The following is a 57671-nucleotide window of genomic DNA, read 5'->3' on the forward strand; positions in this document are numbered from 1 at the left end:
GAGACCCGCGGTGCGGTGGTCGGCGCGATCGCCACCATGGGTGTGATCGCCGGGTCCGACTGGATCGTCGCGCAGTTCAACGCCGGCCTCGCCGAGGGCGCCGACGAGCTTGGTCAGGTGCACATGTTCATCGGTGCGATGATCATGGGCCCGCTGGGCGCCTACGCGATCAAGGCGCTGGACGGTCTGTGGGAGGGCAAGATCAAGTCCGGCTTCGAGATGCTGGTCAACATGTTCTCCGCCGGCATCGGCGGATTCCTGCTCGCCCTCGCCGGCTTCTACTGGCTCGCCCCGGTGATCAACGCGCTCATGGACGTCATGGGCACCGCCGTGCGCTGGCTCATCGAGACCAACCTGCTGCCGCTGACCTCGGTCATCATCGAGCCCGCGAAGGTCTTCTTCCTCAACAACGCCATCAACCACGGCGTGCTGACCCCGCTGGGCATCGCCGACGCCGCCGAGAACGGCAAGTCGATCCTCTTCCTGCTCGAAGCCAACCCCGGTCCGGGCCTGGGCGTGCTGCTGGCGTTCACCGTCTTCGGCACCGGCGTCGCACGGGCCACGGCTCCGGGCGCGATCCTCATCCAGTTCCTCGGCGGCATCCACGAGGTCTACTTCCCCTACGTGCTGATGAAGCCGGCTCTGCTGCTGGCGGTCGTCGCTGGCGGCGCCACCGGCGTGGGCACCAACATGGTCTTCGACGCCGGCCTGCGCGCCCCGGCTGCGCCGGGTTCCATCTTCGCGATCATGCTGCAGACGGCCTCGGACTCCTATGTCGGCGTCATCCTCTCGGTGATCCTCTCCGCAGGCGTGACCTTCGCCGTGGCCGCGGTCATCCTGCTCTCCAGCCGCAAGCGCGATCTCGCGGCGACCGAGGACAGCTTCTCCGCCGCAGTGGCCAAGACCGAGGCGAACAAGGGCAAGTCCTCCTCGCACCTGGCGAACCTCTCCTCCGCGACCCAGGTCCCGGCGCAGAAGATCACCAACGTGATCTTCGCCTGCGACGCCGGCATGGGCTCCTCCGCGATGGGCGCCTCGGTGCTGCGCAAGAAGATCGTCGGCGCCGGCATCGAGGGCGTGACGGTCACCAACAAGGCCGTCGCCTCGCTTCCCGGCAACGCTGATCTGGTCATCACCCAGCAGCAGCTCACGGATCGGGCCCGGGCCAAGGAGCCGCAGGCGGTGCACGTCTCCGTGGACAGCTTCATGAACGCCCCGGAGTACGACGACGTCGTCACGCTGATCCGCGAGAGCGAATTCAAGGCCGCGGGCTCCGGCTCCGGCGCTGACGGCACCGCGGATTCCAGAGACTCCTCCGCAGGGGGCGTCGCCACGGACACCCGGGTGCGCAGCGACTCGCAGATCCTGACCCGCTCGCAGGTCCGGATCCACTCCGCTTCGGCCACCCAGGATGAGGCGCTCACCGAGGCCGCCGAGATCCTCGGCGCCGCCGGAGCTGTCACCGGGGAGTACCTCTCCGCCATGAAGGAGCGCGAGGCCACGGTCTCCACCTACATGGGCAACGAGCTCGCCATCCCACACGGCACCAACGACGCCAAGGCAGCTGTTCTGGCCTCGGCCCTGTCGGTGACCCGCTACGACGGCGGCGTGGACTGGTCCGGCGAGAAGGTCACCTTCGTGATCGGCATCGCCGGGGTCGGCGACGAGCACCTGGAGATCCTCTCCAAGATCGCGGAGCTCTTCTCCGACGAGGCAGAGGTCGCCAAGCTCAAGCGAGCCTCCTCCGAGGAGGAGCTGCTGCGGCTGCTCTCGGCGGTCAACGCCGGCTGAGCCTGAGCTGACACTGGTGCCCTCGGGCACGAGCTGAGCGACAAGGGGGTGCGTCACGCGGGATCACCCGGTGGCGCACCCCCTTCGGCGCTGTACACACCACTTTTATCCGAGCACACAACTGAGCACTCAATCTTGGGAGTCAACATGCTGGCAGTTCATTTCGGTGCGGGAAACATCGGCCGCGGCTTCGTGGGAACCCTCCTGCACGAGGGAGGCTACGAGGTGGTCTTCTCCGATGTCGCCGCGCCCCTGGTGGACGCGCTCACGGCAGCGGGCAGCTACACCGTCCACGAGGTCGGAGCCGGTGGCGTCGACCGGGAGGTCACGAACTTCCGGGCGATCAACAGTGCGGAGAACCCCCAGGCGGTGGCCGCAGAGGTCGCCGCGGCGGATGTGGTCACGACGGCTGTGGGACCTGCCATCTTGAAGTTCATCGCCCCGCACGTCCTCGCCGGCCTGCTCCAGCGCCCGGCCGACGCGAAGCCGCTGCAGGTGATGGCGTGTGAGAACGCGCTGGGCGCCACCGACACCCTGCGCGGTCACGTGCAGGAGCTGGCCGGGGACCAGTGGGAGGAGCTCTCCGCCCGGGCAGTCTTCGCCAACACCGCGGTGGACCGGATCGTCCCAGGACAGCCCACTGGCGGGGGAGTCGACGTCACCGTGGAGCCGTTCTACGAATGGGCGATCGAAGCAGGCCCCTTCGGCGCAGACCGGCCCAACATCCCGGGTGCCCACTTCGTGGAGGACCTCGGGCCCTACATCGAGCGCAAGCTCTTCACCGTGAACACCGGTCACGCCGCCGCGGCATACCTGGGCTTCCGGGCCGGGCGCAGCAAGATCGCTGAGGCGCTGGCCGATGAGACCGTCTTCGCCGGAGTCCGGGCGGCGCTGGAGGAGACCTCCGCACTGCTGGTGGCCAAGCACGGCTTCGCGGCCGAGGAGATGGCCGCCTATCGGGAGACCATCCTGGAGCGCTTCCGCAATCCGGAGCTGCCCGACACCGTGGACCGGGTGGGCCGGCAGCCGCTGCGCAAGCTCTCCCGCAACGAACGACTCGTCGGTCCGGCGGTCGAGGCGCAGGAGCGCGGGCTAAGCGTGGAGGGGCTGCTCGCCGTCGTCGAGGCGGCGCTGTACTTCGAGTCCGCCGCAGATGAGCAGACCCAGCAGCTGCAGCAGCTGCTGGCCGAGCTCGACGCTGACGCGCTGACCACCCAGGTCACCGGGCTGCAGCCGGCAGATCCGCTCTACAGCAGGGTCCGCGACCTGGTCGCCGCCCGCCAGGGCTGACCGGACTCGCCGGATATCCGCGGGGCCGGCCCACTGTCCAGGGGCCGGCCCACTCTCGCGGGGCGGGGCTCAGTCGATGATGCTGGCCACGACCTGGCCGGCCGTCACGGTGGAGCCGGCCTTGGCCTTGAGCCCCTTGATCCGGCCAGACTTGTGCGCGGTGATCGGCTGTTCCATCTTCATCGCCTCCAGGACCAGCACCAGGTCCCCCTCGGCGACCTTCGACCCGTCCTTCGCGGCCACCTTCACGATCGTGCCCTGCATCGGTGAGGTCAGGTCATCGCCGGATATCGCGGCGGCGGAGGTGCTCCGCGCCTTGCGCCGCTTCTTCCCTCCAGCGGGCTTCCCGCCGACCTTGCCGCCGGCGAGCGCCGCGGGCAGGTTCACCGTGATGCGCTTGCCGTTGACCTCCATCACGACCGACTCGCGCGGTTCCTCGTGGTCATGGGCCGGGTGGGCCATCAGCGCGTTGTACGGCGGGATCTGGTTGTCGAACTCGGTCTCGATCCACCGGGTGTGCACGCTGAAGCTCTCCGGAGCCGACGCCCGGCGTCGTGCCAGTCGCTCGGCCGCCTGGGAGACCGCATTGCCGTGCCCGGCGGTCGTCGCGGAACCGGACCCGCCGGCGGTGGACTGGCTCGGGCTGCGCAGCGCGAGCTCCGGGGCGAAGGCCGGGTCTTCGAGCACCGCGCGGTGGAAGGGGAGCACGGTCGGCATGCCCTCGACCTTCATCTCCTTGAGCGCGCGCCGGGCCCGGCGCAGCGCCTGCTCCCGGGTGGCGCCGGTGATGATGACCTTCGCGATCATCGAGTCGAATGCTCCGGAGATGGTCTCACCGGCGTGGACGCCGGAGTCCACCCGGACCCCGGGTCCGTGCGGCAGGTCGAAGGTCTCCAGAGTGCCCGGTGCCGGCATGAAGTTCCGGCCCGGGTCCTCGCCGTTGATCCGGAACTCGATGCTGTGCCCGCGGATCTCGGGATCCTCATAGCCCAGCCGCTCGCCGCGGGCGATCCGGAACTGTTCGCGGACCAGGTCGAGGCCGGTGACCTCCTCGGAGACCGGGTGCTCGACCTGCAGCCGGGTGTTGACCTCGAGGAAGCTGATGGTGCCGTCCTGACCGATGAGGAACTCACAGGTGCCGGCGCCGACGTAGCCCGCCTCGCGCATGATGGCCTTGGAGGAGCGGTAGAGCTGCCGGTTCTGCGCCCGGGTCAGGAACGGGGCGGGGGCCTCCTCGACGAGCTTCTGGTTGCGCCGCTGCAGCGAGCAGTCGCGGGTGGAGACGACGACGACGTTGCCGTGCTCATCCGCCAGGCACTGGGTCTCGACATGGCGCGGGGAGTCCAGGAAGCGTTCGATGAAGCATTCGCCGCGACCGAAGGCGGAGACCGCCTCGCGCACCGCGGACTCGAAGAGCTCGGCGATCTCGTCGTGTTCGCGGACCACCTTGATGCCGCGCCCGCCGCCGCCGTAGGCAGCCTTGATGGCGAGTGGGAGGCCCTGCTTCTCGGCGAAGCGCATGACCTCCTTGGCGTCCTTGACCGGTTCCTTGGTCCCCGGTGCCAGCGGTGCGCCGACCCGTTCGGCGAGCTGCCGTGCGGAGACCTTGTCTCCGAGGGTCTCGATGGCTTTGGGCGAGGGCCCGATCCAGGTCAGGCGCGCGTCGATCACGGCCTGGGCGAACTCCGCGTTCTCGGAGAGGAACCCGTAGCCCGGGTGCACCGCGTCGGCGCCGGTGGCGCGGGCTGCGGCGAGGATCTTCGGGATGCTCAGGTAGCTGTCCGCGGCGGTGGCGCCGCCGAGGGCGTAGGCCTCATCGGCCATGCGCACATGCACCGAGTCACGGTCCGGGTCGGCATAGACGGCGACGGTGGCCAGCCCCTCATCCTGGGCGGCGCGGATCACGCGGACGGCGATCTCGCCGCGGTTTGCGATCAGGACCTTGGTGAACTCGGTCATGGTTCCTCTCTCTGCTTTCGCTGTCACCCACCTTGACTCGGTGGGTCTGCAGGTGCGGGCGGTGCCGCGCCTGGGATGTCTCAGGTGTGGCTCACCGCCGGGGCGGGGACCACAGGTCGGTGATGGAATGGCCGAGCTCGGCGAGCATCGAGTGCAGCGCTGCGGGGGAGACCCCGATGACGGAGAGGTGATCTCCTTCGATGGAGTCGATGAAGGCGGAGCCGCGACCGTCGATGGTGAAGCCTCCGGCGCAGTTCAGCGGCTCCCCGGACTGGGCGTAGCGCTGGATCTCGGCGTCGCTGGGCTCGGCGAAGCTGACCCGGGTGGACACCGTGCGCTGGGCCCGGGTCCCGGTGGCGGCGTCGACCAGGGCGTGGCCGGTGTGGAGCACCCCGGTGCGTCCGCGCATCTGCTTCCAGCGCTGCACCGCGACGTCGACCTGATAGGGCTTGCCGTAGCTGGCCCCGTCGAGCTCGAAGACCGAGTCGCAGCCGAGCACCAGGACCGAAGGTCGGCTGTTGATGCCGGGCAGGTTCGCGACCGCCGAGGCCTTCATATCGGCGAGCAGCTGGGCCTCCATGGCGGGGGTGAGCTGCTCACCGTCGAGCTTCTCCTGCGCGGCGGCCACGGCAGCTGGCTCGTCGACGTCGGAGACGCGCACCGTGAAGGCGATGTCGGCCTGGTTCAGGATCCGGGCGCGGCTGGTCGAGGCGGAGCCGAGGATCAGGCGGGTCATCGCAGACCCGCCGCATGCTTCCAGGAGTCCGGGCCGGGTCGACCCCAGAGGCCCAGCCGACGTCGGCGCTGCAGGGTGCGGTCGCTGGGTCCGGCGGTGCCGGCGCCGTTGCCGTCCGCCCCGGAGTCCCCGGCCAGGGTGCCCAGCAGCGCGGTCACTGCGGCGAGCTCCTCGTCGGTGAGCGTCCCACCGGCCATCTGCAGGTCCGCGGCGTCCGTATCCGGCTCAGCCTCACCATCCGGCTCAGCCTCACCATCCGGCTCAGCCTCGGTGTCCGACTCGGTGTCGGGATCCCGCTGAGTGTCGGGATCCTGCTCGAGGTCGACGTCCTCGGCGGAAGCCGTCGAGGAGGGTGCTTCAGGGGGTGCCTCGGAGCCGGGACCGGGGTCGCTCGAGGAAGGCGCCGCGGGACTCGCCGCGGACTCCTCGGCGCTCAGGGTTGCATCGGTCATGGTCTGAAGCCCTCCTAGAGCGGAATGTTCCCGTGCTTCTTCGCCGGCAGCGCCTCACGCTTGTGCTGGGTGGCGCGCAGGGCGTTGGCGATCTGCCAGCGGGTCTCCGCCGGTTCGATCACCGCGTCGATGTAACCGAGCTCAGCGGCCTGGTACGGATTCAGCAGCTCCGCCTCGTAGTCGGCGATCAGCGACTTTCGGCGCCCCTCGACGTCGCCGCCGGACTTCTCCACTGCCGCGAGGTCACGCCGGTAGAGGATGTTCACCGCGCCCTGAGCGCCCATCACGCCGATCTGCGCCGTGGGCCAGGCCAGGTTCACATCTGCACCGAGCTTCTTGGAGCCCATCACGATGTACGCGCCGCCGAAGGCCTTGCGCGTGATCACCGTGATCTTCGGGACTGTGGCCTCGGCATAGGCGTAGAGCAGCTTCGCGCCGCGCCGGATGATCCCGTTGAACTCCTGGTCGGTGCCGGGCAGGAAGCCCGGGACGTCGACCAGGGTCAGGATCGGGATGTTGAAGGAGTCGCAGAAGCGGACGAACCGGGCGGCCTTCTCGGAGGCGGCGATGTCCAGGGTCCCGGCGAACTGGGTGGGCTGGTTCGCCACGACGCCGACCGAGCGGCCCTCGACCCGGCCGAAGCCGATCGTGACGTTCGGGGCATAGAGGCTCTGCAGCTCCAGGAAGTGACCGTCGTCGAGGATCTGTTCGATGACGGTGCGCATGTCGTAGGGCGCCGAGGACGAATCCGGGATCAGCGCGTTGAGCGCCTCGTCTCCGGCCTCGATCTTGGGCCGCTCCTCGAAGTCCTCGATGGGCGCTTCGGCGAGGTTGTTCAGCGGGAGGAACTCCAGCAGCTCCTTGGCGAACTCCACGGCGTCGGCCTCGTCGGTGGCCATATAGGCTGCGGTGCCGGTGACCGTGGAATGGGAGCGGGCTCCACCCAGGGTCTCCATGTCGACATCCTCACCGGTGACCGACTTGATGACGTCGGGTCCGGTGATGAACATGTGCGAGGTCTTGTCCACCATGATCACGAAGTCGTTCAGCGCGGGGGAGTAGGCGGCTCCGCCGGCGGCCGGGCCCATGATCAGCGTGATCTGCGGGACCACGCCCGAGGCGTGGACGTTGTTCCGGAAGATGTCGGCGAACATGGCCAGGGAGGCCACACCCTCCTGGATGCGGGCGCCGCCGCCGTCGTTGATCCCGATCACCGGGCAGCCGTTGCGCGCAGCGAACTCCTGGACCTTGACGATCTTCTCGCCGTTGACCTTCGAGAGCGAGCCGCCGAAGACCGTGAAGTCCTGGGAGTACACGGCGACGAGTCGGCCATCGATGGTGCCGTAGCCCGAGACCAGGCCGTCGCCCAGCGGGTGGCGGGTCTCCATCCCGAAGGAGGTGGAGCGGTGCACCGCCAGAGCGTCGAGCTCGATGAAGGAATCCGGGTCCAGGAGCATGTCGATGCGCTCCCGGGCGGTGTTCTTCCCGCGACTGTGCTGCTTGGCCACGGCTTCCTCCCCTGCGGGGGCATGGGTCTTGTCGCGTCGCCGGCGGAAGTCTGCCAGTTTGCCGGCGGTGGTGGTGATGTCTGACGTCATGGCTGCGCGGGGGTACCTTTCCGATCGCAGGCTGGAGGAAGTCCACAATTCAGCGGCCAGTCTATCCAGGTGGGAGTGCCATTCCGCTGTGGACTCTCTACAAAAAGCCAGGCGGGACTTGCGCGCATCGACGAAGTCATGTGCTTCCACCCGTGGTTACTCACCGGTAGGGTGATTCTATGACCCAGTTCACCTCACCTGACCCCGCCCCTGCCGCGGAGGCCGCCCGGGCCGGCGAGCTCACCGGACGGACCGTCCTGATCTCCGGCGGATCCCGAGGCATCGGACACGCCATCGCCGTCGCGCTGGCCGGCCGCGGAGCCAATGTCGCGCTCCTGGCGAAGACCGACACCCCGCACCCGAAGCTCGCCGGCACCGTGCACACCGCCGTGGAGGACATCCGGGCCGCCGGCGGCCAAGGGCTCGCGGTGGTCGGCGACGTGCGCCGCGACGAGGACGTGCTCTCCGCCGTGGATCAGACCGTGGAGACCTTCGGCGGCATCGACATCGTCATCAACAACGCCTCGGCGATCGATCTCTCACCCACCGAGGTGCTGGACATGAAGCGCTACGACCTGATGCACGACATCAACGTCCGCGGCACCTTCCTGCTGTCCAAGACCGCCGTCCCGCACCTGCGCACCAGCGCCGCCAAGCACCGGGCCTCCCAGGGCGACGCCGGCGCGGCCGCGCCGACAGGCTTCACCCCGCAGATCCTGACCCTCTCGCCGCCGCTGGCGCTGAGCGGGTCCGGCCTGGATCCGGTCTGGCTGGGCCGGCATCTGGCGTACACGATGTCCAAGTACGGGATGTCGATGACCACCGTGGGCCTGGCGGCGGAGCTCGAGCCCGACGGCGTGGCAGTGAACTCGCTGTGGCCCGCCACCTATATCGACACCGCGGCGATCCGGAACCTGGCCGCGCTCGCCGGCGAGCAGGGCGAGACCATGATCCGAGGCGCCCGCCGGGTCGACATCGTCGCCGACGCCGCCTTGGCGCTGCTCTCCGGGCAGGTGACCAGCCCCGCGCCCGACGGGACGCTGCGCCCGATCAGCGGTGCCTTCCTCACCGACGAACAGGTGCTGCGCCAGCTGGGCATCGAGGACTTCACCGACTACGCGGTGGACCCCGAGTCCGAGCTGATCCCCGACGCCTTCCTCTGATGCGGCGCAACCCGGCGGCGCGACCCGGGTGGCCTAATCTGGGCTCATGACTGCCGCGCTGCCTCCGCTCGATGAGGCCCTGCTCGCCCGCCGACTGCTCACCGACGCCGGCGGGGCCTACGCGCGGCTGGATCGGGTCGAATCGATCGGGTCCACGAATCAGTGGCTGATCGACGCGCTCACCGCCGAGTCACGGACGCAGCCGCCGGGGCAGGAGAAGAGGACGACGGCGTGGCCGCACCTCTCGGTGCTCACCGCCGAGGAGCAGACCGGTGGTCGGGGTCGGCTCGGACGGGTCTGGAGCTCGCCGAAGGGGGCGTCGCTCTCGACCTCGATCGTGCTGCGCCCCCGGCTCGACCCGACGCATCTGGGCTGGCTCTCGATGCTCGCCGGGCGAGCCCTGGTGGACACGCTGCGCCAGGACGTCGGACTCGACGACGAGGGTCAGCGCGCAGTGCTCAAATGGCCCAATGACGTGCAGGTGACCCAGCCCGAGGGACCCGCGCGGAAGATCAGCGGGATCCTCGCCTCGGCCGTGGCGGGAATCCCGGGGGGCGGTCCGGCCGCCGTCGTCCTGGGAGTCGGGATCAACGTGCTGCTCACACCCGAGCAGCTGCCCACCGAGAACTCCACCTCGGTGCTGATCGAGCTCCGCCGCCGACGCACAGATCGAGGCACCGATCGGCGCACGGATCTGCACGCCGAGTCGATCGGTCGACCCAGCAGCCAGGTTGAGCCGAGCAGCCTGGTTGAGCCGGGCAGCGATGAGGCGGCACGGCTGCGCACCGAGCTGCTGTGCTGCTACCTGGAGCGCTTCGCCGATCTGCTCGGCGTCGTCGAAGCCGCCGCGCGGCAGGCTCCGGACACCGTGCCTCAGGTGCTGACCGCGCTGGTGGGAGAGGTGCTCACCACCCTCGGCCAAGAGGTCCGCGTGGAGCTGCCCGACGGCAGCGCCGAGCGCGGCGTCGCCCGGGGACTCACCGCGCAAGGTGCGCTTGACGTGGAGGTCACCGCCCGGCGCGGCGCACCCGAGCAGGACTGGGTGCCCCGGGCGCCGCTGCTGAGATCCTTCTCGGCCGGTGATGTGACGCACCTGCGCCCCACCTCCTAGAGATCACACCGAACCCCCAGAGTGCCCCGCCCCCGCCGGCCGAGCACGCCGCCGGGTCGAAGCGTCACGCGGCGCCGGAAAGGGCGCGCGAGGAGGAGGGGCCAAGCTGGTGCTCAGCGACCCCCGGTAGACTGACATCGCAGAAGGCATATGAACGCGCGCGCCCTGGCCCGGGGCGCGTCGACGAGGACCGGCAGGAGGCTGTGGCTCACGATGAAGCTCAAGCTGGTCGACGGCGAGCAGGTGGTCATCCGCACCCGCGCCCATCACCGCGCACTGCTGCCTGCTCTGCTGAACTTCCTCGTCACCGTGATGGTGATGAGTTTCCTGCTGGGCTACCTCTCCCGGGCCGACCAGCCCGAGTTCGTGGAGCACTATCGGCACATCGGAGTGTTCCTGGTCTGGGCCGGAGGGCTCCTCGCGCTCGCCTTCGGCACGCTCAAGCCGCTCCTGAGCTGGGGCAGCCGGATGACCTACCTGACCAGTCACCGGGTGGTGCAGAAGAACCTGCTCGGCGCCGCCCAGGCGAACGTCGTCCCGCTGGGCCTGCTCTCCGAGGTGCAGCTCAAACAGTCCCGGATCCAGTCCATGTCCCAGGCCGGTGACCTGATCCTGCTCCACGGCGCCTACGGCCAGCATCAGCGCACCCGGCTGAGCAACATGCCCGACGCCGCACACTTCCAGACCGTCATCGCCGAAGAGCTGGGCGAATACCGACGCCACGTCGCCGCGCAGTACGCGAGCCAGGCACCCGCCCCCGGCGGATACGGAGAGGCGCACTATGCCTGAGACCTCGGCAGCCGATGACCCGAGGCCGGTCTACCTCGGCGGCGAGGACACCGACTCCTCCTGGCGTGCCGTGCGCTACACGCCGCCGGGTGCCAGCAGCGGCATCGAGCTCAGCGGCGAACCCACCAGGCTCTCCCCGGAGGCCGCCGGTTCGGCCGAGGCGGCAGGGGCCGACGGCCCGCCGAGCGGAGTCTCGGCGAACTACTCCTCGGCCGAGCTCGAAGCGGCCCGTCAGGACTGGTCCGACTTCAACTCCCCGCGACTCCAGGGCAAGGTGCGCAAGACCGTGCTGCAGGAGGCGGGGGAGGGGCGGCTCACCGTCGACCCAGACTTCACGGTGCCTCGGGAAGGACCGGCGGATCGCGGCCTCGGCCTCACCGCCGGGCAGGCCCAGGCGGCACGCGACGCATCGGCGGATCCGGCCACCGCTGCGCTCAACGGGCACGAACGCTCCCCGGAGACCGCGGCCATCCCGATCCCGACCATGGAACAGCGCGAATGGCACCGGACGATCCGCGACCTGGAGCACCGGCTGCTCGGCGCCGAACGCACCCTCACCTACCGTGAGATGGCGCACCAGCTGGGCGTCTCCACCCGCTCCGCCCGCCGGCTCTGGCGGGCACTGGGATTCCCCAACCTCGACGACGACGTCAAGGCCTTCACCAAGACCGACGTCGAGGCGCTCGCCACAATGATCGAGCTGGTCCGCGACGGTCACCTCAATGAGGAGACCGCCATCTCGATGACCCGCTCAGTCGGGCAGATGACCGACCGCATGGTGGTCTGGCAGATCGAGGCCCTGGTGGAGGACAAGATCGCCAACGGTCAGCTCTCCGACGCAGTGGCGCGCACCCAGGTCGTCGAGACGCTGCCCAAGCTGATCGAACCCATCCAGAAGCTCATGGGCTACACCTGGCGACGCCAGCTCTCCGCGGCGCTGCAGCGGCTCACCGTCCGGGTCGAGTCCGGCCTGGCCGCCACCGCACACGGGCGCACCGGTGCCGAGGACGACGCCGCCCTTCCACTGGCCCGCGCCGTCGGCTTCGCCGACCTGGTCTCCTACACCTCGCTCTCGCGGCAGATGAACGAACGCACCCTGGCCCACATGGTCCAGCACTTCGAGTCCAAATGTGCCGAGATCATCTCCATCGGCGGGGGTCGGCTGGTGAAGACCGTCGGGGACGAGGTGCTCTACAACGCCGAGACCCCGGAGGCCGGCGCCGAGATCGCCCTCGCCCTGGCCGAGTCCATCGCGGCCGACGGAGTCCTGCCCGAGGCCCGGGTGTCAGTGGTGTGGGGCCGCGTGCTCTCCCGGATGGGAGACATCTACGGGCCCACCGTGAACCTCGCCGCCCGGCTGACCTCGCTGGCGGATCCGGGCACCATCCTGGTGGACCAGGTCACCGCGCAGACCCTGGAGTCCAACCCGGATTATCTGCTGGTCCCGCAGCCGCCCCGGATCGTGCGCGGCTTCGGCGAGGTCCAGCCGAACATGCTGCTGCGCGGCCAGGGTGCCGGGATCATCACCGAGAACCGCTGACCAGCAGGGTCTCGGCATGGGAGACCGGATGAGCGCCCAGACTGCGCCCAGCCCGGGTGCCGTCGTAGGCCGCGCGGTGAGAAACGCGCCGCACGGTCACCACAGCGACCGGCACCGTGACAAGATGGTGATGTGGCAGCGAGCGCAGATAGTCCAGAGGACCCCCGGGAGCAGCAGACTCAGCCCGCCGGCCTCTACCTCGATTACGGATACGGGTCCCATGTCGGCCTGCGCCGGGAACTCAACGAGGACTCCTCGGTGATCACCGACACGCTCTTCGCCGTGGCCGACGGAATGGGCGGACACGAGGCCGGCGAGGTCGCCTCCGCGCTGGCCGTGCAGACCCTCGCCGACGGCTGGAACCGGGCCGAAGGCCGCGTCTCGCGGGACCAGATCCAGGCCTTCCTGGGTGAAGCCGACCAGCGGATCCGCGAGGCCACAGACTCCAAGGCCGGCACCACCGTCTCCGGCGCACTGCTGGTCGACCAGGGCGACGGGCTGAACTGGCTCGTGTTCAACATCGGGGACTCCCGCACCTATCTCTTCGAAGACGGCCGGCTGCGGCAGCTGAGCCGCGACCACTCCCAGGTCCAGGACATGTTCGAATCCGGGCTCATCAGCGCCGAGGAGCTGCACATCCACCCGCAGCGCAACGTCATCACCCGGGCCCTCGGCGCCGGGGACATGTGGGACGCGGACTACTTCGAATCCCCGGTGCGGTCCGGCCAGCGCCTGATGATCTGCTCGGACGGACTCAGCGGAGAGTTGAGCGACTCAGAGATCGAACGCATCCTCGGCGCCGGGCGCAACGCCCAGGACACCGTGGACTGGCTGATCCACCAGGCCCTGCGCGCCGGTGGACGCGACAACGTCACCGTCGTCGTCGTCGATGTGCAGGAACAGGTCGCTTGACCCCAGCTTTGCGTCCTCGATAGCGTCGAAGACAGTCACCTGTTGTCACCAACAGCTCGCGTCGAGCGGCCAGGGAGCCAGCTCCCAGCGCCGCCGGACGCAGGAAGGAGCACAGTTGCAGCTGGCCAATCTACGAGGCGTCTACGAGGCCCAGGGCCCGTTCGCCACCGTCTATCTCGAAGCACGTTCCCCCGCCGCCGACGCCGAGGATCAGCTTCGGCTCCGCTGGCAGGATCTCCGGAGCCAGCTCGCCGATGCGGGCACACCGGACGCGGCGCTGACCGCGCTGGACGAGTCCGTCACCCGACCAGCCGCCACCGAGGTCCACAACGAAGGTCGCGTCCTCGTCGCGGACCAGACCCGAGTGATCCTCGAAGAGCACTTCGACGCCGCCCAGGGCTCCGGAGATCTCGCCACCGTCGGTGAGCCCGCCCAGCTCGGAGACTACGTCCGCCACCGCCTCGGCGCCGCCCGGATGCTCGTGGTCATCGCTGACCAGCAGCAGGCAGTGATCCGCCGACTGGTCGTCTCCGGCGACGAGCTGCTCGCCTCCGACGCGGAGGAATCGGTCCAGGGCACGAGCAGCGAGTCGGTGCACAAGCCTCGCCAGGGCGCGCTGAGCCACAAGCAGATCCAGCGCTCCGCCGACGAGGCCGCCACCCAGAACATCCGGGACATCTCGGAGCGGGTCGCGACGATCGCCGACTCCTGGAACCCCGACGTGATCGTCGTCGCCGGCGAGTCCCAGGGTCGACGTGGACTGCACGAGGAGCTGCCCAAGGCGCTCCAGGAGCTTACCGTCGAGGCCCAGACCGGGGGAGGCATCCCTTCCGGCAGCGCCGATGAGGGGACCGAACAGGCCCTGCGAGATGAGCTGACCGTGATCGCTCGCCGCGTCGTCATCGCACGCGGCAAGGACTCGACCGATCGCTACGGCGAAGCCACCGGACACGGTCGCTCCGCCGAGGGCACCGACGAGATCCAGGCCGCGCTGCGGCTGGGCGCGGTCGATACCCTGCTGCTGCGCCAGGACGAGCGCGCCGAGGGCGAGGACCAGCTGCTGGCCGACGCCGCCGGCGTCGGTGCCTCCGTCGGACTGATCAGCTCCCCGGTCTCCGGCGCCGTGGCCGCAGTCCTGCGCTACGAAGCCCCGGTCCAGGACGTGGCCGACTGATCCCGCACGCCCCCCAGGGCCGACCAGCTTGACCGAGGCATCGGTCGAATCGACTGATCGGGCCCAGCACGACGACGGCGGCCGCTCACCTGCGCAGGTGGGCGGCCGCCGTCGTCGTGTCCGGGGACGAGCCCCGGGCGGGGTTGCCGCCCGAGGGGTGCTGTCCGGTCCGGTCGGACCCGCCGCCCGCCGTCGTCCTGGCCGATAGACTGGACCGAGTTCATCCACCACCGATCCCCGAGGGAGCTGCATGTCTGAGATCTCGCGCGCAGACGTTGAGCATCTTGCCAAACTGGCGCACATCAGCATGACCGAGCAGGAGCTGCAGAAGATGGCGCAGGAGCTGGCCGTCATCGTGGATTCCGTGGCGACCGTCTCTGAGGCCGTCTCCGGCGACATCCACGCCACCAGCCACCCGCTGCCGCTGACCAACGTCTTCCGTGAGGACGAGGTCGGGCATGTCTTCACCGCTGAACAGTCGCTGCTCAATGCACCTGACGCTGAAGCCGGCCGGTTCAAGGTCCCGGCGATCCTGGACGAGGAGTGACCCCAGATATGAGCACCCACACCCATGAGCTGATCCGGCTCACCGCCGCCGAGATGGCCGCGAAGCTGTGCGCAGGTGAGATCACCTCCGTGGCGCTGACCCAGGCCCACCTGGATCGGATCGCCGCCGTCGACGGCGGCGAGCGCGGCATCAACGCGTTCCTGCACGTCGCCACCGAGGAGGCGCTGCGCACCGCCGCCGAGGTCGACGCGATCCGCGCCGGCGGCGGCGCCGAGGCCGAGGCCCTGCACCCGCTGGCGGGCGTGCCGATCGCGGTCAAGGACCTGATCGTCACCGAAGGCCAGCCCACCACCGCCGGCTCCAAGATGCTCGACGGCTGGATGAGTCCCTATGACGCCACCGTGGTGACCAAGCTGCGTGCCGCGAAGCTGCCGATCCTGGGCAAGACCAACCTGGACGAGTTCGCGATGGGCTCCTCCACGGAGCACTCCGCCTATGGCGAGACCCGCAACCCCTGGGACGTCACCCGGATCCCGGGCGGCTCCGGAGGCGGGTCCGCGGCCGCGGTCGCGGCGTTCGAGGCCCCGCTGGCGCTGGGCACCGACACCGGCGGGTCGATCCGCCAGCCCGGCGCGATGACCGGCACGGTGGGCGGCAAGCCCACCTACGGCGCGGTCTCCCGCTACGGGGCCATCGCGATGGCCTCCTCGCTGGACCAGATCGGTCCGGTGGCGCGGACCACCGAGGACGCGGCGCTGCTCCACGAGCTGATCGCCGGACACGACCCCAAGGACTCCACCTCGCTCACCGGAGAGGTCCCGGCCCTCGCCGAGATCGTCCGCGGCGCCGACGTGGCCGGCCTGCGGGTCGGTGTGATCAAGCAGCTCCAGGGTGAGGGATACCAGGAGGGCGTGCTTGCCCGCTTCCACGAGGCGCTGGACGTGCTGCGCGCCGCGGGCGCCGAGATCGTGGAGGTCGACTGCCCCAGCTTCGACTACGCGCTGGGCGCCTACTACCTGATCATGCCCTCCGAGGCCTCCTCCAACCTCGCGAAGTTCGACGGCGTGCGCTACGGCACCCGGGTGCTGCCCGAGGACGGGGCACTGACCATCGAACGCGTCATGGGCTCCACCCGGGCCGCAGGGTTCGGCGACGAGGTCAAGCGCCGCATCATCCTGGGCACCTACGCGCTCTCGGCCGGCTACTACGACGCCTACTACGGCTCCGCGCAGAAGGTCCGCACGCTGATCCAGCAGGACTTCGACGCCGCGTTCGAGAAGGCCGACGTGCTGATCTCCCCGACCTCGCCCACCGTGGCGTTCCCGCTGGGCGAGAACGACGACGACCCGTTGGCGATGTACCTCAACGATGTGGCCACGATCCCGGCCAACCTCGCCGGCATCCCCGGACTCTCGGTGCCGGGCGGACTCTCCGAGGGCCTGCCTGTGGGCATCCAGTTCCTCGCCCCGATCCGGGAGGATGCCCGGGTCTACCGGGCTGGCGCGGCGCTGGAGAAGCTGCTCACCAAGGACGCCGAGCCGCTCTGGGCGCAGGCGCCTGAGCTGGCAGAGACTTCGGAAGCGGCGGCTCACCCCGCCGGGAAGTGAAGGAAGAGATGACTGACACGCTCACAGATGCGTCCCCACTGAGCTTCGAGGAGGCGCTGGAGAAGTTCGATCCGGTGCTCGGCTTCGAGGTCCACGTGGAGCTCAACACCAAGACCAAGATGTTCTCCTCGGCGCCCAACGCCTTCGGCGACGAGCCCAACACCAACGTCAACGAGGTCTGCCTGGGCCTGCCCGGCACCCTGCCCGTGGTCAACGGCAAGGCCGTGGAATACGCGGTCAAGCTCGGCCTCGCGCTGAACTGCGAGATCGCCGAGTACTGCCGCTTCGCCCGCAAGCAGTACTTCTACCCGGACACCCCGAAGAACTGGCAGACCTCGCAGTACGACGAGCCGATCGCCTTCGACGGCTACCTGGACATCGAGCTCGACGACGGGGAGATCTTCCGCGTGGAGATCGAACGCGCCCACATGGAGGAGGACGCGGGCAAGCTGACCCACGCCGGCACCTCCGGGCGGATCCAGGGCGCGGACTATTCCCTGGTGGACTACAACCGTTCCGGGATCCCGCTGGTGGAGATCGTGACCAAGCCCATCGTCGGCGCCGGTGCCCGGGCGCCGGAGCTCGCGCGGGCCTACGTCTCGGCGGTGCGCGACATCGTCAAGGGCCTCGACATCTCGGATGCGAAGATGGAGCGCGGCAACGTCCGCTGCGACGCCAACGTCTCGATGATGCCCAAGGGCACCACGACCTTCGGCACCCGCTCGGAGACCAAGAACGTGAACTCGCTGCGCGCCGTGGAGCACGCGGTCAGCTTCGAGATGCGCCGCCATGCAGGCGTCCTCGCCGCGGGCGGGACCATCGTGCAGGAGACCCGGCACTGGCAGGAGGGCACCCGCACCACCAGCTCGGGCCGTCCGAAGTCCGACGCCGACGACTACCGCTACTTCCCGGAGCCGGACCTGGTCCCGATCGTCACCACGGCGGCCTGGGTCGAGGAGCTGCGCTCCCAGCTGCCGGAACCTCCGGCGGACCGCAAGCGCCGGCTGCTCGCCGCCTGGGGCTTCTCGGAGCAGGAGTTCCGCGACGTGGTCGCTGCCGGACTGCTCGACGAGATCGACGAGACCGTGGCCGCTGGAGTCTCCCCGAGCGTGGCGCGCAAATGGTGGATGGGGGAGATCTCCCGGCTGGCCAACGCCCGAGATCTCGAACCCGCCGCCCTCGGCGTCGAGCCCGCCACGATCAGCGCCCTGAACGCGCTCATCGAGGAGGGTCGGATCAATGACAAGATCGCCCGCCAGGTCCTGGAGCACGTGGTCGCCGGGGAAGGCACCCCGGAGGAGATCGTCACCGCCCGCGGCCTGGAGGTCGTCTCAGATGACTCCGGCGCGCTGACCGCTGCGGTGGAGAAGGCCATGGCCGAGAACCCCGACGTGGTGGAGAAGATCGCCGCCGGCAAGCTCAAGGCCATCGGCGCGCTCATCGGCCCGGTCATGAAGGAGACCCGCGGCCAGGCCGACGCCGGCAAGGTCCGCGAGATCGTGCTGGCCAAGCTGGGGATCGAAGGCTGATCCGCTCCCGCTGAGCGTCTTACAGACGGCCCAGAATCCGCTCCCGAGCGCGATTCTGGGCCGTTTCTGTGTTCTATGGCACAATTCTCTCTTGTGCAATATTCCGCCACCTGGAAACATGCACGATACACATTCATTGCGTGTCGCAAACTGCCTGAAACAGTCGGGGAGTAGATTATTGCGCAACCCGGGGCTCTACCCCGGAGCGCGAGGTCACACGTGCTTGCACCGATCATCGAATGAGGGAATGACATGAGCACCACGAGTGCGTACATCATGGCGGCTGCCGCGGAGGAATCCGTCCTGCAGCAGACTGCCACCACCATTGACGGGTGGTTCGCTGGAATCGCAGACGGATTCGCTGCCATCATCTTCGCCACCGTCCCGCTGGGCGGCTTCGACGCACCGATCGTGGTGCTCTGGTCGATCCTCGCGGCGATCGGCTTCTCCATCTACTTCGGCTTCGTGCAGCTTCGCACCCCGCACGTCAGCCTCGAGGTGGTCCGCGGCAAGTGGACCTCCGAGAAGGATCCCGGCGAGGTCTCCCACTTCCAGGCGCTGACCTCAGCGGTCTCCGCCACAGTGGGCCTCGGCAACATCGCCGGTGTGGCAGCGGCGGTCTCCATGGGTGGCCCGGGCGCCACCTTCTGGATGATCGTCGCCGGTCTCTTCGGCATGTGTACCAAGTTCGTGGAGTGCACCCTTGGTGTGAAGTACCGCTACATCGATGAGAACGGCGTGGTCCACGGCGGACCCTTCCAGTACCTCAAGGTGGCGTACCACAAGCTTGGTCGCATCCCGGTGGCCATCATCACCGGCCTCTTCGCCATCGCCATCATGCTCTTCGGCGTTGTCGGCGGCGGCATGTTCCAGGCCAACCAGGCCTTCGGCCAGCTCCGCGCAGCCACCGGCGGCGATGAGGGTGTCTTAGGCTCGGATCTTGCAGCACTGATCTTCGGCATCATCTTCGCCATCCTGGTCGGCGTCGTCGTCATCGGCGGCATCAAGTCCATCGGTTCGGTCACCGCCAAGCTGGTGCCGGCCATGGCCATCATCTACGTCGGCGCCTGCCTGATCGTCATCGCCGTGAACTTCGCCAACATCGGTGACGCGTTCAGCGCGATCATCACCGGCGCGTTCTCTCCCGAGGGCGTCGCCGGCGGCATGCTCGGCGTCATCATCATCGGCGTCCAGCGCGCAGCCTTCTCCAACGAGGCCGGCATCGGTTCTGCACCGATCGCCCACTCCGCAGTCAAGACCCGCCGCCCGATCTCGGAGGGCTTCGTCGCCGCTCTCGAGCCCTTCATCGACACCGTCGTGATCTGCACGATGACCGCACTGGTCATCATCTTCGCCTGGACCCCCGAATACCAGGAGGCCCTGGATGCAGGTTCGGCCGAGAACCCGGTGGCTCTGACCTCCGCGGCCTTCGACTCGTTCCTGCCCGGCTTCAACATCATCCTGACCGTGGCAGTGCTGCTGTTCGCATACTCCACACTGATCACCTGGTCCTACTACGGCATCCAGGCCTGGCGCCACCTCTTCGGCACCACCAAGGTCGGTGACGCGATCTTCCGCGGCATCGCCCTGCTCCTGGTCGTCATCGGCTGCCTGGTCTCGACCAACAACATCTTCAGCTTCGCCGACTCGGCGCTGTTCATGTGTATCTTCATCAACGTCATCGGCCTGGTGATCCTGGCGCCGAAGGTCAAGGAAGAGATGAAGCAGTACCTGTCAGACCGCAAGGCCGGTCGTCTGCTCGAGGATCCGGAGCCGCTTCCCCACGAGCTGGCGGAACGCCGCTGATCCTGAAGACTCTGCGCGAGAGATCGCGCTGAGCAGCGAAGAAGCCCGGTGGCGCCTCTCGAGGGGAGAGGAGCTGCCGGGCTTCTTCGTGCCCAGAGCCGCTTCGTGCACTGCACCGGGTCGCAGCATCGGCACGGGGTCCCGGCGACGGTCCCGAGGGGGTGCGCTGGGAGGTGTCAGACCTCGCGCAGGAAGAACGGGAACCGCGCCGACTTCTCGGGCAGGAAGAAGTCCCGCTCGGGCATCGCGCGGAAGCCCTCCGAGCGGTAGAGCGCATGCGCCGTGGTCATCGAGGTCAGGCTGCACAGCGTCAGTGCGTGGATCTCCGCCCGTGACTCGGCCACCTCGATGATGTGGCGCACCATTGCCCGGGCGATGCCGCGGCCCTGGTGCTCCGGCGCCACGGCGAGCATCCGAAACTCCATCTCACCGGCGCGGGCCACCTCGGCCATCGGTCCACCGGCGTCGGTGACCGCCACCGAGGCGGCGACCGCGGCGCCGTCGTCGGTGAAGACCTCGGCGACGAGCAGCTGGGAGCCTCGCGCGCGGGTCCCGACGTCGCTCAGATGCGCGACATAGGAGTCCCCGGCCGTGAGGAAGCCGCCGTCGACGTAGGCCGCCACGGTCAGCTCCGCGATCCGATCCCAGTCGGTCTCGGTGGCGGGACGGATCCGCATCGGCGCCTGGCTGCGTGGGGCACGGCTGCGTGGGGCAGGGCTGCGGTCCACAGCGCTCAGCGGGTCAGCGGAGCTGGCGAGAGCTCGCTGGGGTCGATGCCGATGTCCCCGATCACGGTCCAGTCCGGGGTCTGGCTGCTGTCTGCCGCGATGGGGCGGCGCACGAAGACGCCGGCTTCTTCCGCGATCAGCGCTCCGGCGGCCCAGTCGTGCTCCCAGATGCCGTACTCGGCGTAGGCGTTCTGGGTGCCGTCGGCCACCATGCAGATGTCCAGCGCGGCGGCCCCGAGTCGGCGCATGTTGCCGAAGTGGGGCAGCATCGCGGTGACCGCGCGGGTCTGTTCGGCGCGACGCTCGGGGTCGTAGCCGAAGCCGGTGGAGAGCAGCCCGGCGTCGAGCCCGCCGGTGGGTCCGCTGAGCCGCGTCGGCTCGGAGTCGCCGTGGGTGCTCCAGGCGCCGGCTCCGGCGCTGGCCCACCAGATCCGGGAGAGTGCCGGAGCCACGACGACGCCGGCGAGCCAGCTGCCGTCGGGGCCCTGCAGGCCCACCGAGGTGCCGTAGTAGACGATCCCGCGGACGAAGTTCGTGGTGCCGTCGAGCGGGTCGATCGACCAGCGGTAGCCGCTCGGCTCCGCGGGCGTGGTGGTGCCGTACTCCTCCCCGGAGACCTCGTCGGAGGGGCGACGCCGGTTGATCACCTCGCGCACGGCCTGCTCGGCGCGCCGGTCGAAGTCGGTGACCAGGTCCGAGGCGGAGGACTTGGTCTGCACCCCGGAGTGCTCCTGGCCCAGGACCAGCCCTGAGGGGGAGACGTCCTCACGCTCGGCCAGCACGCCTGCGCCGGCGGCGGCGGCCTCGTGGGCGATCTCCAGCAGGTCCTGCAGCTTCTGCGGACTCAGCTTCTGTGGGTCAACGATCGCTGGGTCCACGCTTTCTGGATTCGCGTTCTCGGGCTTCGGCAAAGTCATGCATCGTCCAATCCGTCGGGACCCTTGTTCAGCAGTACAGTGAACGCTTCTTCGTCGAGGACCGGGACGCCCAGCGCCTCGGCCTTCTCGAGCTTGGTGCCGGCGTTGGCGCCGGCCACCACGTAGTCGGTCTTCTTCGAGACCGATCCCGCGGCCCGTCCGCCGCGGGTGATGATCGCTTCCTTGGACTCATCGCGGGAGTAGCCCTCCAGGGACCCGGTGACGACCACGCTGAGTCCCTCCAGTGTGCGTGGCGCGGACTCGTCGATCTCATCGACCATCCGGACCCCGGCCGCGGTCCAGCGATCCACGATCTGGCAGTGCCAGTCGGTGCTGAACCAGTCGCGCAGCGTGGTCGCCATCCTCGGGCCGACCCCGTCGATGCCGGCGAGCTCCTCCTCACTGGCGGCGCGGATCTTGGCCATGGAGCCGTAGGCGTTGGCCAGCGCGCGGGATGCGCTGGGGCCCACATGCCGGATCGAGAGCGCGACCAGCACCCGCCACAGCGGCTGGGCCTTGGCCTTCTCGAGCTCGGCAAAGAGCTGGACGGTGTTGGCAGTGGGCTCGGAGGCCTTCTTCACCGTTCCGTCCTTGGCGAGCTGGGCCTTGGTGAAGAAGTACCGCGACGGCGCCCACTTCCCAGTGGACTCGCGCTGACCGGTCTCCTCGTTCTTGCGCCGGGTCTCTCGCCAGACGTAGACGTCCTTGAGATCCTCGACCCGCAGGTCGAAGAGTCCGGCCTCGCCGTGGAGCACCGGCTCCTGGGGCACGGGCGCGCCGTCGTCGTCGAGCTCCAGGCTGATGCCCGAGGCGCGAGTCTCCTCCCAGTCGATCAGCTCCGGGACGGGGCGGCGCAGGTCCGGGTTGGTCAGCGCCAGACCGGCCTCCTCGCCGAGGGCCTCGATGTCCAGGGCGCCGCGCGAACCGATGTGGATGACTCGTTCGCTGACCTGGGCGGGGCAGCTCTCCGCGTTGGGGCACCGGTAGTCGACGTCGCCCTCCTTGGCGGGGGCCAGCTCGGTGCCGCAGATCGGGCAGTGGGTGGGGAAGCTGAACTCGACCAGCTCGTGCTCCCGACCCTTCCGGGACGGCAGCACCGGTCCGACCACCTCGGGGATCACGTCGCCGGCCTTGCGCACGATCACGTCGTCGCCGATCAGCACGCCCTTGGCCTTGACCACGTCACGGTTGTGCAGGGTGGCGCGGGAGACCACCGAGCCGGCGACCTTCTTGGGCTCCAGCACAGCGAAGGGGGTGACCCGGCCAGTGCGCCCGACGTGGACCATGATGTTGAGCAGCCGGGTGTGCACCTCCTCGGGCGGGTACTTATACGCCGCGGCCCAGCGCGGCACCCGGGAGGTGTGTCCGAGTCCGCGCTGCTGGGCGAAGTCGTCGACCTTGATGACCACTCCGTCGATCTCATGGACCAACGAGTGCCGCTTGGCCTCGTGCTCGTCGAGGTAGGCCTCGATCTGGGCGTAGTCCTCGAGCAGCGCGGTGTAGGGGCTGACCGGCAGCCCCCATGCGGCGAGCTGGTCATAGGCGGCGTGCTGGCTGCCGGGTTCGAACCCGGTGCGCGCGCCGATGCCGTGGACGAACATCGACAGCGGCCGCTCTGCGGTCTTCTTCGGGTCCTTCTGCCGCAGCGATCCGGCCGCGGCGTTGCGCGGGTTCGCCAGCGGGGCCTTGCCGGCCTCGGTCAGCCGGGCGTTGAAGGCGTGGAACTCCGCGGTGGGCATGAAGATCTCCCCGCGGACCTCGAGCTCCTCCGGGTGGTCGGTTCCGGCGAGCTCGGCGGGGATGTCCTCGATGGTGAGCACGTTGTGGGTGACGTCCTCCCCGGTGGTGCCGTCGCCGCGGGTGGCGGCGCGGACCAGCTTGCCCTCGCGGTAGAGCAGGTTGATCGCGAGGCCGTCGATCTTGACCTCGACCAGCCACTTCACGGTCTCCTCGGGACGTTGGCCGGCCAACGAGGCGCTTGCCCGGTCATACCAGGTGCGCAGCTCGGACGGGGTGAAGACGTCTTCGAGGGAGTAGAGCCGCTGCAGATGCTGCACCGGGGAGAAGGCCTCGGCCACCTCGCCGCCGACCTCCTGGGTGGGGGAGTCCACGGCGACGATCTCGGGATGCTCGGCCTCGATCTGCTCGAGACGTTCGAAGAGGACGTCGAACTCGGCGTCGGAGATGATCGGATCGTTGTCCTGGTAGTAGGCGATCCGATGCTTGCGCACCTCCTCCACCAGCTGCACGTACTCCCCGCGCAGCGCGTGGGACGGGACAGCCTCGGAAGCGTCAACGGCGGGGTTCTCGGTTGATTCACTCACTCGGTTGAGTCTAGTCCTGACTAGGGTGTGACACATGGCTTTCATCAAGCACGCTCCTGCCGATCATCCGCAGGCCACCATGGTCGAGGCCGCCGGACTGCGCTGGCTCACCCAGGCCGCCGAGGACGGTGGGGCGCCGGTGGTGCGGGTGCGCGCGTCGACGCCGGGGACCGAGTCAGACCTCGGTCAGCTGGTCCTGGAAGAGCTTGGCTCCACGAACCCGGACGCTGCCGCGGGGCGGCGCTTCGGTGCCGCGCTGGCCCGCACCCACGCCTGGCTGGACCGCCACGCGCCATCCCTGGACGAGACTGGCCCGGACGAAACTGGCCCGGACGAGACGGGTCCGGACGAGACGCGCCCCGAGCGGGCTGCCGCGCGGGAAGAGCTCGGCTTCGGCACGCTGCCCCCGGAGCACCCGGCCGCGACTCCCGCGTACTTCGGGCCCGCCGAGCAGCCGCTGGCACTCGGGACTCAGGTGCACAGCTCCTGGGGCGCCTTCACCGCCGCAGAACGCCTGGACCCGGTGCTGCAGGCCCTGGAGCCGAGCCTCGCGGCAGCGGACGCGAAGCTGCTTCGGGCGGCGCGAGACCGGATCGGCTCCGGAGCGCTCGACGACGCGGAGCCCCCCGCGCTGATCCACGGAGACCTCTGGGCGGGCAATGTGCTCTGGACCCCCACCGAGGCGGGGGAGGTGCAGGGGGTGCTCATCGACCCGGCGGCCCATGCCGGGCACCGCGAGACCGACCTCGCGCTGCTGCACCTCTTCGGACTGCCGCAGCTCGACGCGGTGATCAGCGGCTATCAGCAGGAACACCCGCTGCGCGCAGGCTGGCAGGAGCGGATCCCGCTGCACCAGCTCTTCTGCCTCGCCGTGCACTGGCTGCTGTTCGGGTCCAGCTATCGCGGGCCCACTGTGCGTGCCGCGGAGTCCGTGCTGCGGCTCTGAGCGGCGCTGTTCGAGCTGGCGGTCAGCGCTGCAGGGTGTCGCGCAGCGCTTCGATCGGTCCGCGGACCTGGGCGAAGGACTCATCGAAGACCTCATCAGGCATCATGTACGGGTCCACCACATCATCGGAGGCGGTGGGCGACGGCGCGTGGTCCCGCTGCGCGGCGACCAGCGGCACCAGGGCTGCGAGCTTCTCCGGCGTGGTCTCGGCGGATGTCAGGGCCTGAGTCAGGGCGACCCCGTCGAGGGATTCCAGCAGCCGGGCGAACTCGCGCAGCGTGAAGACCTTCTCTGCGCTCTCGGGCACATCGGTGAGGATGTCGCGCACGTGTCCCCGGGTGGCGGTCAGCACGAGATCAGAGCTGCGGATCATCTCCGGCGCCAGCTGTTCGGCCACAAAGTCAGCGGTGTCGGCGCCGTACTCGGCCAGCCGATCCTTCACCTGGACCTCCATGTCATCTCCGACATGAGCATGCGTGCCGGCCGAGCGCACCGCGACGTCGTCCTGGGACGCAAAGACGTGCGCCAGCAGACGATCCATGGCGGGGGAGCGGCAGATATTGCCGGTGCAGACGGTGAGCAGGGTATAGGTCTCAGTCATAGCTTCCATCTGACCACACGCACCGGCTCACTGCAGACCTAGACTCTTGAGCGTGAAGCCAACGACGCCGGAGGTCTCCGGTCCACATCCAGCCGGCGCCGCCGGGTCCGTTGTCGAGCCTGCGGTCTCGGGAGGTTCGCTGCGGCCGATGACCCGGCGCTTCCTGGGCTGGGAGCTTGCGATCGTGCTCGGGCTCTCGCTGGGCCGCTCCGCCGTCTATGCGGTGCTGCAGCTGGCCGAACGGCTGAGCCTGGCGCCGCTGGCCGAGCAGAGCGCCACCGTGCAGACCTCCCGGTCCCGCGCGGAGTTCTTCGATCTCAGCTATCAGGTGCTGGACTCGCTGTTCGCGCTCTTCCCGGTGGCGCTGGTCTTCTATCTGTTCTTCCTGCACGGGATGAACCCGTTCAGACGCTTCGGGCTGGACCTGCGCCGGCCCGTGCGGGACCTGAGCCTCGGCGTCGGGCTCTTCCTGATCATCGGACTGGGCACCCTGGTGGTCTACGGCGCCGGACGGGCGGCGGGGATCACCACCGAGATCATCCCGGCCGACGTCGGAGAGCACTGGTGGACCTCCCCGGTGCTGATCCTCGCCGCGCTGCGGCATTCGCTGCTCGAAGAGGTGATCATGGTGGCGTACCTCTTCGACCGGGCCCGCAGGATCTGGCCCCGGGCGAGCATCTGGCTGATCATCCTGGCGGCCGCCATTCTGCGCGGGGCCTATCACCTCTACCAGGGCTTCGGACCGGGCATCGGGAACCTGCTCATGGGGATCATCTTCGGCTGGCTCTACCACCGCTACGGACGAGTGATGCCGCTGGTGGTCGCGCACCTGTTGCTCGACGTGGCCGCGTTCCTGGCGTTCCCGCTGGTGCTGCAGCTCGCCCAGCTGGAGTAGCCGCCGGGGCGGTCTTTGCAGCTGCCGCACGCAGACGCACGTGGGGCCCTGACCGAGAACGGTCAGGGCCCCACGTGTGTCAGGAGTCAGACGAGATCAGTGATCGTCGTCCTCGTCCTTCTTCTCGACCACGAGGGTCTCGGTGGTCAGCACCAGGGCCGCGATGGAGGCGGCGTTCTGCAGAGCAGAGCGCGTGACCTTCACCGGGTCGATGACGCCGTCGGCGATCAGATCGCCGTAGACACCGGTCTTGGCGTTGAAGCCGTGGTTCGGTGCCAGCTCAGAGACCTTGGAGGCGACGACGAAGCCGTCCTCGCCGGCGTTCTGAGCGATCCAGCGCAGCGGCTGGACCAGCGCGCGGCGGACGATGCCCACAGCGGCTGCGGCATCTCCGGAGAGCGCCAGAACGTCCTCGTCCTCGTCCAGCACGGAGAGGGCGTTGATCAGCGCAGTACCGCCGCCGGCCACGATGCCCTCTTCCAGAGCCGCACGGGTGGAGGACACAGCATCTTCGATGCGGTGCTTGCGCTCCTTGAGCTCCACCTCGGTGGCAGCGCCGACCTTGATGACGCCGATGCCGCCGGAGAGCTTCGCGAGCCGCTCCTGGAGCTTCTCCCGATCCCACTCGGAGTCAGACGCGTCGGCCTGGGCCTTGATGGTGGCCGCGCGGGCGTCCACATCTTCCTTGGACCCGGCGCCGTCGACGATGGTGGTCGCGTCCTTGGTCACGGTCACCCGACGTGCGGTGCCCAGTGATTCCAGATCGACCTGATCCAGCTTGAGGCCCAGATCGGGGGAGATGACCTGTGCACCGGTGAGCACGGCGATGTCCTCGAGCATGGCCTTGCGGCGGTCCCCGAAGCCGGGGGCCTTGACCGCGACCACGTTGAGCGTGCCGCGCAGCTTGTTGACCACCAGGGTGGAGAGGGCTTCGCCCTCGACGTCCTCGGCGATGATGAACAGCGGGCGCTTGGCCTGCAGGACCTTCTCCAGCACCGGCAGGAACTCCGCCATGTTGGAGATCTTGCCCTGGTTGATCAGGATCAGCGGATCTTCGAGGACCGCTTCCTGGCGCTCAGGGTCGGTGACGAAGTGCGGGGACAGGTAGCCCTTGTCGAACTGCATGCCCTCGGTGATCTCCAGCTCGGTGGAGGTCGAGGACCCCTCTTCGATGGTGATCACGCCGTCGGTGCCCACAGCGTCGAATGCACGAGCCAGAAGTTCACCGACCTCGTCGTTCTGCGCGGAGATCGCGGCCACGTTGGCGACCTGCTGGCCCTCGACGTCGCGAGCGTTCTCGCGCAGTCGGCGGGTCACAGCGGCGACCGAGGTCTCGATGCCGCGCTTGATCTCGCTGGGTGCCGCTCCGGCCGCGACGTTGCGCAGGCCTTCCTTGACCAGGGCCTGGGCCAGGACCGTTGCGGTGGTGGTGCCGTCGCCTGCGACGTCGTTGGTCTTGGTGGCGACTTCCTTGGCCAGCTGCACGCCAAGGTTCTCATAGGGGTCCTCGACCTCCACCTCACGGGCGATGGTGACGCCGTCGTTGGTGATGGTCGGTGCGCCCCAGGACTTGTCCAGGACTACATTGCGGCCTTTCGGGCCGAGCGTGACCTTGACCGTGTCTGCAAGCTTATCGATGCCGGCTTCCAGAGCGCGGCGTGCAGCATCACTGAATTCAAGCTGCTTTGCCATGGGTTACTGCTCCTTTGAGAGGGTGAGAATCGGATCGTGATGAGGTCCGTGGAGAGCCTTCAGCGGTCCGTTCTTACTTCTCGATGATGGCGAGGACGTCGCGGGCGTTGAGCACGAGGTACTCTTCGCCGCTGACCTTGACCTCGGTGCCGCCGAACTTGGAGTAGATGACGACGTCGCCCTCGGAGACGTCAACCGGGATGCGCTTGCCCTTTTCGTCGAAGCGACCTGGGCCCACGGCGACGACCTTGCCCTCCTGGGGCTTTTCCTTGGCGGTGTCGGGGATGACCAGACCGGAAGCGGTGGTCTGCTCTGCTTCCAGGGGGCGAACAACGATGCGATCCTCGAGAGGCTTGATGGAGACTGACACGTCAGTACTCTCCTTTGCGTGGTGTGGATTCGGTTTATCAGCACAGGCCCGTGCTGAGCGTCCCGGTGCGTCCGGGGTGCTCGACGAGCCGAAATCTGTCGCACGCCTTGGGAGTGGCCAACCGTCGTCGCGGTGCCGGATGGTGCCCCGTCAGGCTGATATCCGTGGGTTGACGACCCGCGGACAAGCTGGCACCCGAGGGTCTCGAGTGCTAGACGAAACTTTATAGACGGCCTTAGCACTCGGTCAAGCAGAGTGCTAAGGCTTTGGCTCCGGGCGGACGTGGACGGGACGTAGACTTGACCCCGAGCCAACCGCTTTTGACCTCGAGAGGCACCACCGTGACTGAAACTCATCAGCAGCCGAGCGCGGCCGGCGCTCCGGAGCATGATCCCTTCGGCTTCGTCGGGCTGACCTACGACGACGTCCTGCTGCTCCCCGGCGCGACCGACGTCATCCCCTCCGAAGCAGACACCGCGACCCGGTTCTCCCGGAACATCGTGCTGCAGTCCCCGGTGGCCTCGGCCGCGATGGACACGGTCACCGAGGCGCCGATGGCCATCGCCATGGCCCGCCAGGGCGGGATCGGCATCCTGCACCGGAATCTGTCCATCGAGGACCAGGCCCGCCAGGTGGACAAGGTCAAGCGGTCCGAATCGGGCATGATCAGCGATCCGGTGACGATCACCCCGGACGCGACCATCGCCGACCTCGACGAGCTCTGCGCCCACTACCGAGTCTCCGGCCTGCCCGTGGTCGACGGCGAGTCCAAGCTGCTGGGCATCATCACCAACCGCGACACCCGGTTCATCCCGCGCGAGCAGTACCTGACCACCAAGGTCTACGAGAAGATGACCCCGCAGCCGCTGATCACCGCCCACGTCGGGATCCCCAATGAGGAGGTGCTGCGGATCTTCTCCGAGCACCGCGTGGAGAAGCTGCCGCTGGTCGACGACCACGGCGTGCTCCAGGGATTGATCACCATCAAGGACTTCGACAAGGCCGACCGCTACCCGCAGGCCACCAAGGACGAGGAGGGCCGGCTGCGCGTCGGCGCCGCCGTGGGCTTCTTCGGCGAGGGCTTCGAGCGCGCCATGACGCTGATCGACGCCGGGGTCGACGCTCTGGTGGTGGACACCGCCAACGGCCACACCCGCGGCGTGCTGGACATGATCGCCCGGCTCAAGGCCGAACCGGCCGCGGCCGGAGTGGACGTCATCGGTGGCCAGGCCGCCACCCGCGAGGCGGCCCAGGCGATCATCGACGCCGGAGCCGACGCGGTCAAGGTCGGCGTCGGACCGGGCTCCATCTGCACCACGCGCATCGTCGCGGGCGTCGGAGTGCCCCAGGTCACCGCCATCTACGAAGCCTCCAAGGCGGCCATCCCGGCCGGAGTCCCGGTGATCGCCGACGGCGGTCTGCAGCACTCCGGTGACATCGGCAAGGCGCTGGTCGCCGGTGCCGACTCGGTGATGCTGGGATCGCTGCTGGCAGGCTCCGCCGAGTCCCCCGGGGACCTGGTCTTCTACAACGGCAAACAGTTCAAGGCCTACCGCGGCATGGGCTCCATGGGTGCGATGCAGACCCGCGGGAAGAACACCTCCTTCTCCAAGGACCGCTACTTCCAGGCGGACGTGCCCACCGATGAGAAGCTCATCCCTGAGGGCATCGAGGGCCAGGTGCCCTACCGCGGCCCGCTCGAGGTGGTGTTCCACCAGCTCACCGGCGGTCTGCGGCAGACCATGTTCTACGTGGGCGCGCACACCATCGACGAGTTGAAGTACAAGGGCAAGTTCGTGCGGATCACCTCTGCCGGACTCAAGGAATCGCACCCGCATGACATCATGATGACGGTGGAAGCGCCGAACTACCGGCGCTAGTAAAGGAGCAGTTTTGAGCAACGAGATCCCCATCGGCCTGGCCAAGAACGGCCGCCGGGCCTGGGCTCTGGACGATGTCGCCATCGTCCCGAACCGACGCACTCGCAGCCCCGCAGACGTGAGTCTGGACTGGCGCATCGATGCCTACAACTTCTCCATGCCCGTGATCGGGGCGCCGATGGACTCGGTCATGTCCCCGGCCACCGCCATCGAGCTGGGCCGGCAGGGCGGTCTCGGGGTCCTGAACCTCGAGGGTCTCTGGACCCGCTACGAGGACCCGGAGCCGGTGCTCGCAGAGATCGCAGCGCTGGGTGCCGACGAGGTCTCCGCGGACAACACCCGCCGGCTGCAGCAGCTCTACTCCGAGCCGATCAAGGCCGAGCTGATCACCGCACGACTGGCCGAGATCCGTGAGGCCGGCGTCGTCGTCTCGGGCTCGCTGACGCCGCAGCGCACCCAGGAGTTCTACCGCACGGTCATCGAGGCCGGTGTGGACATGTTCGTGATCCGCGGCACCACCGTCTCGGCCGAGCACGTCGCCGAGACGGGTGACCCGCTGAACCTCAAGGAGTTCATCTACGAGCTCGACGTGCCGGTCATCGTCGGAGGGGCCGCCGGGTACACGCCTGCGCTGCACCTGATGCGCACCGGTGCCGCCGGCGTGCTGGTGGGCTTCGGAGGCGGCGCAGCCACCACCACCCGCCGCGCAATGGGCATCCGGGTGCCGATGGCGACCGCGATCAGCGACATCGCCGCCGCCCGCCGGGACTACCTGGACGAATCCGGTGGCCGCTACGTCCACGTCATCGCCGACGGCGGCATGGGCTCCTCCGGGGACCTGGTCAAGGCGCTGGCGATGGGCGCCGACGCCGTGATGCTCGGGACCACGCTTGCCCGCGCCGAAGAGGCGCCCGGCCAGGGCTGGCACTGGGGCCTCGAGGCGGTGCACCCGGACTTCCCCCGCGGACACCGCACCCGGGTCGGGACCGTGGCGCCGCTGCAGGAGGTCCTCTGGGGCCCCGCCCACCACACCGACGGCTCCTCGAACCTGATGGGCGGCCTGCGCCACGCGATGGCCTCCACCGGCTACGTGGACCTGAAGTCCTTCCAGCGCGTGGACGCGATCGTCTCCCCGATGGGCCAGCAGACCCGCTGAAGCACCCCTCCCCGCGTCAAAAAATCGTAGGGCTGTGGGATGTCGTAGAGCTTAAGCCCTACGACATCCCAACAGCCCTACGATTTTTTGCGTGGTCGGGGGCCGGTCGGCTCAGCAGCTGCCGGACTGCTCCCAGGGGCCGTAGCGGTCTCCGGGCTCCTGATTCCGGGTGTACCACTTCGCGGTGTAGCTGACTCCTTCGTGCACGATGGTCTCGCCGCCGTCGAACTGTGAGCTCGGGGCCCACTGCGGCAGCGTCTCATCGCCGCACGCGGTCGGCGTGCCGACCTGTGACCAGGCGCTCCACGGCGAAGCCCCGGGGACCTGGTTCTGCGTGTACCAGAGCGCCCGGTAGACGCCGCCTTCGTAGCTCACGGTGTCACCGCCGGTGTAGACCGCGCCTGAGTCCCAGGCCTGATGCTCGGGAGTCTCGCCGCTGCCTCCGTCACCCTCGCCGTCCCCGTCACCTTCGTCCCCGTCGCCAGGCGCCGCAGATCCGGAGAGCGTCAGGTCAGCGAGGATCGGATCATGGTCGGAGGAGCGCCACTGGTCCGGGGTGTGCAGCAGGGTGCCCACCGAGTTGTACCGGCTGTACTCCAGAGCGAGCGGCTCCACGGCGTTGATGTTCCAGATCTCGGTCTGGGCGACGTCGGCCGCGGCGGCCTCGGAGGCGAAGAGGTGATCCAGGGATCCCACCGCGCCGTCGAACATGTAGCTGTACGCGCCGGTCTCGGCCGAGAGGTTCGCGTACCCGGCCTCGGCGATGACCTGCAGCGGGTCCTCCATCTCGTAGGAGTTGAAGTCGCCCATCAGGAAGACCTTCTCGGTCTCGGCGTCGCGCTCGAGCGCCTCGGCGAAGGCCACCAGCGCCTCGGCCTGACGGACCCGGTCCCCGTTGAAGGAACCCTGCCCGGTGGTGTCGGCGTTGTCCCCGCTGCCGCTGCCGCCCTTGGACTTGAAGTGGTTGACGATCGCCAGGAAGCTCGCGTCGTCCTGGGTGCCACCGTTCTGGGCCCCGCTGTCCAGCGCGGTGAACTCCTGGGCCAGCGGCTCGCGGGCGTTGGAGAAGATCGCGTCCAGATCGAGCTCCCCGAGGGTCTCCTGGTCCAGGTCGGTGACGCCGCCCTCGAACAGGATCCGGGACTCGCCCTCGGGCGCCACACGGTCGGTGCGGTAGATGAATCCGTTGCGGATCACGTCCTCCGCGGCGGGCACCTGCTCCGGGGACTCCACATAGTCCCAGGTGCCTGCGCTGCCCTCGGCGTCGTTCAGCGCCTCGACCAGCGCGGCCAGGGCGTGATCCCGGCCGCCGTCGGCGAAGAAGTGCCGGGTGTTCTCGATCTCCTGGAGCGCGACGACGTCGGCGTCCAGCCCGGAGATCGCCGCGACGATCTTGGACTCCTGACGGTCGAAGCTCGCCTGGCTGTAGGCGCCGCGGGCGTCGCAGTAGTCATTCGTGGTGGGCTCGCCGTCGATGTCGGTGTAGAACTCGCAGCCCGGCTCGTCCTCGCCGAGTGAGATGAAGTAGTTGAGCACGTTGAAGCCGGCGATACGCACATCGCCCTCACGCTCGGCCGGGGACTCATTGCCCTCCCGGGTGTTCTCGAAGCTGGCGGGCTGGACCTGCTCGGCGGCCTCGGGAGTCAGCTTCGAGAGCGGCTGCAGCCGCCATTCCTCGAAGCGGTAGTCCATGATCACATCGGTCTGCCAGAGCACCTCGGCGCCGACCCGGATCGGGTCCTCGATGGTCAGGTACGGCAGCGGCAGCGCGCGATCGGAGCTCCAGGACTGCCACGAGGTCGACGCCGCGTCATCGAGGTAGATGACCCGCTCCGCGTTCTCCGCGGCCAGCGCCTCGGCCTCCGGGCCGGGTCGGAACGCCGAGGTGGGGTTCACCAGCGGCTCCTCGCCGAGCACGATGCCGATCTCCCCGTACTGGTTCAGGGTGTAGTGGTCGGTCACCGTGTAGGTGCCCTGCGGGTCGAGCAGCATGCCCAGCAGCGACTCACGCTGCTGCGCATCCTCGGGGACCTCGATGGACGCCGGCTTGATCGCTTCGAACGGCTCGTCCTCGATCAGCGCCAGCTCGTGATGCGGGGTCTGGGTGGACTCCGGGTAGAGCGCGATCTGCGGGTTGTCGAAGTAGACGGTGGCGTCGCCGGTGATCTCCACGAAGTCGCCGATCTGCACCAGGTCCTCGGAGACCGCGGTGGGGGAGTAGACGAAGATCGCGTCCGAGGTCTCGTGGCTGTCCAGGTCGACGTCGCCGCCGGAGCCGGCGGTCTGGAGGTAGAAGCCGTTGAAGCTCTGCTCGGCCGGGTAGACGGCGGTCACCACGCCACGGGTGGTCACCGGGAGGTCGCCGCCCGCGGAGTCCAGCGCCGCATTGATGTCCGCGATCTCCAGATCGCGGGGCTCGACCGGGGTCGCGGGCTCGGACGGCTCTGGGTCTGTCGGTTCTGGATCAGTGGGCTCCGGGTCTGTCGGTTCAGGGTCCGTGGGCTCGGGATCAGTGGGTTCTGGTTCGGTCGGCTCGGTCGGCTCGGTCGGCTCGCTCGGCTCGGTCGGCTCGCTCGGCTCGGTCGGCTCGGGCTCCGTCGGCTCGGGCTCGCTCGGCTCGCCGACGGTGTCCCCGGCGGCATTGGTCGGGGAGGGCTCGGCGCGGGTGAAGTCTGCCGAGTTGTCCTCGCTGTCCACCCCGTCGGTCCGGGTGATCGAGGTGGTGTTCGTGGCGGCGGTGGCCGGTGCCGTCTCGAAGGTGTTGGTGGTGCCGAATCCCAGCAGGTCGACGACCTGGTCATGGTCCACCACCGAGTCCAGCGGGAGATCGGCCAGCGTCTCCGAGGTCGAGGCGAGGACATAGGTGCCTCCGGCCGCGGCGCCGATCGCGGCGCCGGTCTGGGCATCCGGGGTGGGCAGTGCGGCGCCGTCGCCGTTGTTGCCGCCGCCCTGGATCAGGTAGTGCCCACCAGGTGCGATCTCGCCGCCCAGCTCGATGGTCGAGCTGGGCGCGCCCGTCGTCGTCCTGGCGCGGTACTGCAGCGACCACTCGCTGAGGTCCACGGCCGCCTCGCAGGTGTTCAGCAGCTCCACGAAGCGGTGGGAGAGCGCGGCGGATCCGCTGCCGCCGTTCGGGAAGGCCTCATTGATCACGACGCAGTCGGCGCCGGCCGGGCTTTCGGCGTCTTCAGGGGCGGGTGTCGCGGTGGAGCCGAAGGCAGGGGCGGGGGCGAGCAGGGCGGCGCTGAGTCCGAAGGCTGCGAGCGCGCGGGGGAGTCGCCGGGGTCTTCCCGGCGGGGCGGTCTGGCGGGGGATGCTCATCAAGGCGGAATCCTCTTCCGTTGATGGTGAACGTCTCATGCGCTCACCGATGGTCACGTCGGTGCTGGATCTGCGGACCAGAGCGCGACGGCGCGAACACCGCTGCCGACCGGGTCCACCTCGAATCCAAGCAGGGTCATGTGAACGGCGTGCTACAGACAGGGAAACCGGTGGGCCGAGGTGACCTGCGGGAACACGTCATCCCAGACCAACACGACGACGACGCGGCCGACCCGACGGAAATACCCCCTGGGGTATTATGGAGGCATCGTTCACCCCTGACAGAGGAGTCACCATGTGCCGAGCCGTGACCTGTACGACCTGCGGAAAGACCACCTGGGCCGGATGCGGCCAGCATGTCGATGAGGTGATGCGCGGGGTCAGCGCGGCGCAGCGCTGCCCAGGACACGAGCCTGCACCCTCGGGAGGGTTCTTCAGCCGGCTCTTCGGCCGCTGAGCCCGCGCCGCTGATTCGACCGCGAGTGGAGACACAGAGAAGCCCGTCAGTCTGTTTCCAGACTGACGGGCTTCTTCGGCGGAGGATGGGGGATTTGAACCCCCGAGGGCGTGAACCCAACACGCGTTCCAAGCGTGCGCCATAGGCCGCTAGGCGAATCCTCCTGGCTGCTTCTCGCTGGCCTGCCTGATCGGCGCGGCCCTCGAGAGCAGACTTCATACTAGCGGAGAACCAGCGCATAATGCACATCGGGCCCCCGTAGGATGGATCACTGCCGTGATCTGACCTGAGGAAAGGGGTCGACGATGCCCGCTGGACGCTATGCGCCGAGCCCCTCCGGAGAGCTGCATCTGGGCAACCTGCGCACCGGGATGCTGGCCTGGCTCTTCGCCCGCGCGAGCGGACGCGACTTGCTGCTGCGTTTCGAAGATCTGGATCTGGACCGCACCGTGGCGGGCGCCGAGACCCAGCAGTCCGAGGATCTCCACGCGATGGGTCTGACCTTCGACGCGCTGGACGGCGCCCCGCTGATCAGACAGTCCGAACGGATGGAGATCTATGCGGCCGCGATCGCGCGGCTGCAGCAGGACGGGCTGGCCTACGAGTGCTTCTGCTCGCGGCGCGAGATCCGTGAAGCCGCCCGGGCTCCGCACGCACCGACCGGGACCTACCCCGGCACCTGCCGAGATCTGAGCGAGGACCAGCGGGTACACCGCCGCGCGGAACGTCCCGCGGCGCTGCGACTGCGCGCCCCCCGGTCCGCCGCCGGGACCGCCGAGCAGTTCTCCGTGGAGGACATCGTGCTGGGCCGGATCACCACCGAGGTCGATGACTTCGTGATCCAGCGCAACGACGGCGCTCCGGCGTACAACCTGGCAGTGGTGGTCGACGATCACCTGACCGGTGTGGACCAGGTGGTCCGCGGCGACGACCTGGCATCGTCGACGCCGAACCAGGCCTACCTGCGCGGACTGCTCTACGGCTGGCACGCGGCCGCGGAGGTCCAGTACGCCCACGTGCCGCTGGTGCTCAACACCGAGGGCCAGCGTCTGGCGAAGCGAGACGGCGCCGTGACCCGGGCCGCCCTGCAGGAGCAGGGCATCGACGCCGCAGCGCTGCGCGACCTGCTGCTGGTCTCGCTCGGTCTCCCGGCCGGCCCGCTGGCGCAGGCGCTGGAGTCCTTCGACCCGACCGCGCTTCCCGCCGACCCCTGGGTGTTCCAGCCGCCGGGCAGCTGAAGCGCCCGGCAGCTGGGACGGGGCCCGCAGGCTATGGGCGCAGCAGGATCTTGCCCGTGCGGCCCGCGACGAAGTTCGCCTTCGCCGCCTCGCGCACCTGATCGAAGGGGTAGGTCGCCTCGGCGGTGAGCGAGAGGGTCCCGTCCTTGACCCGGGTGAGCAGCTCGGTGAACAGCTCCCCGCGTCGCTGCGGTGCGAGATCGCTCATCACCCGTGAGCCCCAGAAGCCCTTGATCGTGACGTTCTTGAAGATGATCGCACCGGAGTTCAGCGCCATCGTGCCTCCGGCCATGGCGCCGAAGATCACCAGCGTGCCGTCCTCTCCCACCTGGGAGAGGACCTGGTTGCTGGCGTCCCCGCCCACGGAGTCGATGCCCGCGACGATCTTCGCACCGCCGGTGATCTCGGCGACGCGGTCCTGCCAGCCGGCCGACTCGGTGGAGACGACTCGCTCGATGCCTTGGGCGTTGAGCTCCTCGACGCCCGCGTCACGACGCACCAGGCCGAGCACGTTGATGCCCCGGGTCGGTGCCAGCTGCGCGAGCATCCGGCCCACGGCGCCGTTGGCGGCGTTCTGGATGATCCAGTCGCCCTCGTTCAGATCCAGCCAGTCCAGCAGGGCGATGCTGGAGAAGGGCATCGAGACCAGCTGGGAGGCGACCTCATCGGTGGCGTCCTCGTCCACCGGGATCAGGCCCGCGGCTGCAGCGGTGAAGTACTCGGCCCAGGCGCCGAAGGTGCCGCCGGTGGCGACGCGCTGACCCAGGGTGAGGTTCTCCACGCCCTCGCCGAGTGCGTCGATGACGCCGACTGCTTCGGATCCGGTGCGGGCCGGCAGCTCCGGCTTGAACCCGTAGGACCCGCGGATGGTCCAGAGGTCGTGGTTATGGATGGGGGAGAGCAGGGTCCGCACCCGGACCTCTCCGGGACCGGGGTCCGGGGTGGGGACCTCTTCGACGTCCAGGACGTCCCAGGGTTCGCCGAAGGTCTGTTGGGTGACTGCGCGCATGATGATCTGCCTTCCGTTGGGTCTTGCTGGGCGTTGCTGCGTGTTGCTGGCGACGCCGGTCCTGCGTGGGCGTCACGCGTGGAGGAACGGCTGTGCGTCTCGCGCTATTCCGTCCGGACCTGTTGTGACGGCTCCCACGTAGACTGGGCGCACCGTAGACCGTTGGCCGCCCAGTCGAACCACCCGCATCGCTGGAGCCGGCCACGACCATGAAGGCGAGACCCATGCCCGAAGTAGAAAAGTCCGAAACCACCCAGGATGAGTCCCACGAGAACTACACGATCGGTGACTACCTGCTGGACCGGTTGGCCGAGCTCGGCCTGACCGAGCTGTTCGGCGTCCCCGGAGACTTCAACCTCCATTTCCTGGACCACGTCGTGGCCCACCGCAGCATCCGCTGGGTCGGCTCCGCCAATGAGCTCAATGCCGGCTACAGCGCCGACGGCTATGCCCGCATCCGCGGCATCGGCGCGTTCCTGACCACCTACGGAGTCGGCGAGCTCTCCGCGATCAACGCCGTCGCCGGCTCCTACGCCGAGTCCGTGCCGGTGGTCCAGATCGTCGGCGCCCCGCCGAAGGAGACCCAGGCCTCGGGTCGCAAGATCCACCACTCGTTGGGCGACGGCGACTTCAAGCACTTCCTGCGCATGGCCGAAGAGGTCACCTGCGCCCACGCCGATCTCGACGCCCCCACCGCGACCTGGGAGATCGACCGCGTCCTGCGCGACGTCGTCTTCCGCCGTCGTCCCGGCTACCTGATGCTGGCCGCCGACGTCGCCGAGGTCGCCGCGTACCCGCCCTCGGAGCCGCTGACCACCGATCTCCCGGTGACTACCCCGCGCGCCGTCGCCGCCTTCGAGGCGGCCGTGCGCCGCTTCCTCCCCGGGCGTCGCACCGCCGTGCTGGCTGACCTGCTGGTCCACCGGCTCGGCGCCACCGAGGAGCTCGCCTCCTTCCTCACCGACTCTCAGCTGCCCTTCGCCACCCTGGCCTGGGGCAAGACCCTGGTCGACGAGTCGGACCCGAACTTCGTGGGCATCTACGCCGGAGCCGCCTCTCAGGATCGGGTGCGCGAGGTCATCGAAGGCGCCGACGCGCTGATCACGCTCGGGGTGGAGTACACCGACAACACCACCGCAGGGTTCTCCATGGATCTCGATCCCACCCGGATGATCGACGTCTCCCGCTTCGGTGCCCGCGTCGGCGATGAGGTCTTCACCCCCATCTCGCTGCAGGACGCGCTCACAGTCCTGCACCGGGTCACCACCGAGCTCGACGACGTCGCCCCCATGCCCGCGGCTGCGGCCCCGGCCACGGAGACGCCGCGGGAACCCTCCGAGGGTCCGCTGACCCAGGACGGCCTCTGGTCCGTGCTGGCCTCGCAGCTGGAATCGGCGAACATCGTCGCCGCCGACCAGGGGACCAGCTACTTCGGGATGGCCTCCCACCGGTTCCCGGCGAAGTCCACGTTCATCGGACAGCCCATGTGGGGTTCCATCGGCTACACCCTGCCGGCGATCATCGGTGCCGGCCTCGCCGATCCCAGCCGCCGGCCGGTGCTGCTGATCGGCGACGGCTCCGCGCAGCTGACCATCCAAGAGATGGGTGTGATGATCCGCGAGAAGCTGCCCGTGGTGGTGGTGCTGGTCAACAACGACGGCTACACCGTCGAGCGTGCGATCCACGGACCCGACGAGGTCTACAACGACATCGCCCCCTGGCGCTGGGAGCTGGTGCCCCGCCTCTTCGGCGCCGCGGAGGAGGACTACCTCTACCGCCGGGTCACCACCGAGGCGGAGCTGCTCGCGGCGTGCAAGGACACCATGAGCAACCGCGAGAAGCTGGTGTTCATCGAGGCGATCACCGACCGCGATGACATCCCGCAGCTGCTCCAGGATGTGGCCAACGCGCTCAAGCGATGAGCTCCATTGGCCTTGAACCCTGAGGCCGAGATACGATGACTCCTGGCCCCACGTGCGGTGCCATCCTGCTGAACTCCCCCAGGACCGGAAGGTAGCAAGGGTAAGTGGGCTCTGGCAGGTGCACGTGGGGCTCTTAACGTCTCCGGCCGCTTCATCAGCCCCCGACTTCCCGCCAGGATCAGCCTCTGGGCGGATGCCCCGTCGCCGCCCAGAACCTAGTCTCGGGGCATGACTTCTTCACCGAGCGCTGACTCACCGTCCGCCTCCGCTGCCGCCCCCTCACCGCCCCGCGTTCCTGCCTGGCTCGGAAATCGCTGGGTCCAGGGGACCGCCGGCGGCGTCCTCGCCCTGGTGCCGGTCCGCCGATACCCGGAGTGGCTGCGCCAGGCCATCATGTGGGTCCCTGCCACGGCGGCCACGACGGTGGTCGTGACTCCTCGCGTCTGGGAGAAGCTGGCCGACGCTGCCCGAGAGTCGCCCGCGCAGCAGGAGCACGAGCAGGAACCGGTGGAGCCGGAGCTCCTTGCGACGGAGCAGTCACGTGAACACCACAGACCGCCCCTGACTCCTGGGCGCAGGGCGGCTTTGTGGGGCGTCGGGCTGACCGTCGGAGCCTCGGTCTACGGGTATATGCGCTTCTCCCTGTGGGTGGACGGTGCGATCGAGGACAAGCTGCGTGAGCACGGAGTCGCCCGGCCACGGGTGGTGATGGCTGTCCTCGGCGGTCTGGCCACCGGATTGACCGGCGGTGCCCCGCCACGGCAGAGGCCGCGCGCCGACACCGCATAGGTGAGCCCCGGCTCGCCGCGTCTGGTGGCTGAATCTCCACGACCCCGTCAGCTCCTAGAATCGAACCCATGGATCACCGGCCCGCGAGCACGCTCCCCCAACGGCTCCTGCTCTGGCTGGGGACTCTGACTGTGATCGGAGTGATCAGCGGCGCCAGCTGGCTGATGATCAACGGGACGATTCCGCTCAGCGTCTTCGGCCGCGGATCGATCCCGTCCGCCGAGCAGTGCCCCTCCAGCACGCAGCAGCCGGTGGTGCCGGAGCGCGTCCGGATCTCGGTGTTCAACACCACCAACGCGCCGGGGCTCGCCCAAGAGGTGGCCGAGGAGCTGAGCGACCGCAGCTTCCGCGTGGCAGAGGTGGACAACGACTACTTCGCCGACACCGGCTTCGCCGGGATCATCCGCGTGGGGGATCGGGGTCTGCGGCAGGCCTACACCCTGCAGCAGCACATCCCAGGCACCATGGTCGACGTCGATGATCGCGCCGACTACAGCGTGGATCTGATCCTGGGGTCCGAATTCTCGGCCCAGGACATGGAAGAGGCCGGAGACCTTGAGATGGTCCCCGGCCCGCTGCGCTGTTCCACCGACTAGTCGGTCGGCCCAGCCCAGTTCCGTTCAGCTGTGGTCTGGCTCAGTCCAGCTCAGCGCGCATTCTTCCAGCGCCGGGCGGCGATGAAGCTGCGCACGCCCAGGACGATGTAGACCACCAGCACGATCACGGTGACCAGTGCTGAGATCACGGCTCCCGGGTTGTCTGACTCGCCGGCGAAGAGCTCGGGCAGGCTCATCAGCGGCATGATCATGCCCAGCGCGCCCAGAAGTGTGACCACCAGGGCGATGTGGACGCCCAGCTTGCGGTTCTTCATCGCGATGCCGCCGCTGATCAGGAGCAGCACGCCGACCACCGAGGGGATCAGCGCGGTCATGCTCGCGAACTCGGTGGCCACGTAGCCGACGATGCCGACCACGACCAGCAGCCCGCCGACGATCAGGCTCAGCCGCGGCATCGGGCTGGCCGGGGCGGCGGGCGACGTCGTCGTCGGGTTCGTGGAGCTTCCGGAGACCGTGGAGTTTCCGGAGAGGGGGGAGTTCGGGGAATTGGTCGGGGTGCTGGGGTTCGTCATGGTGCTCCTCATCGGTGATCTACGGCGGGAATCAAGCTGTTCTCTCTCTTCTACACAGTGTAGAAGATCTGCTTCGGGCGAATCTTCCGCGGTTTCTTCGATTGCGCAAAGAAACGCAGATCTTTGATGAGAAAACTCTGGTGCAGGGGGTTCACAGCGGGTGAACTGGGGTTGTCCCCGAAAAACGGTCCACGATTCAAAGGAGATTCAGATGACCGACACACTTACCTCACAGTCCGAGACATCGCAGACCTCGCAGCCCGAGGGCACGCTCAGCCCCGAGACCAAAGAGGTCTTCCAGCAGAAGGTCGACGCGCTGCAGCAGGACTGGGACACCAACCCCCGCTGGGAGCACACCACCCGCGACTACTCCGCAGCTGAGGTCATCAAGCTGCAGGGCAACGTGCAGGAAGAACACACGCTGGCCAAGCGCGGCTCCGAGAAGCTGTGGAGCCAGCTCACCGCAGAGCACGCCGAGGGCAAGTACACGAACTCGCTGGGCGCCCTGACCGGCAACATGGCGGTCCAGCAGGTCAAGGCCGGCCTGCGCGCCATCTACCTCTCCGGCTGGCAGGTCGCCGGGGACGCGAACCTCTCGGGTCACACCTACCCGGACCAGTCGCTCTACCCGGCCAACTCGGTGCCGTCCGTGGTGCGCCGGATCAACAATGCGCTGCTCCGCGCCGACCAGATCGACTACCTCGAGGGCACCCGCACGGTGGAGGACTACATGGTCCCGATCATCGCCGACGCCGAGGCCGGCTTCGGCGGACCGCTGAACGCCTATGAGCTGATGAAGTCCATGATCGCCTCCGGCGCGGCCGGCGTGCACTGGGAGGATCAGCTCGCCTCGGAGAAGAAGTGCGGCCACCTCGGCGGCAAGGTGCTGATCCCCACCGGGCAGCACGTGCGCACGCTGCAGTCGGCCCGCCTGGCCGCCGATGTGCACAACACCCCCAGCGTGGTCATCGCCCGCACCGATGCCGAGGCGGCCACCCTGATCACCTCCGACGTCGACGAGCGCGATCAGCCCTTCATCACCGGAGAGCGCACTGCCGAGGGCTTCTACAAGGTGCGCAACGGCATCGAGCCCTGCATCGCCCGGGCCAAGGCCTATGCGCCCTACGCGGATCTGATCTGGATGGAGACCGGCACCCCGGACCTGGAGTACGCCAAGCAGTTCGCCGAGGCGGTCAAGGCCGAGTACCCGGACCAGATGCTGGCCTACAACTGCTCGCCCTCGTTCAACTGGAAGAAGCACCTCGACGACGAGACCATCGCGAAGTTCCAGCGTGAGCTGGGCGCCATGGGCTTCACCTTCCAGTTCATCACCCTGGCCGGCTTCCATGCGCTGAACTACTCGATGTTCGAGCTGGCGCGCGGATACAAGGAGAACCAGATGAAGGCCTACGTGGAGCTGCAGGAGAAGGAGTTCGCCGCAGAAGCCGATGGCTACACCGCTACGAAGCACCAGCGCGAGGTCGGCACCGGATACTTCGACGCCATCTCCACCACGTTGAACCCCGAGTCCTCGACGGTGGCCTACAAGGGTTCCACCGAAGCAGGACAATTCCACTGATCCACCGGCATTGACAAAGGAGTCAGCCATGAACGCCCAGACCAGCACATCCCTCCGCTCCAGCACCACGCCCCGGAACCAGAGCGCCACCGCTGCCGCCGAGGCCACCTCGAGCAACGGCATCACGATCAACGGCATCACACTCAGTGCGCCGCGGGCTCCGCGGCAGAACGAGTTGTTCACCGCGGATGCGCTGACCTTCCTGAGCACCCTGCACCGCGAGTTCGGCAGCCGCATCGCCGAGCTCGAGGAGCCGGAGCTGCAGCCACAGCGGAACTTCGCGCCCAGCCCGGTGGGGCGGCGCGAAAGCGTGGAGGAGGCAGAGGCCTCCTGGAAGGCGCTGGTTGAGCGGTACCTGGTGGAACCACCGTCGGCCTTCGCCTCGCCCCGGCGGCTGACCCGGTCCGAGGACCGGATCTTCTCCAAGGGGGAGGCGCTTTCGGCAGGACTGGTTGACTTCGCGCTGCATATCCAGCGCCGGGCACGCCGTCTGGTCTCTGAAGGCAGGGCTCCGTTCATCTCGCTGCTCGGCATCGAGAGCGAGGACGAGCTGGAGATCTGGCAGGAGATGTTCATCCGGGCAGAAGAGCTGGTCGGTCTTCCGGCAGGCACCATCCGGGCGATCACCTTCAGCGCGGAGCAGGACGACGCCGGCGGCGCCGTGCTGCTGCAGAAGCGGGCCCGCTGAGCGGACCCGTCGTCAACGACCCAGAGAAGGGGCTCCCCGTCCCTGACGTCTCGACCTGGACCGACCGTATCGGTCCGCAGGTCGTGAGCGTCGGGGGTGGGGAGTCCTGTTGTGATCGAAGGAGAACTGTGTGTCAGCTCACTGGGTAGACTCGAGCGCATGAGCAGCGCTCAGCCACAGCGGACAGCGAGGTCCGCGGCGACATCCACCCGGTCCTCGGTCAGCTCGGGGAACCTTCGCTCCATCGAGCGCGCCTCGGTCGACGCTCAGGACGAGGGCTTCGACCTGATTGCGCTCGGTCGACGCGTGCGACACCTGCGCAAACAGGCGGGCATGACGCTGGATGCGCTCGCGGAGGCGCTGGGGACCGCGCCCAGCCAGCTCTCGCTGCTGGAGAACGGCCGCCGCGAGCCCAAGCTCTCCCAGCTTCAGCAGCTGGCCAAGGCTCTGGAGGTCAGCTTCGATGACCTCTTCGGCGCGGAGCCGCCCTCGAAGCGGGCGGCCCTGGAGATCGAGCTCGAGAAGGCCCAGCGCGGGCCGCTCTACGCGGCGCTGAATCTTCCCGCCGTCCGGATCAGCAATCGGCTGCCGATGGATGTGTTGGAGTCGCTGGTGTCGCTGCAGCGAGAGCTGCGCCGTCGACTCGAGGAGCAGGCCGCGACTCCTGAGGAGGCGCGGCGGGCCAACACCGAGCTGCGCGAGGAGATGCGCGCCAAGAACAACTACTACCCCGAGATCGAAGCGGCCGCCCAGGAGCTGCTCGACGCCGTGGATCACCGCGAGGGGCCGCTGTCTCACCACGTGGCCGCTGACATCGCCGCGCACCTCGGATTCTCGCTGCGCTTCGTGAAGAACCTGCCTGAATCCACCCGTTCGGTGACGGATCAGAAGAACCGGATCATCTACCTGACCCAGGGAACCTCCCGGCAGTGGGACGCCCGCTCGGTGCTGCTCCAGGCGCTCGGACACCAGGTGCTCGGCCACACCGAGCCGGAGGACTACTCCGAGTTCCTGCGCCAGCGGGTCTACACCAACTACTTCGCCGCAAGCCTGCTGATGCCGCAGGCCACCACGGTGCGCTTCCTGAAGGAGTCCAAGGCGCGCAAGGAAATCGCCATAGAGGACCTGCGCGACGCCTTCGCGGTCTCCTACGAGTCAGCCGCCCACCGGTTCACCAATCTCGCCACCGAGCACCTGGGCATCACGTGTCACTTCCAGAAGGTCCACGAGTCAGGGATCCTGCACAAGGCCTACGAGAACGACGGGGTGAACTTCCCGGCGGACCATTCCGGGGCCATCGAGGGTCAGACGATCTGCCGGCAGTGGACCTCGCGGCAGGTCTTCGAGGTCGACGACAAGTTCCGGTCCTTCTACCAGTACACCGACACCACGGTCGGCACCTTCTGGTGCACCGCACGGACCGAGGCGCACTCCTCGGGGCTGTACTCGCTCTCGATCGGGGTGCCGTTCGAGCATGTGAAATGGTTCCGCGGCTCCGACACCACCTCACGGTCCTCCTCCCGCTGTCCCGATGATCCGACCTGCTGCCGGCAGCCCCCGGCGGCGCTCGCCGCCCGCTGGGAGGGTCAGGCCTGGCCGGCCGCGCGTGCGAACAGCCACCTGCTCGCCGCCATGCCGCAGGGTGCGTTCCCCGGAGTCGACACCACCGAGGTCTACGAGTTCCTGGAGCGCCACTCGCGTCAGGACTGAACTCGACGCTGCCGGAACTCGGGGAACGCCAATTTCGCTCGGATTGTTGAACAATCCCGCGGAGTCAGGCATCCTTGACTCAGCTCACACTGAGACGTGGGCAACACCGGTACAAGGAGGATCACGTGGCACAGATCGACCTGAACAGCGATGTCGGAGAGTCCTTCGGCAACTGGACCATCGGTGACGATGCCGCCATCCTGCGCACCGTCTCCAGCGCGAACATCGCCTGCGGCTTCCACGCCGGAGATCCGCTGACCATCCGCGCCACCGCCACCGAGGCTGTGACCAACGACGTCGTCATCGGTGCCCACATCGGCTACCGCGACCTCGCCGGATTCGGTCGTCGGCATCTGGAATGTTCCCCCGATGAGCTCGCCGCCGACGTGCTCTATCAGCTCGGCGCGCTGGAGGGCATCGCCGGCGCGGTCGGCTCCCAGATCCGCTACGTGAAGCCGCACGGCGCCCTCTACCACTCGATGATCTCTCACACCGGGCACGCCCATGCGGTCATCGACACCATCGCGGCCTACGGCGAGAGCACCGGCCGCGACCTGCCGGTGCTGCTGCTGCCCGGCTCGATCGCCCTGGACTACGCCGCCGAAGCCGGTCTGCGCGGGATCTCCGAGGCCTTCGCCGATCGCAGCTACAACCCCGACGGCACCCTGGTCTCGCGGCGGGAGCCCGACGCGGTGCTCCATGACACCGAGCAGATCGTGGAGAACATGCTGCGCCTGGCCGAAGAGTCGGTGCTGATCGCCCGCGACGGCACCCGAATCGAGACCCAGGCCGAATCCATCTGCACCCACGGCGACACCGCCGGCGCGGTGGCGATGGCGCAGGCGGTGCGCACCGCCCTGGAGGGCGCCGGAGTCGAGATCCGCAGCTTCGCATGATCAGCGCCATCCGAGAGGCCGGTCCCCGTGCGCTCCTGCTGGAGTTCGAGACCCTCGATCAGGTGCTGGCCTGCCATCAGCAGCTGCGCCGCGACCCCCTGCCCGGCCAGGTCGAGGCGGTGGCCGCGGCACGGACGATCCTGCTGCGCTTCACCGCACGGGCGGCCCTGCGCCAGGCCCGCACCCTCCTGCCCGGCCTTGAGCTGGGGGAGTTCTCCGCAGCAGACTCCCGCCACGTGGAGCTGGAGGTCATCTACGACGGCGAGGACCTCGACGAGCTGGCCGCGCACCTGGGCATGAGCGTCGAGGCGCTGATCAACTGGCACAGCGCAGCGTCCTGGACCGGCGCCTTCGGCGGGTTCGCCCCCGGATTCACCTATTGCGTGCCCAGTCCCGCGCCGGGGGAGGCCGGCCCGGATGGCGCCACCGGTCCGCTGGACGTGCCGCGCCGCAGCAGCCCGCGCACCGCCGTGCCCGCCGGCGCCGTCGCCCTGGCCGGGGAGTTCTCGGCGGTGTACCCGCGGGTCTCGCCGGGCGGCTGGCAGCTGATCGGGCACACCCCGGCCACCATGTGGGAGCTCTCGCGCGAGGCCGATGGCGAGTCCCCGGCACTGGTCCGTCCGGGAGACTCGGTGCGGTACAAGCCCGTGCCCGCCCGGTCGGTGACCACCGCATCCACCGCTGAGCCCGACGCTCGCCAGCACCAGACCCCGCACCCGGAGGACCCCCACCAGGACGACGACGCCGCGCTCACCGTGCTCGATCCCGGGCTGCAGACCCTGATCCAGGACCTCGGCCGCAGCGGACTCAGCGATCTGGGGGTCTCCCGCGCCGGAGTCGCCGACGAGGCCGCCGCCCGCCAGGTGAACCGACTCCTCGGCAATGGACCGCAGGCCGCGGTGCTCGAAGCGCTGCACGGGGGACTCGCCCTCCGGGCCGAGAGCACCATGGTCCTCGCGGTCGCCGGCGCGCAGACACCGCTGGACGTCACCGCACCCGACGGGTCCCGCCGCAGCGCACCGCTGGGCACCCCCTTCGCTCTGGTGGCGGGGGAGACCCTGACCCTCGGAGCCCCCACGCGCGGGATGCGCAGCGTGATCGGTCTGCGCGGAGGCATCGCCGCGACCCCGGTGCTCGGCAGCGTCTCCGCCGACACCATGTCCGGACTGGGCCCCGCACCGCTCCAGGCCGGAGACCTGCTGCGCCCTGCCGGTGCCGCCCCCGGCGCCGTGCAGCCGCCGCCCGACTCGTTCGGCGCTGAGACGCCCGGTGTCGGGACGTCCGGTGGTGAGGCCTCGAGTACCGAGACCCCGACCGCGCTGCGCTTCACCTACGGGCCGCGCGCGGACTGGTTCAGCGCCGAGGAGGCGGCCCGACTGGCCGACCAGCCCTGGGAGGTGTCGCAGTCCTCGAACCGGATCGGGATCCGGCTCGAGGTCCCCAAGGCCCCGGCGCCCACCACCACCAGGACCCGCACCGGGACTGGCGCCGCCGAGGCCCCGCGCCCGCTGCGCCGGCTCAAGGAGGGTGAGCTGCCCAGCGAGGGCGTGGTGCGCGGTTCGCTGCAGATGCCCCCCGCCGGCACTCCGGTGCTCTTCCTCAACGACCACCCGGTCACCGGGGGATACCCCGTGATCGGCGTCGTCATCGACGAGGACCTCCCGCTCGCGGCCCAGCTCGCCCCCGCAGACCAGATCACGCTGGTCCCGGTGGACCCCGACACGCTGACCCCGCTGCCGCTGCCGCTGCCGCACCCGAACGACTCGACCGCCCCGTTGACCGGGACCAGACCCGCTCCAGTGACCATCGCGACCCCTGACGCAGAAGAGAAGACCTCATCATGAAGCGCATCCTCATCGCCAACCGTGGCGAGATCGCCGTCCGCATCATCCGCAGCGCCCGCGAATCCGGCTACACCGCCGCCGCGGTCTACGCCGACCAAGATGCCGACTCGCTCCACGTGCAGCTGGCCGACACCGCCGTTGCGCTGCAGGGCACCACCCCGGCGCAGACCTACCTGGACCAGCAGAAGCTCCTCGATGCGGCCCGTGAGGTCGACGCCGATGCGATCCACCCCGGCTACGGCTTCCTCTCCGAGAACGCCGACTTCGCCCGTGCCGTGATCGCGGCCGGTCTCACCTGGATCGGTCCCAAGCCCGAGACCATCGAGACGCTCGGGAACAAGGTCACCGCCCGTGCGCTCGCGGTCAAGGTCGGCGCCCCGCTGGTCCCGGGCACCGACGGCCCGGTCGCCGGCGGCGAAGAGATCCGGGCGTTCGTGGCCGAGCACGGACTGCCGGTGGCGATCAAGGCCGCCCACGGCGGCGGCGGGCGCGGCATGCGCATCGTGCGTGAGGAGTCTGAGATCGACGAGGCCTTCGCCTCGGCCGTGCGCGAGGCCGAATCAGCCTTCGGCCGCGGGGAATGCTTCGTGGAGCGGTTCCTGGACCGGCCCCGACACGTGGAGGCCCAGGTGCTCGCGGACACGCAGGGCAACGTCGTCGTCGTCGGCACCCGAGACTGCTCGCTGCAGCGGCGCAACCAGAAGCTCGTGGAGGAGGCGCCGGCACCGTTCCTCAGCGAGGACCAGCGCGCCGACATCCACCGTTCCGCCCGGGCGATCTGCGCCGAGGCCGGATACGTCGGCGCCGGCACCGTGGAGTACCTGCTCAGCCCAGGCCAGGGCGAGCAGCCCGGTCTGTTGAGCTTCCTGGAGGTCAACACCCGGCTGCAGGTGGAACACCCGGTCACCGAGGAGACCTCCGGGGTCGACCTGGTGGCCGAACAGCTGCGCATCGCCGAGGGTGAGCCGCTGCGCTTCACCGAAGATCCGCAGCCACGCGGCCACTCGGTGGAGTTCCGGCTCAACGCCGAGGAGCCGGCCCAGGGCTTCCTGCCCACTCCAGGCCCGGTCACGCTCTTCGCTCCGCCCACCGGACCCGGCATCCGGGTGGACACCGGGGTGCGCAGCGGCGACGAGATCTCCGGCGCCTTCGATTCGATGCTCGCCAAGCTCGTGGTCACCGGACCCGACCGCAACACCACGCTGCGCCGAGCCCGCATGGCGCTGGACGAGATGCGCATCGAAGGCCTGCCCACCGTGCTGCCCTTCCATCGCCAGGTGCTCGAAGCAGAGGACTTCCTCGCCGTCGACGGCCCGGACAGCTTCGGCGTCCACACGCGCTGGATCGAGACCGAGTTCGAGGCCGCCTATGGCGAATCCATGGTCGACTCCGAGCACCTCGCCGCCGCGCTGCGCCACCGTGAGCACCGCATGCGCCGCACCACCGTGGAGATCGACGGTCGCGCGGTGAGTCTGGGGCTGCCCGCCGCCCTTCTGGCCCTGCTCGGCAGCGGCAGCGGTGCCGGAACACCGGAGGACGACGCCGACAGCGCGCCTGCGGAGACCGCACCCGGGGCCGTGGTCACGAAGCTGGCCGGCAGCCTGGTCAACTTCGCCGTCGAGGACGGCGTCGAGGTCTCCGCCGGGGACCCGGTCGCGGTCGTGGAGGCCATGAAGATGGAGTCCACCGTGACGGCACCGCGAGGTGGACGCTTCCGCCGCGAGGACCTGGCCCCCGGAGCGGCGCTGCAGGCCGGCCAGGTGCTCGGCACCATCGAATGACACCGGCGATGTGACGTTGAGGTGCGGGTTCGACGTCCAGGATAGATTGGGGCCATGACCGACGTGATGTGGAGCTCCTTATCGCCCGAGGGCCTCAGCGAGCATGCTCAGGTCCCTGAGCGGGTCGCGGAGCTGCTGCGCGGAGCGATCTCGGCCGGCACGATTCGTCCGGGCACCAAGCTTCCGGAGGTCGAGCTGACCCGCCAGCTGGACATCTCGCGGCACACGCTGCGCAGCGGATTCCAGATCCTGGCCTCCGAGGGCCTGGTGGAGCGTCATCCGAACCGCGGAGTGTTCGTGCACCAGCCCACCGCCGAGGACATCGCCGAGGTCTACCGGGTGCGCAGGGTGCTGGAGGTCGGAGCGGTGCGCACCGCAGAGTTCCCCGCCGAGGAGCTGGATCAGCTGCATCGGATCGTCTCAGCCGCGGAGGTCGCGCGCGAGCGCGGTGACATTCCCGCGATGGCCCAGGCCAATCAGGTCTTCCATCGGACCATCGCGGCGCAGGTGCGCAGCGCGATGATCGATGCACTCATGGAGCAGGTGCTGGCACGGATGCGCCTGGCCTTCCACGCGAAGTCCGAGCAGCCCAGCTTCCACCACAGCTACATCGAGCGGAACCGGGAGCTTGCCCGGCTGCTCGGTCAGGATGACCGGCAGGCCGCCGAGGACTACCTGCTGGAGTATCTCGACGCCGCCGAGGCGGAGCTGCTGGAGCACCTGAACCGCTGAGCCGGGACCTGCTCCGGGAGCCGGACTCGACCGAGCCCGGCTCCCGGTTTCATCAGCCCTGCTGCCGGTACGGGTCGAACTGCGGCTTCTGATAGGCGAACTCCCCACCCTGACGGCCCCCGAAGGGCCGACCATGATCGGCGTACTCCTCGCGCAGGAACACCAGCCGCCAGAGACCCAGGTCGATCCGAGACCCGGTGCGCAGCGTGATCGACGCCCCAGGCTCCGCGCTGCCGCTGCCACCGATCGCCCCGTGACGCACGATCACATACTCATCGACCGAGTCGTGCAGGATCTCGGCGTGAACCGGGTCCAGCCCGGCCAGCATCAGGTCCGATGACTCGTCGCTGCCGATCAGCGTCCGATCGGCCAGCAGATTGAACTCCAACGGTCTCGCGTCGGGCTGGTCGGTGCGGCTCATGATCAGCCGCGGACGCCCCGCACCACGCGGGGCATGGGTGGTGGTCACCCGGCGGCGAATCCTTCGATTGAACGTCGGGGCCGGCGGCCACGGCGTCTCCGGAGGGATCAGCGAGGACGGGCTCTCCGAGCCCGCCGACCCCGAACCCGCGAAGCGCGGCAGAGACTTCAGCGAGCCCAGCCGAATATGCTTCGACCGAGTCAGCACCCGGCTCATCACCGTGGTCTTCACCGCGCCCAGGCTGACGATCTCCCCGGCAGGACCGATCACGGAGAGCGTCAGGTCCCGCTCCGCCAGCTTGGCTGCGAACGCATCGGCGGCTCGCGTGATCGAGCGCGGCATGCCGTCGAGCAGCGAGGCGTCCTCGGTGCGCACCTCGATGTGCCGACCCGCCGCAGTGATGGTGGCGTTGATCGGGTCAGCCGGGGTGCCGTCCGCCTCGACCTGGGTGACGCTGACGGTGAGATCGATGTCTAGGTGCATGACCGCTCCCGGCTCAGCCGCAGCCGATCATCATCAGCTCGCTTCATCACTGGTGGTCACCCGAAGGGTGCCGTTGAACTTCCACACCGCACGCGGGGCATCGGGTCCGATGTCTCGGGGGACCTCGACGGTCATGTCCTGCAGCGTGTAGTTCACCGCGGCACCTCGGCCGGTGAGATAGGACCACATCTCTTGGCCGAGATCGGCCCAGTCCCCGATCTGATGGGGCTGGTTGCCCTGGGGGTTCACGCTCTCGGTTCGGGTGCTCTCAGTCATCGCCGCGTCTCCTGAACAGTGTCGGCCCCGCATCGCTGCGGTGCAGAGGATGGGTGAGCTCTCGCTCACCGTCATCTTGACCCGGAACACGTCCTTTTGGAAGAGCTGATGTGCCGCTGACCACACATTACGTCGTGTTACGCCGCGGGAGCCACGTGCCCAGGAGGGCTGGCCGTCACCCGCGCCTGATCCCGACGTAGACGGTGTTCGACGAGGTGCCTCCGGTGATGTGGTTCGCGAAGTCCACGACGTGCGCCTGGCAGTCGTCGAAGACGCTCGAGAGCGTGGCCATGAACTCCTCATCCGGCGGGTCATCGGACCACAGGGTGAAGACCCCGTGGTCGGCGAGGTGCCGGGCCAGCGCGGTCAGTCCCTGGGTGGTGTAGAGATCGGCATGGCTGGGGTCAAGGGTGTGCCGCGGCGAATGGTCGACGTCGAGCAGGATGACGTCGTGGCCGAGCGCGTCCGGCGCCGGGGGAGTCCGCATCACGGCGAAGAAGTCATCGTGGCGCAGCGTGGTCCGCGGGTCCTCGACCAGCTGGCTGGAGACGGGCAGCAGCTTGCGCTGGTGCCAGTCGATGACGGCAGGCAGCGCGTCGATGACCTGCAGCCGGGACACCCGCGCATCAGCGAGCGCGGTGACCGCGGTGTACCCCAGCCCGAGACCGCCGACGACGACGTCGAGCGTCTCGCCCCTCGCCGCGGCCAGGCCCAGGATCGACATCTGTTCCTCCGCCACCGTGAACAGGCTCGACATGAGGAACTCCTCGCCGAGCTTCACCTCATAGATCTGCGTGCCGGTGCCGGGCTCGGTGCGTCGGCGCAGCATCAGCTCGCCCATCGGCGTCTGCTGCCAGTCGAGCTCTTCGAACCGTGCGATCATACGGGTGCCTCTCCTCGATTGCGGGTCCATCCTACGCAGGGCGCAAGGCGCAGGACCGGGAGCGGCCTCAGGAATCCTCGGTCGCGAACTGGGTGCGGTAGAGCTCCGCATAGCGCCCGTCGGCCGCGAGCAGCTCGGTGTGGGTGCCGCGCTCCACGATCGTCCCGGCCTCGACCACCAGGATCGCGTCGGCGGCGCGCACGGTGGAGAGCCGGTGCGCGATCACCAGTGCGGTGCGCCCCACCAGGGCCTCGGTCAGCGCGGCCTGCACCGCGGCCTCGGAGGTGGAGTCCAGCGCGGCGGTGGCCTCATCGAGGATGACGACCTGGGGCTGGGCCAGCAGCAGCCGCGCCAGGGTCATGCGCTGACGCTCGCCGCCGGAGAGCCGGTAGCCGCGTTCCCCGACGACGGTGTCCAGGCCGTCGGGCATGGAATGCACGACCGATTCCAGCCGGGCCCGGCGGATCGCGTCCCAGACCTGCTCATCGGTGGCGCCCGGCGCCGGGAGGGTGAGGTTGGCCCGGATGGTGTCGTGGAACAGGTGCCCGTCCTGGGTGACCACGCCGAGGGTGGCGCGCAGCGAGGCGAAGGTGGTGTCGCGCAGATCCACCCCGGCCATCCGCACCGAGCCGGAGTCCACGTCGTAGAGCCGCGCCAGCAGTGCCGCGATGGTGGACTTGCCGGCCCCTGAGGAGCCCACGATGGCCACGGTCTGGCCGGGCTCCACGCGCAGACTGATCCCGTGGAGCACCTCCTCGCCGCCGCGCTGGTCCAGGGTGGCGACCTCTTCCAGGGAGGCCAGCGAGACCTTCTCCGCGGAGGGGTAGGAGAAGGTGACGTTGTCGAACTCGACCCCGGCCGGACCCTCGGGCAGCGGCGTGGCGTCGGGCTTCTCGGTGATCAGCGGCTTCAGGTCCAGGACCTCGAAGACCCGCTCGAAGCTGACCAGCGCGCTCATGACCTCGACCCGGGCGCTGGCCAGGGCGGTCAGCGGCGCATAGAGCCGGGTGAGCAGCAGGGCCAGAGACACCACGGCGCCGGCCTCGAGCTCGCCGACGATCGCGTAGAAGCCGCCCAGGCCGTAGACCAGCGCCAGCGCCAGTGCGGAGACCAGGGTCAGTGCGGTGATGAAGGTCGACTGCAGCATCGCGGTCTTGATCCCGATGTCCTGGACGCGGCGGGCGCGCCGTTCGAACTCCGCGGACTCCTCGTCGGGACGGCCGAAGAGCTTGATCAGCGTGGCGCCCGGGGCGGAGAAGCGTTCGGTCATCTGGGTGCCCATGGTGGCGTTGTGGTTCGCCGCCTCACGCTGCAGCGCGGCGAGCCGGCTGCCCATCAGGCGGGCCGGCACCACGAACACCGGCAGCAGCACCAGGGCCAGCAGTGTGACCTGCCAGGACAGCGAGAGCATCGCGATGATGGTCAGGATCACCATCACCAGGTTCCCGACGACGCCGGAGAGGGTGCCGCTGAAGGCGCGCTGCGCGCCGATGACGTCGTTGTTCAGCCGGCTCACCAGCGCGCCGGTGCGAGTACGGGTGAAGAACGCGATCGGCATCTTCTGCACGTGATCGAACACGGCGGTGCGCAGATCAAGGATCAGCCCCTCACCGATCTGCGAGGAGAGCCAGCGGCTGAGGATGTTGAACCCGGCGTCGGCCACCGCGATGATCGCGATCAGCACGGCCAGTCGTATGACGACACCCACCTCCTCCGAGCCGGTGATCGCATTGACCACCTGACCGGCCAGCAGCGGGGTCGCCACCGCCAGCGCGGCGGTGACCACCGAGAGGATCAGGAACCAGGTCAGCCGGGTCCGGTGGGGACGGGCGAACCGGCCGATGCGCGTCAGCGTCTCCCGGTTGAACGGCCGGTAGTCCTTCTTCGCGTGGGTCATGCTGTACAGCGAGCCCCATGCCGCGCGTTCCATGCTCACGCACAAACCCCCAAGATCTCCAGTGTTGCCGCGCTGACTGCAGCGGCGCCGTCGAGCGCACAGCCCACAACCGATATAACGCTACTCGCATTCCGGCAGGCTTCTTCACCCCAGGTCAGCCGGCCTTCGAGGCGGATCAGCCGCGGATCCTCGCCGCCATCCGGGGCCGCCGCATGTGAAGAGCATGTAAAACGTGCGCCGATTGTTCCACAATCCCTTGCTTGGATTGTTGAACAACAGTACTGTGAGCCGTGATCCACGGAATAGACGTATGTCACATGTGCACTGCGCACGGTGTCGACGGTGTTCCCCCTACTCACCCACGGAGGGCTCCTGTGGCTGACGCCTCAACCCCCAGATCGTCTTCAGCGGATGCACCCCGCACACCGAAGACCGAAGACACCCCACCGATCGACGACGCCACGCATCGCGACGGCACACACCGCGAAGCCACACTCAGTGACGGCACCGTGAGTGCCGGGCACCCTGGGCGCACCGAGACCGACAGTCCCGAAGCCAGCGGTCCGATGCTGATCCGGACCCGGCGCACCGCGCTGCTCGGGGCGATGTTCCTGATGGCCACCAGCGCGGTCGGACCGGGCTTCATCACCCAGACCGCCACCTTCACCTATCAGCTCGGCGCCGCCTTCGGCTTCGCGATCCTGATCTCGGTGCTGGTGGACATCGCCGTGCAGCTCAACGTCTGGCGGGTGCTCGGGGTCTCCGGGCTCTACGCCCAGACCCTGGGCAACCGGATCCTGCCCGGGCTCGGCTGGGCGCTCGCCGCACTGATCTTCTTCGGCGGAATCGTCTTCAACATCGGCAACATCGCCGGCGCCGGACTGGGCCTCAACGCCATGACCGGCATGGACGCCCGCATCGGCGGCGCGCTCTCGGTGATCCTGGCGCTGCTGATCTTCCTCTCCAAGAAGGCCGGCATCGCGCTGGACCGGATCGTCGTCGCCTGCGGCGCCGTGCTGATCCTGCTGATGATCTTCATGGCCGTCACCACCGCCCCGCCGCTGGGCGAGGCGCTGCGCCAGACCTTCGTGCCGGACCAGGTGGAGTTCCTGGTGATCACCACGCTGATCGGCGGCACCGTCGGCGGCTACATCACCTACGCCGGCGCCCACCGGCTGATCGCCTCGGGCAACACCGGAGTCGAGAACGTCAAGGCGATCTCGCAGACCTCGGTGCTCGGGATCATGGTCGCCACGCTCATCCGCTTCCTGCTCTTCCTGGCCGTCCTCGGGGTGGTCTCCACCGGCGTGGTCCTGGCAGAGGACAACGTCGCGGCGGATGCGTTCTCTGTGGCCCTCGGTGAGATCGGGCTGCGGGTCTTCGGCGCGGTCTTCTGGGTCGCCGCGATCACCTCGATCCTGGGCTGCACCTACACCACGGTCTCCTTCCTGACCACGAAGAACACCAAGGACCGCACCAAGAACCTGTACTTCTTCGGCTTCCTGGTGATCACCACCGCCGTGTACCTGATGCTGGGCCAGGCGCCCCAGACCCTGCTGATCATGGCCGGCGCGTTCAACGGCACCGTGCTTCCGCTGGGCTTCGCCGTGATCCTCTACGTCGCGTGGCGTCGCCGGGACCTGCTGCAGGGCTACAAGTACCCCAAGTGGCTGCTGATCCTCGGCGTCGTGGTCTGGCTGCTGACCATCTATATGGGCTACAACTCGCTGGGCGGTCTGGCCAGCCTCTGGACCGAGGGATGAGCCACGGCCCAGATCGCGTCGCGGTCAGCCCGGGGCAGCTGAGTCCCGCCGCAGCCCGCGCACAGTTCCGTGACGGGCTGCGGCGGCCCACCAGTGGCATCAGCCCCGGCTTCGCCCAGGTCAACCTGTTGGCCCTGCCCCGAGACCTGGCCTTCGACATGCTGCTCTTCGCCCAGCGCAACCCGAAGTCCTGCCCGGTGCTCGGCGTCTTCGAACCGGGACAGTTCCACGACGCCGGCGCGGCGAAACCGCTGCTGGCCGAGGGCGATCTGCGCACCGACATCCCGGCCTACCGGGTCTACCGCGACGGAGAGCTCATCGCCGAACCCGACGACGCGCTCGAGCACTGGCGCGAGGACCTGGTGGCCTTCCTCATCGGGTGCAGCTTCACCTTCGAGGCTCCGCTGCTCGAGGCCGGGATCCCGATCGCGCACATCGAACAGGGCGTCAACGTGCCGATGTACAAGACCGCGCTGCGCTGCACGCCGGCGGGGCGACTCGGCGGACCGCTGGTGGTCTCGATGCGTCCGCTGCCGGCAGGCCAGATCGCCGACGCGGTGCGGATCACCTCGCGCTATCCCGGCGTGCACGGCGCCCCGGTGCACATCGGCAGCCCCGCAGAGCTTGGCATCGCCGACCTCGGGGCACCGGACTTCGGTGATCCGGTCGAGATCCCCGCCGGTTGGACCCCGGTCTTCTGGGCCTGCGGGGTCACTCCGCAGGCAGCGGTGATGGAGTCCCGGCCTGAGCTCGCGATCAGCCACGCGCCGGGACACATGCTGATCACTGACCTGCCCAACGCCGCACTCCAGGTGCCCTGATGTCCGGACGCCACGCACGCAACGGTCTGCCTGCACTGGTTTAATTCCCAGTCCAGGGTGTGTGAAACCTCATGGGCTTAGACGCTCGACGGTCCTTGCGGGCCGTCTGGCCTCGGCCATACAGTCGAACTCATGAGCACCGAATCAACGCATACACCTTTCCCCGCCATCAGCGAGCTGCAGGGCACCCAGCTGGCCTTCGACGATCCGACCACCCGGCACAGCAAGATCTCCCCGCCGAAGCAGGATCAGGCCGAGCCGGGCCTGGAGGTGGACGCAGAGCCGACGCCGGACATCGGTCTGGACTCCTACCGAGGTCTCGGTCGCCTGCAGGGCCGCAAGGCTCTGGTGACCGGCGGTGACTCAGGGATCGGTGCCGCCACCGCGGTCGCCTTCGCCCGCGAAGGCGCCGATGTGGCCATCGCCTATCTCCCGGCCGAGGGCAAGGACGCCGAGCGCGTGATCGCAGCGATCGAAGCCGCCGGACGCACCGCCGTCGCGCTGCCCGGTGACCTGATGGACCAGCAGTACCGCGAGGGACTGGCCGATTCCGCCGCA

48 protein-coding genes, 1 tRNA gene and 1 other RNA gene (2 of these 50 only partly in view) are annotated in these 57671 nt (G+C 68.8%); 32 read left to right on the top strand and 18 right to left on the bottom strand.

Annotated elements, in window-relative coordinates; translation table 11 throughout:
• Positions 1 to 1791: the 3' portion of a PTS mannitol transporter subunit IICBA gene (locus tag BCL67_RS02285; RefSeq protein ID WP_374955619.1), read on the top strand. 165 nt of this gene lie to the left of the window's left edge; 1791 of the gene's 1956 nt are visible here — the last part of the coding sequence; its start codon lies beyond the left edge, outside the window; it ends in the stop codon at positions 1789 to 1791.
• A 147-nt stretch (positions 1792 to 1938) separates the two neighbouring features.
• A complete protein-coding gene (locus BCL67_RS02290; RefSeq protein ID WP_106121847.1) occupies positions 1939 to 3081 on the top strand; it encodes a mannitol-1-phosphate 5-dehydrogenase in 1143 nt (380 codons plus the stop codon).
• 69 nt (positions 3082 to 3150) lie between these two features.
• Here the strand turns inward: BCL67_RS02290 and BCL67_RS02295 are convergent, their stop codons facing one another.
• The 4 genes from BCL67_RS02295 to BCL67_RS02310 form a co-directional block, all read right to left on the bottom strand.
• The gene (locus tag BCL67_RS02295) at positions 3151 to 5040 is read right to left on the bottom strand and encodes an ATP-binding protein (RefSeq protein ID WP_106121848.1); all 1890 of its coding nucleotides are present in this window, start codon (positions 5038 to 5040) and stop codon (positions 3151 to 3153) included.
• Between the two features lie 91 nt (positions 5041 to 5131).
• The gene (locus tag BCL67_RS02300; RefSeq protein WP_106121849.1) at positions 5132 to 5776 is read right to left on the bottom strand and encodes a Maf family protein; all 645 of its coding nucleotides are present in this window, start codon (positions 5774 to 5776) and stop codon (positions 5132 to 5134) included.
• Positions 5773 to 6228: an acyl-CoA carboxylase epsilon subunit gene (locus BCL67_RS02305; protein ID WP_106121850.1), complete on the bottom strand. Its 456-nt coding sequence runs from the start codon at positions 6226 to 6228 to the stop codon at positions 5773 to 5775. Before BCL67_RS02305 ends, BCL67_RS02300 begins: the two co-directional genes overlap by 4 nt.
• Before the next feature lie 14 nt (positions 6229 to 6242).
• On the bottom strand, positions 6243 to 7826 hold the full coding sequence (locus BCL67_RS02310) for an acyl-CoA carboxylase subunit beta (RefSeq protein ID WP_106121851.1): 1584 nt from the start codon (positions 7824 to 7826) through the stop codon (positions 6243 to 6245).
• Between the two features lie 179 nt (positions 7827 to 8005).
• On the opposite strand from BCL67_RS02310, the gene BCL67_RS02315 reads away from it, so the two are divergent.
• From BCL67_RS02315 to BCL67_RS02360, 10 genes are all read left to right on the top strand, one after another.
• Positions 8006 to 8989: an SDR family oxidoreductase gene (locus BCL67_RS02315; RefSeq protein ID WP_106121852.1), complete on the top strand. Its 984-nt coding sequence runs from the start codon at positions 8006 to 8008 to the stop codon at positions 8987 to 8989.
• Positions 8990 to 9035: 46 nt separating this feature from the next.
• Entirely contained in the window at positions 9036 to 10100 is a 1065-nt protein-coding gene (locus BCL67_RS15345) for a biotin--[acetyl-CoA-carboxylase] ligase (protein WP_181255856.1), read from the top strand.
• Between the two features lie 150 nt (positions 10101 to 10250).
• Positions 10251 to 10889 carry a hypothetical protein gene (locus BCL67_RS02325; protein ID WP_146131057.1) on the top strand — a complete coding sequence of 213 codons (639 nt, stop codon included), beginning with the start codon at positions 10251 to 10253 and terminating at the stop codon, positions 10887 to 10889.
• Positions 10890 to 11373: 484 nt separating this feature from the next.
• Positions 11374 to 12429, top strand: a complete 1056-nt coding sequence (locus BCL67_RS02330; protein ID WP_258174701.1) for an adenylate/guanylate cyclase domain-containing protein — start codon at positions 11374 to 11376, stop codon at positions 12427 to 12429.
• 132 nt (positions 12430 to 12561) lie between these two features.
• Positions 12562 to 13341, top strand: a complete 780-nt coding sequence (locus BCL67_RS02335) for a protein phosphatase 2C domain-containing protein (RefSeq protein ID WP_106121855.1) — start codon at positions 12562 to 12564, stop codon at positions 13339 to 13341.
• A gap of 115 nt (positions 13342 to 13456) precedes the next feature.
• Positions 13457 to 14515, top strand: a complete 1059-nt coding sequence (locus BCL67_RS02340; RefSeq protein WP_106121856.1) for a baeRF2 domain-containing protein — start codon at positions 13457 to 13459, stop codon at positions 14513 to 14515.
• A gap of 250 nt (positions 14516 to 14765) precedes the next feature.
• Entirely contained in the window at positions 14766 to 15062 is a 297-nt protein-coding gene (gatC, locus tag BCL67_RS02345; RefSeq protein WP_106121857.1) for an Asp-tRNA(Asn)/Glu-tRNA(Gln) amidotransferase subunit GatC, read from the top strand.
• 8 nt (positions 15063 to 15070) lie between these two features.
• Positions 15071 to 16630: an Asp-tRNA(Asn)/Glu-tRNA(Gln) amidotransferase subunit GatA gene (gene gatA / locus BCL67_RS02350; RefSeq protein WP_106121858.1), complete on the top strand. Its 1560-nt coding sequence runs from the start codon at positions 15071 to 15073 to the stop codon at positions 16628 to 16630.
• An 8-nt stretch (positions 16631 to 16638) separates the two neighbouring features.
• The gene (gene gatB, locus BCL67_RS02355; protein WP_106121859.1) at positions 16639 to 18159 is read left to right on the top strand and encodes an Asp-tRNA(Asn)/Glu-tRNA(Gln) amidotransferase subunit GatB; all 1521 of its coding nucleotides are present in this window, start codon (positions 16639 to 16641) and stop codon (positions 18157 to 18159) included.
• Positions 18160 to 18411: 252 nt separating this feature from the next.
• Complete coding sequence (locus tag BCL67_RS02360; RefSeq protein ID WP_258174685.1) at positions 18412 to 19965, top strand: alanine/glycine:cation symporter family protein; 1554 nt, start codon at positions 18412 to 18414, stop codon at positions 19963 to 19965.
• 176 nt (positions 19966 to 20141) lie between these two features.
• Here BCL67_RS02360 and BCL67_RS02365 read toward each other — a convergent pair whose 3' ends face one another.
• Genes BCL67_RS02365 through ligA form a run of 3 tightly spaced genes read right to left on the bottom strand, consistent with a single transcriptional unit; the run spans position 20142 to position 23970 of the window.
• Complete coding sequence (locus BCL67_RS02365) at positions 20142 to 20693, bottom strand: GNAT family N-acetyltransferase (protein ID WP_219886348.1); 552 nt, start codon at positions 20691 to 20693, stop codon at positions 20142 to 20144.
• 5 nt (positions 20694 to 20698) lie between these two features.
• A complete protein-coding gene (locus BCL67_RS02370) occupies positions 20699 to 21610 on the bottom strand; it encodes an inositol monophosphatase family protein (protein WP_106121861.1) in 912 nt (303 codons plus the stop codon).
• On the bottom strand, positions 21607 to 23970 hold the full coding sequence (gene ligA / locus BCL67_RS02375; protein ID WP_106121862.1) for an NAD-dependent DNA ligase LigA: 2364 nt from the start codon (positions 23968 to 23970) through the stop codon (positions 21607 to 21609). The genes BCL67_RS02370 and ligA overlap by 4 nt, the downstream gene beginning before the upstream one ends.
• On the opposite strand from ligA, the gene BCL67_RS02380 reads away from it, so the two are divergent.
• Positions 23969 to 24880: a fructosamine kinase family protein gene (locus tag BCL67_RS02380; RefSeq protein ID WP_106121863.1), complete on the top strand. Its 912-nt coding sequence runs from the start codon at positions 23969 to 23971 to the stop codon at positions 24878 to 24880. The two genes, ligA and BCL67_RS02380, sit on opposite strands and share 2 nt — an antisense overlap.
• 22 nt (positions 24881 to 24902) lie before the next feature.
• Here the strand turns inward: BCL67_RS02380 and BCL67_RS02385 are convergent, their stop codons facing one another.
• Complete coding sequence (locus BCL67_RS02385) at positions 24903 to 25481, bottom strand: arsenate reductase/protein-tyrosine-phosphatase family protein (protein WP_181255857.1); 579 nt, start codon at positions 25479 to 25481, stop codon at positions 24903 to 24905.
• A gap of 52 nt (positions 25482 to 25533) precedes the next feature.
• Between BCL67_RS02385 and BCL67_RS02390 the strand changes: the two genes are divergently transcribed.
• Positions 25534 to 26376, top strand: coding sequence for a CPBP family intramembrane glutamic endopeptidase (locus BCL67_RS02390; protein ID WP_258174689.1), 843 nt, complete (start codon positions 25534 to 25536; stop codon positions 26374 to 26376).
• Positions 26377 to 26472: 96 nt separating this feature from the next.
• Here BCL67_RS02390 and groL read toward each other — a convergent pair whose 3' ends face one another.
• Positions 26473 to 28068 carry a chaperonin GroEL gene (gene groL / locus BCL67_RS02395; RefSeq protein WP_106121866.1) on the bottom strand — a complete coding sequence of 532 codons (1596 nt, stop codon included), beginning with the start codon at positions 28066 to 28068 and terminating at the stop codon, positions 26473 to 26475.
• Positions 28069 to 28141: 73 nt separating this feature from the next.
• Complete coding sequence (gene groES, locus BCL67_RS02400; protein ID WP_058887472.1) at positions 28142 to 28438, bottom strand: co-chaperone GroES; 297 nt, start codon at positions 28436 to 28438, stop codon at positions 28142 to 28144.
• 341 nt (positions 28439 to 28779) lie between these two features.
• Between groES and guaB the strand changes: the two genes are divergently transcribed.
• On the top strand, positions 28780 to 30318 hold the full coding sequence (gene guaB / locus BCL67_RS02405) for an IMP dehydrogenase (protein WP_106121929.1): 1539 nt from the start codon (positions 28780 to 28782) through the stop codon (positions 30316 to 30318).
• 13 nt (positions 30319 to 30331) lie between these two features.
• A complete protein-coding gene (locus tag BCL67_RS02410; RefSeq protein WP_106121867.1) occupies positions 30332 to 31474 on the top strand; it encodes a GuaB3 family IMP dehydrogenase-related protein in 1143 nt (380 codons plus the stop codon).
• 111 nt (positions 31475 to 31585) lie between these two features.
• Here the strand turns inward: BCL67_RS02410 and BCL67_RS02415 are convergent, their stop codons facing one another.
• On the bottom strand, positions 31586 to 34795 hold the full coding sequence (locus BCL67_RS02415; RefSeq protein ID WP_106121868.1) for an ExeM/NucH family extracellular endonuclease: 3210 nt from the start codon (positions 34793 to 34795) through the stop codon (positions 31586 to 31588).
• Between the two features lie 307 nt (positions 34796 to 35102).
• On the opposite strand from BCL67_RS02415, the gene BCL67_RS15590 reads away from it, so the two are divergent.
• Positions 35103 to 35252, top strand: coding sequence for a hypothetical protein (locus tag BCL67_RS15590; protein ID WP_219886365.1), 150 nt, complete (start codon positions 35103 to 35105; stop codon positions 35250 to 35252).
• Between the two features lie 79 nt (positions 35253 to 35331).
• Here BCL67_RS15590 and BCL67_RS02420 read toward each other — a convergent pair.
• A tRNA-Ser gene (locus BCL67_RS02420) sits at positions 35332 to 35416 on the bottom strand.
• Positions 35417 to 35557: 141 nt separating this feature from the next.
• Here BCL67_RS02420 and gluQRS point away from each other — a divergent pair.
• Positions 35558 to 36490: a tRNA glutamyl-Q(34) synthetase GluQRS gene (gene gluQRS / locus BCL67_RS02425; RefSeq protein ID WP_106121869.1), complete on the top strand. Its 933-nt coding sequence runs from the start codon at positions 35558 to 35560 to the stop codon at positions 36488 to 36490.
• Between the two features lie 31 nt (positions 36491 to 36521).
• On the opposite strand, the gene BCL67_RS02430 is transcribed toward gluQRS, so the two are convergent.
• Complete coding sequence (locus BCL67_RS02430) at positions 36522 to 37499, bottom strand: zinc-binding dehydrogenase (RefSeq protein WP_106121870.1); 978 nt, start codon at positions 37497 to 37499, stop codon at positions 36522 to 36524.
• Between the two features lie 224 nt (positions 37500 to 37723).
• Here BCL67_RS02430 and BCL67_RS02435 point away from each other — a divergent pair, with 224 nt between their 5' ends.
• The 4 genes from BCL67_RS02435 (at position 37724) to BCL67_RS02450 (ending at position 40806) form a co-directional block, all read left to right on the top strand.
• Positions 37724 to 39421: an alpha-keto acid decarboxylase family protein gene (locus tag BCL67_RS02435; RefSeq protein ID WP_181255858.1), complete on the top strand. Its 1698-nt coding sequence runs from the start codon at positions 37724 to 37726 to the stop codon at positions 39419 to 39421.
• Positions 39422 to 39462: 41 nt separating this feature from the next.
• Positions 39463 to 39559, top strand: an RNA gene (ffs, locus tag BCL67_RS02440) — signal recognition particle sRNA small type.
• A 90-nt stretch (positions 39560 to 39649) separates the two neighbouring features.
• Positions 39650 to 40210 carry a hypothetical protein gene (locus BCL67_RS02445; protein ID WP_146131058.1) on the top strand — a complete coding sequence of 187 codons (561 nt, stop codon included), beginning with the start codon at positions 39650 to 39652 and terminating at the stop codon, positions 40208 to 40210.
• 68 nt (positions 40211 to 40278) lie between these two features.
• The gene (locus tag BCL67_RS02450; protein WP_106121873.1) at positions 40279 to 40806 is read left to right on the top strand and encodes a LytR C-terminal domain-containing protein; all 528 of its coding nucleotides are present in this window, start codon (positions 40279 to 40281) and stop codon (positions 40804 to 40806) included.
• 50 nt (positions 40807 to 40856) lie between these two features.
• Here BCL67_RS02450 and BCL67_RS02455 read toward each other — a convergent pair whose 3' ends face one another.
• Positions 40857 to 41339 carry a hypothetical protein gene (locus BCL67_RS02455; RefSeq protein ID WP_258174691.1) on the bottom strand — a complete coding sequence of 161 codons (483 nt, stop codon included), beginning with the start codon at positions 41337 to 41339 and terminating at the stop codon, positions 40857 to 40859.
• A gap of 211 nt (positions 41340 to 41550) precedes the next feature.
• Between BCL67_RS02455 and aceA the strand changes: the two genes are divergently transcribed.
• From aceA to BCL67_RS02490, 7 genes are all read left to right on the top strand, one after another.
• Positions 41551 to 42918 (top strand): isocitrate lyase, encoded by a 1368-nt coding sequence (gene aceA / locus BCL67_RS02460; RefSeq protein ID WP_106121874.1) that lies wholly within the window; start codon positions 41551 to 41553, stop codon positions 42916 to 42918.
• A 28-nt stretch (positions 42919 to 42946) separates the two neighbouring features.
• Entirely contained in the window at positions 42947 to 43606 is a 660-nt protein-coding gene (locus BCL67_RS02465; protein WP_106121875.1) for a hypothetical protein, read from the top strand.
• A 159-nt stretch (positions 43607 to 43765) separates the two neighbouring features.
• Positions 43766 to 45316 (top strand): XRE family transcriptional regulator, encoded by a 1551-nt coding sequence (locus BCL67_RS02470; protein ID WP_106121876.1) that lies wholly within the window; start codon positions 43766 to 43768, stop codon positions 45314 to 45316.
• Between the two features lie 125 nt (positions 45317 to 45441).
• Positions 45442 to 46212: a LamB/YcsF family protein gene (locus BCL67_RS02475; RefSeq protein ID WP_106121877.1), complete on the top strand. Its 771-nt coding sequence runs from the start codon at positions 45442 to 45444 to the stop codon at positions 46210 to 46212.
• The gene (locus BCL67_RS02480; protein WP_106121878.1) at positions 46209 to 48056 is read left to right on the top strand and encodes a 5-oxoprolinase subunit B/C family protein; all 1848 of its coding nucleotides are present in this window, start codon (positions 46209 to 46211) and stop codon (positions 48054 to 48056) included. Before BCL67_RS02475 ends, BCL67_RS02480 begins: the two co-directional genes overlap by 4 nt.
• Entirely contained in the window at positions 48053 to 49837 is a 1785-nt protein-coding gene (locus BCL67_RS02485) for an acetyl/propionyl/methylcrotonyl-CoA carboxylase subunit alpha (protein WP_106121879.1), read from the top strand. Before BCL67_RS02480 ends, BCL67_RS02485 begins: the two co-directional genes overlap by 4 nt.
• Positions 49838 to 49891: 54 nt before the next feature.
• Positions 49892 to 50569, top strand: a complete 678-nt coding sequence (locus tag BCL67_RS02490) for a GntR family transcriptional regulator (RefSeq protein WP_106121880.1) — start codon at positions 49892 to 49894, stop codon at positions 50567 to 50569.
• A gap of 52 nt (positions 50570 to 50621) precedes the next feature.
• Here the strand turns inward: BCL67_RS02490 and BCL67_RS15710 are convergent, their stop codons facing one another.
• The 4 genes from BCL67_RS15710 to BCL67_RS02510 form a co-directional block, all read right to left on the bottom strand.
• Positions 50622 to 51473, bottom strand: coding sequence for an FHA domain-containing protein (locus BCL67_RS15710; RefSeq protein ID WP_258174693.1), 852 nt, complete (start codon positions 51471 to 51473; stop codon positions 50622 to 50624).
• Positions 51474 to 51506: 33 nt separating this feature from the next.
• Positions 51507 to 51749 (bottom strand): hypothetical protein, encoded by a 243-nt coding sequence (locus tag BCL67_RS02500; protein ID WP_106121881.1) that lies wholly within the window; start codon positions 51747 to 51749, stop codon positions 51507 to 51509.
• A 175-nt stretch (positions 51750 to 51924) separates the two neighbouring features.
• Entirely contained in the window at positions 51925 to 52632 is a 708-nt protein-coding gene (locus BCL67_RS02505) for a spermidine synthase (protein ID WP_106121882.1), read from the bottom strand.
• 67 nt (positions 52633 to 52699) lie between these two features.
• Positions 52700 to 54568, bottom strand: a complete 1869-nt coding sequence (locus tag BCL67_RS02510; protein ID WP_106121883.1) for an ABC transporter ATP-binding protein — start codon at positions 54566 to 54568, stop codon at positions 52700 to 52702.
• 527 nt (positions 54569 to 55095) lie between these two features.
• On the opposite strand from BCL67_RS02510, the gene BCL67_RS02515 reads away from it, so the two are divergent.
• The 3 genes from BCL67_RS02515 to BCL67_RS02525 form a co-directional block, all read left to right on the top strand.
• Positions 55096 to 56292, top strand: a complete 1197-nt coding sequence (locus BCL67_RS02515; RefSeq protein WP_106121932.1) for an NRAMP family divalent metal transporter — start codon at positions 55096 to 55098, stop codon at positions 56290 to 56292.
• Positions 56289 to 57113, top strand: a complete 825-nt coding sequence (locus tag BCL67_RS02520) for a putative hydro-lyase (RefSeq protein WP_106121884.1) — start codon at positions 56289 to 56291, stop codon at positions 57111 to 57113. The genes BCL67_RS02515 and BCL67_RS02520 overlap by 4 nt, the downstream gene beginning before the upstream one ends.
• 132 nt (positions 57114 to 57245) lie before the next feature.
• Positions 57246 to 57671 carry the beginning of an SDR family oxidoreductase gene (locus BCL67_RS02525; RefSeq protein WP_106121885.1) on the top strand. It continues 516 nt past the right edge of the window, so the window shows 426 of its 942 coding nt (coding positions 1–426); the start codon lies at positions 57246 to 57248; its stop codon lies beyond the right edge, outside the window.

The organism is Nesterenkonia sandarakina, assembly GCF_003003175.1.
Classification (GTDB): Bacteria; Actinomycetota; Actinomycetes; order Actinomycetales; family Micrococcaceae; genus Nesterenkonia; species Nesterenkonia sandarakina_A.

Coding starts and splice junctions, on each gene's coding strand:
- BCL67_RS02360 (WP_258174685.1), top strand. CDS start 18,412: ATGAGCACCACGAGTGCGTACATCATGGCGGCTGCCGCGGAGGAATCC.
- BCL67_RS02415 (WP_106121868.1), bottom strand. CDS start 34,795: ATGAGCATCCCCCGCCAGACCGCCCCGCCGGGAAGACCCCGGCGACTC.
- BCL67_RS02295 (WP_106121848.1), bottom strand. CDS start 5,040: ATGACCGAGTTCACCAAGGTCCTGATCGCAAACCGCGGCGAGATCGCC.
- BCL67_RS02315 (WP_106121852.1), top strand. CDS start 8,006: ATGACCCAGTTCACCTCACCTGACCCCGCCCCTGCCGCGGAGGCCGCC.
- BCL67_RS02455 (WP_258174691.1), bottom strand. CDS start 41,339: ATGACGAACCCCAGCACCCCGACCAATTCCCCGAACTCCCCCCTCTCC.
- BCL67_RS15710 (WP_258174693.1), bottom strand. CDS start 51,473: ATGCACCTAGACATCGATCTCACCGTCAGCGTCACCCAGGTCGAGGCG.
- BCL67_RS02500 (WP_106121881.1), bottom strand. CDS start 51,749: ATGACTGAGAGCACCCGAACCGAGAGCGTGAACCCCCAGGGCAACCAG.
- BCL67_RS02450 (WP_106121873.1), top strand. CDS start 40,279: ATGGATCACCGGCCCGCGAGCACGCTCCCCCAACGGCTCCTGCTCTGG.
- gluQRS (WP_106121869.1), top strand. CDS start 35,558: ATGCCCGCTGGACGCTATGCGCCGAGCCCCTCCGGAGAGCTGCATCTG.
- gatC (WP_106121857.1), top strand. CDS start 14,766: ATGTCTGAGATCTCGCGCGCAGACGTTGAGCATCTTGCCAAACTGGCG.
- gatA (WP_106121858.1), top strand. CDS start 15,071: ATGAGCACCCACACCCATGAGCTGATCCGGCTCACCGCCGCCGAGATG.
- BCL67_RS02505 (WP_106121882.1), bottom strand. CDS start 52,632: ATGATCGCACGGTTCGAAGAGCTCGACTGGCAGCAGACGCCGATGGGC.
- BCL67_RS02385 (WP_181255857.1), bottom strand. CDS start 25,481: ATGACTGAGACCTATACCCTGCTCACCGTCTGCACCGGCAATATCTGC.
- BCL67_RS02520 (WP_106121884.1), top strand. CDS start 56,289: ATGAGCCACGGCCCAGATCGCGTCGCGGTCAGCCCGGGGCAGCTGAGT.
- gatB (WP_106121859.1), top strand. CDS start 16,639: ATGACTGACACGCTCACAGATGCGTCCCCACTGAGCTTCGAGGAGGCG.
- aceA (WP_106121874.1), top strand. CDS start 41,551: ATGACCGACACACTTACCTCACAGTCCGAGACATCGCAGACCTCGCAG.
- BCL67_RS02305 (WP_106121850.1), bottom strand. CDS start 6,228: ATGACCGATGCAACCCTGAGCGCCGAGGAGTCCGCGGCGAGTCCCGCG.
- BCL67_RS02310 (WP_106121851.1), bottom strand. CDS start 7,826: ATGACGTCAGACATCACCACCACCGCCGGCAAACTGGCAGACTTCCGC.
- BCL67_RS02430 (WP_106121870.1), bottom strand. CDS start 37,499: ATGCGCGCAGTCACCCAACAGACCTTCGGCGAACCCTGGGACGTCCTG.
- ligA (WP_106121862.1), bottom strand. CDS start 23,970: ATGTGTCACACCCTAGTCAGGACTAGACTCAACCGAGTGAGTGAATCA.
- BCL67_RS02465 (WP_106121875.1), top strand. CDS start 42,947: ATGAACGCCCAGACCAGCACATCCCTCCGCTCCAGCACCACGCCCCGG.
- BCL67_RS02445 (WP_146131058.1), top strand. CDS start 39,650: ATGACTTCTTCACCGAGCGCTGACTCACCGTCCGCCTCCGCTGCCGCC.
- groL (WP_106121866.1), bottom strand. CDS start 28,068: ATGGCAAAGCAGCTTGAATTCAGTGATGCTGCACGCCGCGCTCTGGAA.
- BCL67_RS02380 (WP_106121863.1), top strand. CDS start 23,969: ATGGCTTTCATCAAGCACGCTCCTGCCGATCATCCGCAGGCCACCATG.
- BCL67_RS02515 (WP_106121932.1), top strand. CDS start 55,096: ATGCTGATCCGGACCCGGCGCACCGCGCTGCTCGGGGCGATGTTCCTG.
- BCL67_RS02370 (WP_106121861.1), bottom strand. CDS start 21,610: ATGACTTTGCCGAAGCCCGAGAACGCGAATCCAGAAAGCGTGGACCCA.
- BCL67_RS02300 (WP_106121849.1), bottom strand. CDS start 5,776: ATGACCCGCCTGATCCTCGGCTCCGCCTCGACCAGCCGCGCCCGGATC.
- BCL67_RS02435 (WP_181255858.1), top strand. CDS start 37,724: ATGCCCGAAGTAGAAAAGTCCGAAACCACCCAGGATGAGTCCCACGAG.
- BCL67_RS02290 (WP_106121847.1), top strand. CDS start 1,939: ATGCTGGCAGTTCATTTCGGTGCGGGAAACATCGGCCGCGGCTTCGTG.
- BCL67_RS02485 (WP_106121879.1), top strand. CDS start 48,053: ATGAAGCGCATCCTCATCGCCAACCGTGGCGAGATCGCCGTCCGCATC.
- BCL67_RS02480 (WP_106121878.1), top strand. CDS start 46,209: ATGATCAGCGCCATCCGAGAGGCCGGTCCCCGTGCGCTCCTGCTGGAG.
- BCL67_RS02330 (WP_258174701.1), top strand. CDS start 11,374: ATGGAACAGCGCGAATGGCACCGGACGATCCGCGACCTGGAGCACCGG.
- BCL67_RS02470 (WP_106121876.1), top strand. CDS start 43,766: ATGAGCAGCGCTCAGCCACAGCGGACAGCGAGGTCCGCGGCGACATCC.
- BCL67_RS02490 (WP_106121880.1), top strand. CDS start 49,892: ATGACCGACGTGATGTGGAGCTCCTTATCGCCCGAGGGCCTCAGCGAG.
- BCL67_RS02325 (WP_146131057.1), top strand. CDS start 10,251: ATGAACGCGCGCGCCCTGGCCCGGGGCGCGTCGACGAGGACCGGCAGG.
- BCL67_RS15345 (WP_181255856.1), top strand. CDS start 9,036: ATGACTGCCGCGCTGCCTCCGCTCGATGAGGCCCTGCTCGCCCGCCGA.